Origin of the sequence: Parageobacillus thermantarcticus, from assembly GCF_900111865.1 — a bacterium.
Classification (GTDB): Bacteria; Bacillota; Bacilli; order Bacillales; family Anoxybacillaceae; genus Parageobacillus; species Parageobacillus thermantarcticus.
Window position 1 is genome coordinate 57672 of record NZ_FOJS01000002.1, and the last position, 57671, is coordinate 115342.

58 protein-coding genes, 1 tRNA gene, 2 pseudogenes and 1 riboswitch (2 of these 62 cut by a window edge) are annotated in these 57671 nt (G+C 45.1%); of the genes and pseudogenes, 15 read left to right on the top strand and 46 right to left on the bottom strand.

All coding sequences use genetic code 11. The annotated features are described in order from the left end of the window. The 11 genes from BM278_RS02350 to BM278_RS02400 form a co-directional block, all read right to left on the bottom strand. Positions 1–87 carry the start of a precorrin-8X methylmutase gene (locus BM278_RS02350; RefSeq protein WP_090947798.1) on the bottom strand. 561 nt of this gene lie to the left of the window's left edge, so 87 of the gene's 648 nt are visible here — the first part of the coding sequence; its start codon is at positions 85–87; the stop codon falls past the left edge of the window. 20 nt (positions 88–107) lie between these two features. Beyond that, positions 108–875 carry a precorrin-6A reductase gene (gene cobK / locus BM278_RS02355; protein ID WP_090947799.1) on the bottom strand — a complete coding sequence of 256 codons (768 nt, stop codon included), beginning with the start codon at positions 873–875 and terminating at the stop codon, positions 108–110. A 12-nt stretch (positions 876–887) separates the two neighbouring features. Continuing rightward, positions 888–1721, bottom strand: a complete 834-nt coding sequence (locus BM278_RS02360; protein WP_090947800.1) for a sirohydrochlorin chelatase — start codon at positions 1719–1721, stop codon at positions 888–890. A 14-nt stretch (positions 1722–1735) separates the two neighbouring features. Next, positions 1736–3298 (bottom strand): precorrin-3B C(17)-methyltransferase, encoded by a 1563-nt coding sequence (cobJ, locus tag BM278_RS02365; protein ID WP_090947801.1) that lies wholly within the window; start codon positions 3296–3298, stop codon positions 1736–1738. An 84-nt stretch (positions 3299–3382) separates the two neighbouring features. After that, positions 3383–4201, bottom strand: a complete 819-nt coding sequence (locus tag BM278_RS02370) for an energy-coupling factor ABC transporter ATP-binding protein (protein WP_090947802.1) — start codon at positions 4199–4201, stop codon at positions 3383–3385. A 17-nt stretch (positions 4202–4218) separates the two neighbouring features. Beyond that, on the bottom strand, positions 4219–4935 hold the full coding sequence (cbiQ, locus tag BM278_RS02375; protein WP_090947803.1) for a cobalt ECF transporter T component CbiQ: 717 nt from the start codon (positions 4933–4935) through the stop codon (positions 4219–4221). Further along, positions 4932–5216 (bottom strand): energy-coupling factor ABC transporter substrate-binding protein, encoded by a 285-nt coding sequence (locus BM278_RS02380; protein ID WP_090947804.1) that lies wholly within the window; start codon positions 5214–5216, stop codon positions 4932–4934. The genes cbiQ and BM278_RS02380 overlap by 4 nt, the downstream gene beginning before the upstream one ends. Before the next feature lie 3 nt (positions 5217–5219). Next, a complete protein-coding gene (locus BM278_RS02385) occupies positions 5220–5960 on the bottom strand; it encodes an energy-coupling factor ABC transporter permease (RefSeq protein ID WP_090947805.1) in 741 nt (246 codons plus the stop codon). 26 nt (positions 5961–5986) lie between these two features. Beyond that, positions 5987–6355 (bottom strand): (2Fe-2S) ferredoxin domain-containing protein, encoded by a 369-nt coding sequence (locus BM278_RS02390; protein WP_090947806.1) that lies wholly within the window; start codon positions 6353–6355, stop codon positions 5987–5989. 125 nt (positions 6356–6480) lie between these two features. Then, a riboswitch (cobalamin riboswitch) is annotated at positions 6481–6674 on the bottom strand. Positions 6675–6722: 48 nt separating this feature from the next. Next, positions 6723–7220 carry a ribonuclease E activity regulator RraA gene (gene rraA / locus BM278_RS02395; RefSeq protein WP_090947807.1) on the bottom strand — a complete coding sequence of 166 codons (498 nt, stop codon included), beginning with the start codon at positions 7218–7220 and terminating at the stop codon, positions 6723–6725. A gap of 102 nt (positions 7221–7322) precedes the next feature. Beyond that, a tRNA-Gln gene (locus BM278_RS02400) sits at positions 7323–7394 on the bottom strand. 357 nt (positions 7395–7751) lie between these two features. Between BM278_RS02400 and BM278_RS02405 the strand changes: the two genes are divergently transcribed. Continuing rightward, on the top strand, positions 7752–8678 hold the full coding sequence (locus BM278_RS02405; RefSeq protein ID WP_090947808.1) for a glycerophosphodiester phosphodiesterase: 927 nt from the start codon (positions 7752–7754) through the stop codon (positions 8676–8678). Between the two features lie 222 nt (positions 8679–8900). After that, positions 8901–9341, top strand: a pseudogene (locus tag BM278_RS02410) (GNAT family N-acetyltransferase). A gap of 9 nt (positions 9342–9350) precedes the next feature. Here BM278_RS02410 and BM278_RS02415 read toward each other — a convergent pair. Both BM278_RS02415 and BM278_RS02420 read right to left on the bottom strand, forming a co-directional pair. After that, positions 9351–11507: a DNA topoisomerase III gene (locus BM278_RS02415; protein ID WP_090947809.1), complete on the bottom strand. Its 2157-nt coding sequence runs from the start codon at positions 11505–11507 to the stop codon at positions 9351–9353. A gap of 29 nt (positions 11508–11536) precedes the next feature. Next, complete coding sequence (locus tag BM278_RS02420; protein WP_090947810.1) at positions 11537–12427, bottom strand: aldo/keto reductase; 891 nt, start codon at positions 12425–12427, stop codon at positions 11537–11539. 131 nt (positions 12428–12558) lie between these two features. Here BM278_RS02420 and pepF point away from each other — a divergent pair, with 131 nt between their 5' ends. Next, positions 12559–14415, top strand: a complete 1857-nt coding sequence (gene pepF / locus BM278_RS02425; RefSeq protein ID WP_167359568.1) for an oligoendopeptidase F — start codon at positions 12559–12561, stop codon at positions 14413–14415. Between the two features lie 80 nt (positions 14416–14495). Here pepF and BM278_RS02430 read toward each other — a convergent pair whose 3' ends face one another. The 6 genes from BM278_RS02430 to BM278_RS02460 all read right to left on the bottom strand — a co-directional run bounded on the left by BM278_RS02430 (position 14496) and on the right by BM278_RS02460 (position 19817). Further along, on the bottom strand, positions 14496–14876 hold the full coding sequence (locus tag BM278_RS02430; protein WP_143093409.1) for a hypothetical protein: 381 nt from the start codon (positions 14874–14876) through the stop codon (positions 14496–14498). A 264-nt stretch (positions 14877–15140) separates the two neighbouring features. Then, positions 15141–16610: a nicotinate phosphoribosyltransferase gene (locus BM278_RS02435; RefSeq protein WP_090947813.1), complete on the bottom strand. Its 1470-nt coding sequence runs from the start codon at positions 16608–16610 to the stop codon at positions 15141–15143. Positions 16611–16685: 75 nt separating this feature from the next. Then, positions 16686–17237, bottom strand: a complete 552-nt coding sequence (locus BM278_RS02440; RefSeq protein WP_090947814.1) for a cysteine hydrolase family protein — start codon at positions 17235–17237, stop codon at positions 16686–16688. A 583-nt stretch (positions 17238–17820) separates the two neighbouring features. Beyond that, positions 17821–18576 carry a membrane protein insertase YidC gene (gene yidC / locus BM278_RS02445; protein ID WP_090947815.1) on the bottom strand — a complete coding sequence of 252 codons (756 nt, stop codon included), beginning with the start codon at positions 18574–18576 and terminating at the stop codon, positions 17821–17823. After that, complete coding sequence (locus BM278_RS02450) at positions 18503–18880, bottom strand: hypothetical protein (RefSeq protein WP_244151069.1); 378 nt, start codon at positions 18878–18880, stop codon at positions 18503–18505. Before BM278_RS02450 ends, yidC begins: the two co-directional genes overlap by 74 nt. Positions 18881–19310: 430 nt before the next feature. Continuing rightward, complete coding sequence (locus BM278_RS02460; RefSeq protein WP_090947817.1) at positions 19311–19817, bottom strand: metal-dependent hydrolase; 507 nt, start codon at positions 19815–19817, stop codon at positions 19311–19313. Positions 19818–20016: 199 nt separating this feature from the next. Here BM278_RS02460 and BM278_RS02465 point away from each other — a divergent pair, with 199 nt between their 5' ends. From BM278_RS02465 to narI, 4 genes are read left to right on the top strand one after another with little or no spacing between them, the layout of a single operon-like run. Beyond that, a complete protein-coding gene (locus BM278_RS02465) occupies positions 20017–23700 on the top strand; it encodes a nitrate reductase subunit alpha (RefSeq protein ID WP_090947818.1) in 3684 nt (1227 codons plus the stop codon). Beyond that, on the top strand, positions 23690–25162 hold the full coding sequence (narH, locus tag BM278_RS02470; RefSeq protein WP_090947819.1) for a nitrate reductase subunit beta: 1473 nt from the start codon (positions 23690–23692) through the stop codon (positions 25160–25162). The genes BM278_RS02465 and narH overlap by 11 nt, the downstream gene beginning before the upstream one ends. Before the next feature lie 16 nt (positions 25163–25178). Further along, positions 25179–25727, top strand: coding sequence for a nitrate reductase molybdenum cofactor assembly chaperone (gene narJ, locus BM278_RS02475; RefSeq protein ID WP_090947820.1), 549 nt, complete (start codon positions 25179–25181; stop codon positions 25725–25727). Between the two features lie 3 nt (positions 25728–25730). Continuing rightward, positions 25731–26435, top strand: a complete 705-nt coding sequence (narI, locus tag BM278_RS02480; RefSeq protein ID WP_090947821.1) for a respiratory nitrate reductase subunit gamma — start codon at positions 25731–25733, stop codon at positions 26433–26435. 134 nt (positions 26436–26569) lie between these two features. On the opposite strand, the gene BM278_RS02485 is transcribed toward narI, so the two are convergent. From BM278_RS02485 to BM278_RS18235, 4 genes are all read right to left on the bottom strand, one after another. Further along, on the bottom strand, positions 26570–27106 hold the full coding sequence (locus BM278_RS02485) for a hemerythrin domain-containing protein (RefSeq protein ID WP_090947822.1): 537 nt from the start codon (positions 27104–27106) through the stop codon (positions 26570–26572). A 228-nt stretch (positions 27107–27334) separates the two neighbouring features. Next, positions 27335–28141 (bottom strand): uroporphyrinogen-III synthase, encoded by an 807-nt coding sequence (locus tag BM278_RS02490; protein ID WP_090947823.1) that lies wholly within the window; start codon positions 28139–28141, stop codon positions 27335–27337. Positions 28142–28304: 163 nt separating this feature from the next. After that, complete coding sequence (locus BM278_RS02495) at positions 28305–28550, bottom strand: hypothetical protein (RefSeq protein WP_090947824.1); 246 nt, start codon at positions 28548–28550, stop codon at positions 28305–28307. 156 nt (positions 28551–28706) lie between these two features. Beyond that, positions 28707–28850: an immune inhibitor A gene (locus tag BM278_RS18235; RefSeq protein WP_244151070.1), complete on the bottom strand. Its 144-nt coding sequence runs from the start codon at positions 28848–28850 to the stop codon at positions 28707–28709. A 149-nt stretch (positions 28851–28999) separates the two neighbouring features. On the opposite strand from BM278_RS18235, the gene BM278_RS02500 reads away from it, so the two are divergent. Together BM278_RS02500 and map are read left to right on the top strand one after the other, a co-directional pair. Next, complete coding sequence (locus BM278_RS02500; protein WP_090947825.1) at positions 29000–30298, top strand: ATP-binding protein; 1299 nt, start codon at positions 29000–29002, stop codon at positions 30296–30298. 337 nt (positions 30299–30635) lie between these two features. Then, on the top strand, positions 30636–31385 hold the full coding sequence (map, locus tag BM278_RS02505; RefSeq protein ID WP_090947826.1) for a type I methionyl aminopeptidase: 750 nt from the start codon (positions 30636–30638) through the stop codon (positions 31383–31385). A gap of 279 nt (positions 31386–31664) precedes the next feature. Here map and BM278_RS02510 read toward each other — a convergent pair whose 3' ends face one another. After that, positions 31665–32066 carry a secondary thiamine-phosphate synthase enzyme YjbQ gene (locus BM278_RS02510; RefSeq protein ID WP_090947827.1) on the bottom strand — a complete coding sequence of 134 codons (402 nt, stop codon included), beginning with the start codon at positions 32064–32066 and terminating at the stop codon, positions 31665–31667. Positions 32067–32134: 68 nt separating this feature from the next. On the opposite strand from BM278_RS02510, the gene BM278_RS02515 reads away from it, so the two are divergent. After that, the gene (locus BM278_RS02515) at positions 32135–33058 is read left to right on the top strand and encodes an MBL fold metallo-hydrolase (RefSeq protein ID WP_090947828.1); all 924 of its coding nucleotides are present in this window, start codon (positions 32135–32137) and stop codon (positions 33056–33058) included. Between the two features lie 31 nt (positions 33059–33089). On the opposite strand, the pseudogene BM278_RS02520 reads toward BM278_RS02515, so the two are convergent. The 8 genes and pseudogenes from BM278_RS02520 to BM278_RS02555 form a co-directional block, all read right to left on the bottom strand. Beyond that, positions 33090–33843 (bottom strand): annotated as a pseudogene (locus tag BM278_RS02520) (TIGR03943 family putative permease subunit); the annotation flags it as partial. A 69-nt stretch (positions 33844–33912) separates the two neighbouring features. Then, on the bottom strand, positions 33913–35778 hold the full coding sequence (locus BM278_RS02525) for a PTS fructose transporter subunit IIABC (protein WP_090947829.1): 1866 nt from the start codon (positions 35776–35778) through the stop codon (positions 33913–33915). Between the two features lie 28 nt (positions 35779–35806). Continuing rightward, positions 35807–36718 (bottom strand): 1-phosphofructokinase, encoded by a 912-nt coding sequence (pfkB, locus tag BM278_RS02530; protein WP_090947830.1) that lies wholly within the window; start codon positions 36716–36718, stop codon positions 35807–35809. Next, positions 36715–37467 carry a DeoR/GlpR family DNA-binding transcription regulator gene (locus tag BM278_RS02535; protein WP_090947831.1) on the bottom strand — a complete coding sequence of 251 codons (753 nt, stop codon included), beginning with the start codon at positions 37465–37467 and terminating at the stop codon, positions 36715–36717. Before BM278_RS02535 ends, pfkB begins: the two co-directional genes overlap by 4 nt. 111 nt (positions 37468–37578) lie before the next feature. Next, positions 37579–38133, bottom strand: a complete 555-nt coding sequence (locus tag BM278_RS02540) for a spore germination protein (RefSeq protein ID WP_090947832.1) — start codon at positions 38131–38133, stop codon at positions 37579–37581. 169 nt (positions 38134–38302) lie between these two features. Further along, complete coding sequence (locus BM278_RS02545) at positions 38303–38452, bottom strand: FeoB-associated Cys-rich membrane protein (protein ID WP_090947833.1); 150 nt, start codon at positions 38450–38452, stop codon at positions 38303–38305. A gap of 16 nt (positions 38453–38468) precedes the next feature. Further along, entirely contained in the window at positions 38469–40463 is a 1995-nt protein-coding gene (gene feoB, locus BM278_RS02550) for a ferrous iron transport protein B (RefSeq protein ID WP_090947834.1), read from the bottom strand. Positions 40464–40466: 3 nt separating this feature from the next. Further along, positions 40467–40688, bottom strand: a complete 222-nt coding sequence (locus tag BM278_RS02555; RefSeq protein WP_090947835.1) for a FeoA family protein — start codon at positions 40686–40688, stop codon at positions 40467–40469. A gap of 415 nt (positions 40689–41103) precedes the next feature. On the opposite strand from BM278_RS02555, the gene BM278_RS02560 reads away from it, so the two are divergent. Beyond that, positions 41104–42063: a bile acid:sodium symporter family protein gene (locus tag BM278_RS02560; protein WP_090947836.1), complete on the top strand. Its 960-nt coding sequence runs from the start codon at positions 41104–41106 to the stop codon at positions 42061–42063. Positions 42064–42093: 30 nt separating this feature from the next. On the opposite strand, the gene BM278_RS02565 is transcribed toward BM278_RS02560, so the two are convergent. Both BM278_RS02565 and BM278_RS02570 read right to left on the bottom strand, forming a co-directional pair. Next, a complete protein-coding gene (locus tag BM278_RS02565; RefSeq protein WP_208601734.1) occupies positions 42094–43005 on the bottom strand; it encodes an endonuclease I family protein in 912 nt (303 codons plus the stop codon). Between the two features lie 136 nt (positions 43006–43141). Then, on the bottom strand, positions 43142–44668 hold the full coding sequence (locus BM278_RS02570) for a Na+/H+ antiporter NhaC family protein (RefSeq protein WP_090947837.1): 1527 nt from the start codon (positions 44666–44668) through the stop codon (positions 43142–43144). Positions 44669–44815: 147 nt separating this feature from the next. Between BM278_RS02570 and BM278_RS02575 the strand changes: the two genes are divergently transcribed. After that, positions 44816–45208, top strand: coding sequence for a MaoC family dehydratase (locus tag BM278_RS02575; RefSeq protein ID WP_090947838.1), 393 nt, complete (start codon positions 44816–44818; stop codon positions 45206–45208). A 20-nt stretch (positions 45209–45228) separates the two neighbouring features. On the opposite strand, the gene BM278_RS02580 is transcribed toward BM278_RS02575, so the two are convergent. Then, on the bottom strand, positions 45229–46080 hold the full coding sequence (locus BM278_RS02580) for a metallophosphoesterase (RefSeq protein WP_090947839.1): 852 nt from the start codon (positions 46078–46080) through the stop codon (positions 45229–45231). Between the two features lie 58 nt (positions 46081–46138). Then, on the bottom strand, positions 46139–46714 hold the full coding sequence (locus tag BM278_RS02585; RefSeq protein ID WP_090947840.1) for a YkoP family protein: 576 nt from the start codon (positions 46712–46714) through the stop codon (positions 46139–46141). A 156-nt stretch (positions 46715–46870) separates the two neighbouring features. On the opposite strand from BM278_RS02585, the gene BM278_RS02590 reads away from it, so the two are divergent. Further along, positions 46871–47992: an MGDG synthase family glycosyltransferase gene (locus tag BM278_RS02590; protein WP_090947841.1), complete on the top strand. Its 1122-nt coding sequence runs from the start codon at positions 46871–46873 to the stop codon at positions 47990–47992. Between the two features lie 35 nt (positions 47993–48027). Here BM278_RS02590 and BM278_RS02595 read toward each other — a convergent pair whose 3' ends face one another. The 6 genes from BM278_RS02595 to BM278_RS02620 all read right to left on the bottom strand — a co-directional run bounded on the left by BM278_RS02595 (position 48028) and on the right by BM278_RS02620 (position 52731). Beyond that, the gene (locus BM278_RS02595) at positions 48028–48741 is read right to left on the bottom strand and encodes a GntR family transcriptional regulator (RefSeq protein ID WP_013400987.1); all 714 of its coding nucleotides are present in this window, start codon (positions 48739–48741) and stop codon (positions 48028–48030) included. Positions 48742–48850: 109 nt separating this feature from the next. Further along, the gene (locus BM278_RS02600) at positions 48851–50263 is read right to left on the bottom strand and encodes a glycoside hydrolase family 1 protein (RefSeq protein ID WP_013400988.1); all 1413 of its coding nucleotides are present in this window, start codon (positions 50261–50263) and stop codon (positions 48851–48853) included. 15 nt (positions 50264–50278) lie between these two features. Further along, on the bottom strand, positions 50279–51589 hold the full coding sequence (celB, locus tag BM278_RS02605; RefSeq protein WP_003250893.1) for a PTS cellobiose transporter subunit IIC: 1311 nt from the start codon (positions 51587–51589) through the stop codon (positions 50279–50281). 14 nt (positions 51590–51603) lie between these two features. Beyond that, entirely contained in the window at positions 51604–51936 is a 333-nt protein-coding gene (locus tag BM278_RS02610; RefSeq protein WP_013400990.1) for a PTS sugar transporter subunit IIA, read from the bottom strand. Beyond that, complete coding sequence (locus BM278_RS02615; protein ID WP_013400991.1) at positions 51936–52247, bottom strand: PTS sugar transporter subunit IIB; 312 nt, start codon at positions 52245–52247, stop codon at positions 51936–51938. Before BM278_RS02615 ends, BM278_RS02610 begins: the two co-directional genes overlap by 1 nt. 184 nt (positions 52248–52431) lie before the next feature. Beyond that, positions 52432–52731, bottom strand: a complete 300-nt coding sequence (locus BM278_RS02620) for a MerR family transcriptional regulator (protein ID WP_042385599.1) — start codon at positions 52729–52731, stop codon at positions 52432–52434. 181 nt (positions 52732–52912) lie between these two features. On the opposite strand from BM278_RS02620, the gene BM278_RS02625 reads away from it, so the two are divergent. After that, positions 52913–53077: a Fur-regulated basic protein FbpA gene (locus BM278_RS02625; protein ID WP_143093411.1), complete on the top strand. Its 165-nt coding sequence runs from the start codon at positions 52913–52915 to the stop codon at positions 53075–53077. An 8-nt stretch (positions 53078–53085) separates the two neighbouring features. Beyond that, positions 53086–53223, top strand: a complete 138-nt coding sequence (locus BM278_RS18610) for a hypothetical protein (RefSeq protein ID WP_167359566.1) — start codon at positions 53086–53088, stop codon at positions 53221–53223. Between the two features lie 221 nt (positions 53224–53444). Here the strand turns inward: BM278_RS18610 and BM278_RS02630 are convergent, their stop codons facing one another. The 4 genes from BM278_RS02630 to BM278_RS02645 all read right to left on the bottom strand — a co-directional run. Beyond that, positions 53445–53849, bottom strand: coding sequence for an acyl-CoA thioesterase (locus BM278_RS02630; RefSeq protein WP_090947842.1), 405 nt, complete (start codon positions 53847–53849; stop codon positions 53445–53447). 471 nt (positions 53850–54320) lie between these two features. Then, positions 54321–55502, bottom strand: a complete 1182-nt coding sequence (locus BM278_RS02635; protein ID WP_090947843.1) for an iron-containing alcohol dehydrogenase — start codon at positions 55500–55502, stop codon at positions 54321–54323. 18 nt (positions 55503–55520) lie between these two features. Further along, positions 55521–56369, bottom strand: coding sequence for an AhlS family quorum-quenching N-acyl homoserine lactonase (gene ahlS, locus BM278_RS02640; protein WP_061579252.1), 849 nt, complete (start codon positions 56367–56369; stop codon positions 55521–55523). 19 nt (positions 56370–56388) lie between these two features. Continuing rightward, on the bottom strand, positions 56389–57671 hold the 3' portion of the coding sequence (locus BM278_RS02645) for an aldehyde dehydrogenase family protein (RefSeq protein ID WP_090947844.1). It continues 151 nt past the right edge of the window; only the last 1283 of its 1434 coding nucleotides appear in the window; its start codon lies beyond the right edge, outside the window; the stop codon is at positions 56389–56391.

Genomic DNA, 57671 nt, shown 5'->3' on the forward strand with positions numbered 1-57671 from the left:
GATTTCTTCATCAATAATTTGAAAGCTTCTTGCTTCAATTTGTTGCGGTTGGACCGTAACCGGACGAAATTCCGTGCGGAAATCCATCGTAAAAACCCCTTTCTTTTTCAAGACTGGATCATTTCTCGCAGCGCCGCAATGACGTCGGAAAACTGTGAAAACACCGTGCCATATTCAATCGACGGGCGGCGGATGACGATCGTCTCAATCCCTAGTTCTTGCGCGGCGGCGATTTTTTCATCGACAAACCCAACTTTGCCGCTTTCTTTCGTAATGAGCAACGTAACGCCAAAATGACGGAAAAGCGCCTTATCCAATTCTTTCGAAAACGGGCCTTGCATCGCAACGATATTTTCTTGCGGAAACTTTAGTTGTTCACATTTCTCCATATTGTCTTTGCGCGGCAGCATGCGCGCGATCACGCGCGTATCGGGAAGGCCAAGCAGCTTGGCGGCAAAAATGTGCAGCGTTTTGCTCCCCGTCGTCAGCATAATCACTCCACGCTTTTGCGCCGCCAATTCGGCCGCCTCTTCATAGCTGTCAACAAAGGTGACAAGCTGGCTGCTTAACTCGGCGGCTTGGCGTTCATAGCGGATGTACGGAACGCCGGCTGCATCCGCCGCCTGCATCGCGTTTTTCGACGCTTCTTCGGCAAACGGATGGCTTGCGTCCACCACCGCTTTCGCTTTCTTTGCGCGGATCAACTCCGCCAATTGCTCCGCCGCCAGCCTTCCAAGATGCACCGCTAAGCCGGAAGCGCGCAGCTGGTCCGCCGCGTGTTCCGTAACGACGGTCGCCAGCACATCATAGCCCGCCTGTTGGATGCAAAGCGCCAGCTCTCGGGCATCGCTCGTTCCCGCTAATACGATAACCATGTACGTTCCCCCTTAATGATGATGGTGGTGGTGATGGTGATGATGCTCCGTTGCGTGAAGCCGATATTGGCACATATCGCAGTTCATCACAACCGTCTTGCCGAGCGCCTCTTCCAATCTGTCCAGCACAATCGTTTTCAGCTTCGGATGAAACCCAAAGTAGCCGGCTAGAGCAAAATCGACGTTAGCATATTGGAAACGATATTGCTTTACTTTGTCTTCAAGTCGCTTAATAAGCACGCCGGTAAACAAAAAGTACGGTAAAACTACCACTTTTCGCGCCCCTAGCTTGACGCAGCGTTCCACCGCATCGTCTAGCGATGGCGTTGTTACCCCCATAAACGCCGGTTCGACGAGGAAATAGTTCGTTTGTTCCCAAAATAAGCGGGAAATTTTGTATAAATCGCTGTTCGCATCAGGGTCGCTCCCCCCGCGCCCAAGCAGGACCACCGCTGTTTCCGGATCGGGATTTTCGATATTTTCGCCGACTTCTTGCAATCTCGTTTTTAAGATCGAAAATGTTTGCTCGTGAATGCCAATTGGTCGGCCATAGATGAACGTCACGTGCGGATAATGTTTTTTCGCTTCATCGATCTCCGCCGGAATATGCAGCTTTGAATGTCCCGCTGCCAGCAAAATGATCGGGATCACGATAATTTCGCGAGCCCCGGCGGCGACGCAACGGTCGATCCCTTCGCGAATCGTCGGCAGTCCAAACTCTAAAAAGCTTGTTTCAACATGCATGGATGCCTCGATGTTTGGCTTTAATTGTTCGACAAACTGCCTGACTTGGTCGTTTCCTTCCGGGTCGCGGCTGCCGTGCCCGACAAATAATACAGCTTTCATTGATTCTTCCCCCCTTATTCACCGCAGACGGGCACTTCGATTTTTTCCGCCTGCTTTTCTTCTTGGTACGCAAATCCGCCGACTTGTTTCACTCGCTTGAAAAACTTATGAAACCGTTCGTTCGGATAGGCGTTTTCCTTATATTCTTGAATAATGCGAGTGACAACAGATACAATCTCGCTAGGCGGAATCCCTTCAGCGACAAGCTGTCCAGGGTGCGCGTTTCTTCCGACTGTTTTTCCTCCTAAAAATAAGTCGAATGCCCCTTTCCGATAAACGATGCCGATATCTTCCCGTACCGCTCCGTAACATGCCATGCCGCAGCCGTTTATACCTAGCTTCAATTCTTTCGGAAGCGCCATTCCGCCAAGCCGTTCGTACAGTTCCTCCGCATACGGAATCGCGTCTTTTTTCTCGCCGTCGCAAAAATCGCACGCCTTCACCGTCAGCACGTCACCGACAGGAGCGACGGCAAGCCCCGCTTCTTTCAGTCTCGCGACGATGCCGTCCGGGTCAGAAGTAGGCACTTCGATCTTCAAATAATGATCCGGCGTATACATCATCGTTCCGCCTTCGCCGACGATTTCGGCAAGCAACATCATCTGTTTTGGCGTAAAATTTTTGTTCGCTACTCCTGGGCTAACCGCGATTTCGAAAATGTCAGTCGCAAATGCCGCGGTGTCACGCTGGCGAATTTCTAATTTTTTCAACGCGTCTTCGGCGATTTCTTTTGCCGATGTCGATTCCGTTTGATCAAGCGCCCACGGTTCCGCTTCTTTGCGGAGACGTTCGTGTGGTTTCAGCGGCTGTTCCGCGGCACTTAACGTATATTTCCGCTGGTATCCGCGCGGCGTAATCATCAACCCGTCGTATACAAACGTCGAAGAATTGCCGATAATGACGGTCGTAAGCATGCCGATCTCGTGATCGAGCATGTGCGCCAAATCCGTCAATACGATATGCTGCCGCGCGCGATAAGCGCTTTTCACCAATCCTACTGGAGTGCTTGGCGAGCGATAGCGCAAAAGAATCCGCTGCGCTTCGACAATTTGCCGCGTGCGCCGCCCACTTTTCGGATTATATAGTGCGATGACAAAATCGGCAGCGGCTGCCGCTTCGATGCGTTTTTCAATCAGCGCCCACGGCGTTAAGTGGTCGCTTAAGCTAATCGTGCACGCGTCGTGCATAATCGGCGCCCCTAAAAGCGCGGCGCATGAGTGAATGGCAGAAATGCCTGGAATGACTTCCACTTCGATATCGCTTTCCCGCGTCCATCCCTTTTCGATAAGCACCTCATACACAAGCCCTGCCATTCCATATACGCCCGCGTCTCCGCTGGAAATGACGGCGACCGTTTTTCCGCGTTCCGCCCATTTCACCGCCTCTTGTGCGCGGCTGACTTCTTCCGTCATGCCCGTGCTAATCACTTGCTTATCACCGATTACATCGGCGACGAGGTCAATGTACGTTTTATAACCGATGACGATGTCGCTTTCTTCAATCGCCTCCCGCGCCCGCTTTGTCATATGTTCTTCGCTGCCTGGACCAAATCCAACGATCAGCAATTTCCCTTTCATCGTTTCACCCCAATTTCCATCTTTCTTGTTCATGTTAACTGGGCATATTTGCCTAAAAAACTGGAACTCTATATCACTGTCTCACTAATACGGAGCTTGGGCGTTCATCCATTGTTTCATTTCTTCCACATTCCGCGGGATTCGCGTCTCGTGCGGAAACAACATTTTCCATACAGAAGCGAGCAGCGGAACACCAAGATGCCATTTTTTCAATTGATGCTGCCTAGCAAATATATCCTGTGGTGCTCCTTGCATGACAATTCGTCCATCATGCATAACAAACACGATATCCGCCCACTCTAAGACAAAATCAAAATCATGAGTGGCAATCAAAACGGTCGTGCCGGCTCGATGAATATCGTTTATCTTTTCGATAAATCGATCGATCTGCAAGCGGTCTAAATAGGCTGTCGGCTCATCGAGCACTAATAATTTCGGGTTCGTCACCATTACGGCGGCAAGCGTCAGCCATTTTTTTTGGCCGAGACTTAAATGATGAACAGGCTTGTCCAACCATGAACGCAATCCAAACTCGTCGAGCGCTTTTTCAATGAGCTCGTCCATTTCACTTTTTTTCATTCCTAAATGGTGCAGGCTAAACGCCAGTTCATCACGCACCAGCGGCGCCACAAGCTGGTGTTCTGGATTTTGAAAAACGATGCCGACTTCTCGCCGCCATTTTTGCAATGTTGGACGCCGGTAATCCACCTTCTCGCCATTCCAATAGATATCGCCGGAATCGGGGCGCAACAGCCCGTTCGCATGTAAAAATAACGTGGTCTTGCCGCATCCGTTACGACCGATGAGCGCGCACTTCTTTCCATCGGGAACATGAAGGCTTAATCCCTTCAACACACACGGTCCGTTCGGATACGTATAATATACTTCGTCCATTTTCAGCATCGTCTGCTGCCCTCCTATCATCCAAGCCATAGAAGCAAACTTATGCCGATGGCCGCTTCCCACAGATAACGTTTACTTTTTTCATTGTATGTGCCCACATGAACATAGACCATTTCATCGGAAACTCCGCGGGCCCATAAAGCAAGGCGCAACGCTTCATAGGAATGCCATATTTTTTGAAAAAGCTGGAACACCAACATCCCGCCATGCCGCCAATGGTTTCCTCCATTTCTTGCTTTCATAGCTACGTATAGCTCTTCTGCCGCTTTCTCAAAAACAAATACAAACCGATACGTAAAAAACAACAACTCAATGATGATGGATGGCACTTTCATGCGCTTGAGCACATGCAACATCTCTGGAAACGGAGTAGTCACCAGCAGGAAAAATAAACAAGACCATGCCGCGGCCGAACGAGATAACAAAGACATCACGGTGAAAATTTGCGAACGATCAATGGAAACATGAAAAGACTTGTCGAGCGAAACCAACAAAGCTGGCAAACTCATAATCAGAAACAATGCCACCACTCCGAGTGCTTTGGCGTACACCTTCCACGAAACACGTGCATACCCGATAATCCATACGGCAAGCCAAATCGTTATCATTACTTGCATTTTCCAACTACCTATCATGGCCATTATCAATAATAGAATCGCAAATATCATTTTTTGTTCGGGACGTATTGTCCGCAGGCGGTTATCGTAAGCGACGGTGTCCAACTGCCGGATCATTTTGCTTCATCTCTTTGGTTCGCCCGGCCTTTATAGACGCCGATAATATAGCCAATAATTCCGGCTCCGACCGCCGCTTGCACAGAAAACAGCAACGTTTCCACCTCTCCGCCCGGCGGCTCAAATATGGTTTGCGCCCAAGGCTTATAATGAGGAGCGATCACCTGAATCGTTTTTTCCGCCTGGTCATCCGTGCCGCCAAAATCAGAGTGATGAATAAACAATAACGGTGCCACTACTAATAAAACAGCAAAAACAAGGAGAAAAAGACTTCGCTTCATAATTTACACTCCCCTCTCTAATTGAGTCAGTTCCCGGCTGCTGTAAGTCGATAAGAAATTCCAAACGACAACCGTAAGCAGCCCTTCTGTAATCGCCAGTGGTATTTGCGTGATCGCAAAAATGCCGGCAAATTTGACAAACGAAGCGAAAATCCCGCCTGTCGCATCCGGAAACGCCAACGCTAATTGCAATGAGGTGACAACATATGTGGCTAAATCAGAAAAAAATGCAGCGAAAAATATCGTCCAACGCCGCGATATATTCCACTTTTTCCCGAAACGATAAATGCCGTACGCCACAAGCGGGCCGGCGACTGCCATGGACATGGCATTCGCACCTAATGTCGTCAATCCGCCATGTGCCAGCAGTAATGCTTGAAACAGCAATACGATGCTCCCCATCACTACCATCGTCCATGGACCAAACAGCACCGCACCGAGCCCTACCCCCGTTGGATGTGAGCTGCTTCCAGTAACGGATGGAATTTTTAAAGCAGACAGCACAAACGTAAATGCCCCGGACAGCGCAATGAGCAGCTTTAGTTCCGGATGCTCACGCGTAATCCGGATGAGTGAACGCATACCGATGATCAAAAATGGCAAAAACGCGAGCCACCAAAAAATCACCCATCCAACAGGCAAAAATCCTTCCATAATATGCATCGCAAATGCCGATGAACTTTCAGAAAAAGTAAAATAGACAACTAAACCGCAAAGGAAAAGGGCGTATTTCCATTTTTTCATGCTTCCGTTCCTCCCGTTGTTCTGCATCATTTCGAAATTCCTAGAGGGGACGTTGATTGTTTTGGCATCATGAATCCCTTCATCTTTTCATAACGGTACGTCATCGTTTCTTCCAGCCATTCCCCGTCCCGTAAATGCCTTCGCACAAGCTCCCTTGCTTTTTCCGGCGTCATCCCGTGGTACCATACACCTTCAGGGTAAACGATGACGACGCATGCGTCTTGGCAGCGGCCGTTGCAGCGCGTCCGCGTCGTATGTACGATGCCATCTAACTCGAGACTCGCGATTTCTTCACGGATGGCACGTGTTACTTCTTCGCCCCCTTTACGCATGCAGCTGCCTCCGTTGCAAATCAGCACATGATGTTTCGTTCCGGTTAAGTTCCATGTTGTCATGTTCAATCTCTCCTTTTTTGCAAAATAAAAAGCACCTCTATACGCAGAGGTGCAGAAAAATGCATACAAATATAGCCAAAAAAGTATGCCATTCTCCCGCACGTCTACCTATAATCCCGTAGGTATCCGTCCGAACAAATAAGGCAGGTCTCCTGACTTAGGATCATCGCTTTGCTGCGCCTTCCCGAAGTTTCCTTCAGTGACATCATGCAACAAAGCTCCCCATCACAGTGGCGGGTACCGTGACGGATTTTCACCGTACTTCCCTTTTAAGCCTGTTCTCTTAATGAGAAAAGGCACCTTATTTGCTTGGCATAGATATTAATTTTTCATGGAACATTTTCGTTATTCATAGTAGTACAAATTTTCAAACGCCGTCAATCACTTTTTTTTTCAACAAATCTGTTTTTGCCAATACAATCCCGTCGCGATCGGCATATACATAGGCGCCCGGCTCCCAAAGCACACCGCCAAACTCAAGCGCGACGTCCCGTTTTCCCTTTCCTTCTTTTTTGCTTTTTACCGGGCATGTGCCGATCGCCATCACCCCGATCGGCATATTGGCAATCTCCGCGGAATCGCGAATGCAGCCGTGAATAATCACGCCGGCAAGTCCGCGATCACAGGCGATTTGCGCCAAACGATCTCCAAGTAGCGCGCAATTTCGCGAACCTTTCCCGTCAACGACCAATACGGTGCCAGCCGGAACGGTTTCTAACGCCTCGCGCACGAGCACATTATCCTCCAACACATCGACCGTCGCGATCGGTCCGGAAAATTCCGCTTTGCCGCCATATGATTGCATCGGCAACCGACAAACTTGCAATTCATTTAAAAATTCATCGCATAAATCAGCTGTTTTCACTATCATTCCCTCCCCACGTTATGTCCTTATTTGACGCATTTGGCAAAATTCCTTCTTTTTTCAACAAAAAAAACAGACAAGCGTTGCTTGCCTGCTTATAAACTGAGCTAGCTGGATTCGAACCAGCGCATCGCGGAGTCAAAGTCCGTTGCCTTACCGTTTGGCTATAGCCCAACGAAATTCTTCTTTGATCGACGAGTCAACATGGGAAAATTTCAAAATGGTCTGCATTTAGAAGCCAGCGCAAAATCTCACTTGTCATTCAGCGAACTTGAATTAACGGAAAACAAATAAATTCAATTCGTTTGTAGTATTTCCTCCATCCATTCACCCCATACACTTTTTCAAAAAAATATTTTAAAATACTAACATTTTTTGTTTATAGAAAATATTATTTTAATAATACTATTTTAAAAAACAACAAACATTTTCTATACATAAATCACAAAAATTTAAATATTCATTCATTTGAGCTTTACATTCACTTCCTACAATGGAAGCGAAAATCGTCATAGGGAGAGTGAAGGAAAAATGAAAAAATCAACGATCATTGGCTGGCCGCTTTCCGCACTATTCGGTTTTCTCGCGCCATACGCCTTCAATGCCGCAGCTGCTGATAAATTGGATATGCAACCGTTCACGACGCGCTCGATTGTAGGCGACATCGATGTCATCGCCCATCGCGGTGCATCTGGATATGCGCCAGAACATACGTTATCGGCATACAAAAAAGCAATTCAAATGAAAGCGAACTATGTGGAATTAGATTTGCATATGACGAAAGACGGAGAATTAGTCGCTATTCATGACGCGACGCTAGCGAGAACTACCAATGCAGAAGAAGTATATCCCGATCGCGCCCCTTGGCGGGTAAAAGATTTCACGCTTTCAGAAATGAAACAGCTCGATGCCGGTTCTTGGTTTAACGACGCTTACCCGGAATACGCGAAAAAACAATATGCTAAAGAAAAAATTCCTACTTTGCAAGAAGTGATGGATGTGATGAAACAAAAAGACGCGAAAGCCGCTCTATACATTGAAACGAAAGCTCCAAACGTCTATCCAGGCATGGAAGGAAAACTGGTGGATATTTTAAAAAAGAACGGATATTTGCAACAAGGAAAAGTGATTTTTCAATCATTTAGCGAGGCGAGTTTGCGAAAATTGCGGGAAATCATTCCTAAAGGCATTCCGCTTATTCAACTGTATAGTCCCGCCATGATACAAGGACGCAACCTCGATGACGTTCTCGATCAAGCCGCCGAATACGCCGAAGGAGTCGGGCCGGAGCAATCGCTCGTTACTCCGGAATTTGTACAAAAAGCGCACGAACGCCATCTCATTGTTCATCCATATACGATAAACACAAAAGAAGAAATGCAAAAACAATTATCGTTAGGCGTGGATGGAATGTTTACAAACTATCCTGATCGGTTAGTAAGCTTGAACAAGAAATAGCTCTGCCGTATTCATCATTCATGCACTCGAAGGCACACCCGCCGGCAAACAGCGCCTTACTAGCGAAAAATAATTTTCTTATGATTTTTTAGAATAATATATGCACTACTTTTCAACATTATAAGCATCATTAAATCATTTTTGGCTCTATTCGTAAAATTCTCATTGTCATTTTCTAACTTTATCGATATAATGAGGAAAAACGCGAAAGGAGCAACAAACTTGCTGCAAATCGTCCAATACAAAAACGGCCCGTTTACGCTTTCCACCGATCCAGCGCTTGTGCAAGTTGACCGCGTCTGCGAATTTCTCGCCCGCTCTTATTGGGCGAATACGAGAGACCGCGCGACAATTATCAAATCTTTGGAACATTCCTTATGCTTTTCATTGTTTCATGAACAGACGCAAATCGGATTGGCGCGGGTTGTTACTGATGGGGCGACGTTTGCCTATTTGTGCGATGTCTTTATTGATGAGGAATTTCGCGGACAAGGGCTTGGCAAATGGCTAGTGAAATGTATATTGTAGCATCCGGACGTCGCTTCTGTAAAGCGCGTTTTGCTCGCAACAAAAGACGCCCACGGACTATACAAACAGTTTGGCTTTCAGTCGCCGCGACATCCGGAACAGCTGATGGAAAAAATAATCTCCCCCTCGACATGAGGAAGGAGATTATTTTTTCGCAAACAAAAACGTTATTTTTTTCTCTTTTTCATCCCACGCTAACGCCGCATCAAACGTTTTTCCCCCTTTTTTAAATCCTTTAATGACGTTCGTTTGGCCGCGCTCGAGCAGCTTTTTCACATTCGCTTGCGAAATCGTTTTGCCGAGAATTTTTTTCGAAATCGCAAACGAGCATTTCGTCTTGGCATAATTGGCGCAGCCGTAAAACGTTCCTTTATCGATGACCGTGCCGCCGCACAGCTTGCAAGTGCCGACCGGCTTTCCAAGCGTCGTTTTCGATTTTGTCCGTTGAATCGACGCCGTATCGAGTCCGGCAAAGTCCCATGTTTCCGACATTTCCACGGCGTCTTCGACAATTTTTGCGGAGAGCTTTTTTACTTGCTCCATAAACTGCGCCGCCGACGCTTTTCCTTCACCGATTTCGCTTAAGCGCTGCTCCCATTTCGCCGTCATTTCCGGAGATGCCAAAATTTGATCGCCAATCGCTTCGATCAGCACTTTCGCTTTGTCGGTCGCATACACTTGATTTTTCTTTACTTCGATGTAATGGCGCTCTTTCAGCGTTGTAATGATCGCCGCGCGCGTCGCTTCCGTGCCGAGCCCTTCCGTTTTGGTAAGCACTTTTTCTAATTCTTCGTTATCTAAAAATTTCCCCGCTGTTTTCATCAAAGTAATGAGCTGCCCTTCTGTATACCGTTTCGGCGGCTGCGTCTTTCCTTCTTTGATGCGAACGTTCAACACATCGCCACGTTCGCCTTCATGGAGCGAAGGAAGAAGCACGGCATCATCGTCTTCGCGCTGGCTGATGACTTTCCGCCATCCTTCCTCGATTTGCTGCTTGCCTTTCGAAATAAAGCGGGCGCGCCCATCGACAAGCGTCGTGACGGTCGTGTAGTCAAACACCGCCGCCTCGTAATGAGCGGCAATGAGGCGGCACACGACCAAATCGTAAATTTTCCGCTCATCCACCGACAACTTCGCTGGATCAACCACCTGCTCCGTCGGGATGATCGCATAATGGTCGGTTACTTTCTTTTCATTTACATAACGTTTATTATGTAAAATTGATGCGTTCGGCAGCGGAAAAAATGGCTGGTACTCCGGAAACGCCCGCAATTTTTGCAAAATATCCGGGAACGTTTCCGCCTCGCCTTTTGTCACATAATTGGAATCGGAACGCGGATATGACACGATTCCTTTTTGGTATAATTTTTGCAAAATATCGAGCGTTTTTTTCGGGGAAAATTGATACACTTTGTTTGCCGTCGCCTGCAAGGAGGACAAATTGAATAATAGCGGCGGTAAAAACGTTTTTCGCTCCGTTTTCACTTCGCCCACGATCGCGGGCTTGTTTCGGCAAAACTGGGCGATTTGTTGCGCCAGCTGCTTTTCCTTGATCCGCGTTTCTCCTTTTTCGTTCGCCCATTTTCCTTCATACTGCCTGCCGCCAATGGCAAATGTCGCCACCACTTCCCAAAACGGTTCGGGGCGAAACTGTTCAATTTCTTTTTCCCGTTTCACGATGAGCGCGAGCGTCGGCGTTTGTACCCTTCCAACTGAAAAAACGTCATCCATCCCTTTTTGCTTCAACAAAATGCTGTACACGCGCGAGGCGTTCATCCCGACGAGCCAATCGGCGCAAGCGCGCGCGTACGCCTCTTCATATAAATTTCTTGTTTCTGCTTCATCTAGCAGACGGCGGAATCCTTCGTAAATCGCTTTCGGTGTCAATGATGAAAGCCAAAGCCGCTTCATTGGCTTTTTCACGCCGCTCATATGAATAATGTTGCGGACAATCAGCTCCCCTTCCCTTCCGGCGTCGCCGGCATGGATAATTTCCGTCACTTCCGGTTTGCGAAGCAGTTCTTTCACAATCGCGAACTGCTTCGCTTTCGCTTTTTCTACCTCATATTGAAAACGCTCCGGAATGATCGGCAGCGTCTCCAACTTCCATTGTTTCCACTCCGGGCGATACCGTTCGGGCGGAACGAGCTGAAAAAGGTGCCCGATCGCCCACGTCATATACGCTCCTTTTGGAAACAATTCGTTCGGATAAATCTCGATATAGCCTTGACGCTTTTTCGTTTGAAAAATCGACGCGAGCGTCGCGCCTTGGTCCGGTTTTTCGGCGATGATCACTTTCATGGCAGACTTCCCCTTGCTGTTTTTACGGATTATGGCACTTCATGCCCCATTGAGCTTTGCAAAATTTCAAACCATTGCTCGCGGCGAAGCGGCAGCGCAAGCGCGCGCACCGCACGAATAATGCGCTCTTTTTTGCCGGAGCCGACAATCGGCATCATCCGCGCCGGATGCACAAGCAGCCATGCGTATAATACTTCGTCGATCGTTTCCGCGCCAAGTTCGTCTCTAATTTTCTCAAGCGTCGCGCGCAGGCGCACCGCTTTGTCGTCCGTCGCAGTAAATAGTTTTCCGCCGGCAAGCGGGGACCACACCATCGGTGGGATCCGCTTTTCCAAACATAAATCGACCGTACCGTCTTCCATATTTTCCAAGCGATATGCCGACACTTCTATTTGATTGGTCACGAGCGGAAAATCTAAATACGACTGCAGCATGTTAAACTGTGAACGTTTAAAGTTGGACACGCCAAAATGGCGCACTTTCCCCTCTTTTTTCAGCTTCGTGAACGCCTCAGCCACTTCTTCCGGATTCATAAACGGATCCGGACGGTGAATAAGCAGCACATCGATGTAATCGGTGCGGAAATTTTTTAGCGACTGATGGACGGATGCGATAATGTGTTCTTTGCTCGTATCATAATGCTTCAAGCCGTATTTTGACGCAAGCTTAATCCCGCATTTCGTCACAATTTCGATTTGCCTGCGCAAGCTTGGCTTTAACGCCAGCGCTTCGCCAAACAGCGACTCGCACGTATATTTTCCGTAAATATCGGCATGATCAAATGTCGTAATCCCTTGTTCGAGACAAAATTCAATAAGCGCCAATATCTGTTCTTTCGAATAGTTCCACTCCGCTAGCCTCCATAATCCGTGAATGATGCGGGAAAATGTTAAATCTTCTGCTAAACGAATTCGTTCCACTGCTCGTCCTCCTCTTCATTTTTGCACTTTATCCATTCCTCATCAATTTCCATTCTTTCTCGTTCGAGTAATCCATCCCTTTTTGCACATACTACGTAACAACGGAAAAACAGGAAAGGAATGGGAAGATGATGAAAAAACAGCTATATGTATGGCTGATGATCGTACTGTTGCTTGCGCCATCGCACGCTTTGGCAGCGAAAACAAAATATCAATGGAACCTTGCCGACATTTACGCATCGGAAGCCGATTTTGAGCGGGACTATCAAGCGGCCGCCGATGCGCTGCCAAAACTTTCCCACTATGAAGGAACGCTCCAGCGCGCCGCCAATGTCGCCAAGCTGTTTGCCCTTAATGAAAGGATAGCACGAAAGCTTGAAAAATTGTCGCTTTATGCTCACTTAAAACAAGATTTAAATATGGAAGACGAGACCGCGGCGCAGCTGAAAGCGAAAGTGGAGACGCTCGCGGCCAAATATGCAGCAAAAACGGCGTTTATCGAGCCGGAACTGCTGTCGCTTTCCGAGCAGACGCTTGCCAAGCTGCAAAAAAGCAAGCCGCTTCAGCCGTACCGCTATTATTTTCAAGAATTGCGCGAACAAAAAAAACATACGCTTTCCAAACGGGAGGAACAGCTGCTTGCCAAGCTCTCCCCCATCATGAGCGATCCGGAAAACATTTATAACCATGCCGCGCGCAGCGATTATGAGCCTCCTTCCATCCGCACGCCGGACGGGAAAACGGTTCCGCTGACGGATGAAAACTATACGAAAGCGCTTGAACACCCAGACCGCAGCTACCGCAAGCGGGCGTTTCAAACGCGTTTTCAAAGCTATGAAACGATCGAAAACACCTCTGCCGCCACGCTATACGCTTCGGTGAAAGCGGACGAATTGCACGCGAAAGCGCGAAAATATCGCTCCGGCCTCGAGGCGGCACTGTCAGCCGATGATGTGCCAAAACAAGTGTTCACGAATCTTATCTCAACCGTGAACGATCATCTGCCATCGCTGCACCGCTATGTCGAATTGCGCAAAAAAGCGCTCGGCGTCGACCGCGTCCATAGCTACGATATGTACGTTCCGCTCAGCGACGAGGCGGTCGCAAAAAAAATGAAGTTTCCGATTGAAACGGCACAGACGTTCCTTATTGAAGGGTTGAAACCGCTCGGCGACGACTACATCAAACACGTGCAGCTCGCTTTCGAACAGCGCTGGCTTGACGCATATCCGCGCCCGAAAAAATATACGGGCGGCTATAATACCGGAGCGTATGACACCCATCCGTTTATTTTGCTCAACTATGACGGGTCGCTTAACGCAATGCTGACGATCGCCCATGAAATCGGCCATGCGATGAATTCCGTTTACACAAACAAAACGCAGCCGTACCATTATTCCGGGCAATCGATTTTCACCGCAGAAGTCGCCTCCACCGCCAACGAATGGCTGATGATGGATTACTTGATGAAGCGGGCGAAAACAGACGAAGAAAAGCTGTATTTGCTCAATCAACAACTCGAGCAAATTCGCGGCACACTATACACGCAAGTGATGTATTCCGAGTTCGAACAGGCCATCCATGACAAAGTGCGGCAAGGCGGGAGCTTAACCGCTGGCGAACTGAACGCTCTTTGGCTTCGTTTATTGAAAAAATACCACGGCCCTGCTTACGCCGCCGATCCAGAAGCTGCAAGCGGATGGCTGCGCATCCCGCATTTTTATGACGCGTTTTATGTCTACAAATACGCGACATCCCTCGCCGCCTCTTTCGAACTTGTCAAGCAAATGAAAGCGGACAAAACCAAAGAAGCGACGAAACGCTATTTGCAATTTTTAAGCGCCGGCGCATCTGACGACCCGATCCGCCTTTTGCAAAAAGCGGGAGTGGACATGACATCGCCGGAGCCGCTTGAGAACCTGCTTTCTTATTTCGATTCGCTCGTTCGCGAAATGGAACAGCTGTTGAAAAAGCAAAGAAAACTGTAACTGAAAACGGAACTGGCTCCAAAAGGTCGCTTTCCGGGCCTTTTCGAGCCAGCGCTTTTTCATCCAATCAATAAACAGTATTATTTGACTTTAATCCGAAAAACATAGCTGCCGTCTCCTTGTCTCCAGTTCACGATAAGATGATAAACATATGTCCCGCTTTCACTTGGTGCATTAATTTTTTGATTCATCATTTTTACATTTATTTCTTTTTCTTCGTTAATCTTACGCTTTACCGATAAGGAAACGGGTTCTTTTTCAAAATGTATTTTTATTGGTGAAGAAGGCGCGACCTCAACCGGTTCTTGTCTGTTTCCTATTTTCAACGGAGGCGCATAAGCCCAATCGACACATTTTGTCGAGAAAAATGCTTTCCAACAGTAAGAACCTTGTATAACCGGAACTTTTTTACCCGCCGCTGATACATCCGGCACAGGAGGCTTGGGGCTGGCAGTCGCCAAAAAGTATGCCCCTAAACTGCATAAACTTGCGATCAGCAACACGGCAACACATTTTTTCATGGCTACCGCTTCTCCTTATGCCTTTTCCTTATTAGACGGCGCTTGAAAGATAAATGTTCCCGCAGTGAATCAATTAATTTCAACTAACCTTAAGTCAGTTATTCACTTACAACCAATGCCCGAAAACCACCAGAAAACAAAAAAGATCATCGCGCGTCGATGATCTTTTTTCATGTTTATAAAAAACAGTTACACTAACCTATCTTAATATTCTCCCAATTTGTCAATTTTCTCCTTCACTTTCCTTATGTTCTCCATTTTATTGTCCCAACAGGCTTGGCTTAAATCGACGGGATATTGTTCGGGATTCATTGTCCGTTTATACTCATCCCAAAACAATTTCAAATTTTCCTTAACGAAATCTTGGATTTCCTTCAACGGCGGGGAAGTGTACACCAGCTTACCGTTTTCAAAAATCGTTTCATGCAAATCTCTCGCCTCAAAATTCGTAACAAATTTGCTGATAAACGTGTAAACAGGATGAAACATTTTCAGCCGTTCTTCTTGTTGCGGATTTTCATTTTCTAGCGCAATATAATCGCCTTCCGCTTTTTGGTTGATTTTATTGACAATGCGGTACACCCGCTTCAACCCAGGGGTTGTGACTTTTTCCGGGTTTCCGCTGATTTTGATCGTATCGACCATGTTTCCGTTTTCGTCTTCGATGGCGACCATTTTATAAACGGCGCCCAACGCCGGCTGATCGTATGCCGTAATTAATTTCGTGCCGATTCCCCATACGTCGATTTTCGCGCCTTGGGATTTTAAATTAATGATCGTCTCTTCGTCTAAATCGTTGGAAGCAAAAATTTTCGCATTCGTAAATCCCGCCTCATCAAGCATTTTTCTCGCTTCTTTCGACAAATAGGCAAGATCGCCGCTGTCGATGCGGATGCCAATAAAATTAATTTGATCGCCCAGCTCTTTCGCGACACGAATCGCATTTGGCACGCCCGATTTCAACGTATCATACGTGTCGACAAGAAAGACGCAATCTTTATGGCGGCGCGCATATTTATGAAAGGCGGTGTATTCGTCTTGATACGCTTGGATCATCGCATGCGCATGCGTACCCACGACAGGAATCCCAAAAAGCTTACCCGCCCGCACGTTGGAAGTCGCATCAAAGCCACCGATATACGCGGCGCGCGCCCCCCACAACGCAGCGTCCAACTCGTGCGCTCGCCGGCTGCCGAATTCCATCGCCGGCTCATCGCCAAGAATATGTTTAATCCGGGACGCTTTCGTCGCGATTAACGTTTGAAAGTTAACAATGTTTAAAATCGCCGTTTCCACGAGCTGCGCTTCCGCTAGCGGCGCCTCAATGCGCAAAATCGGTTCGTTGCCAAAAACGATTTCCCCTTCCTTCATCGAACGCAACGTCCCTGTGAAACGCACGGTTTTCAAATACTCTAAAAAATCTTCCTGATAGCCTAACTCCGAGCGCAAATATTCAATATCACTTTCAGAAAAACGGAAATTTTGCAAATATTGAATTACTCTTTCCAATCCGGCAAATACGGCATATCCGTTTCCAAAAGGAAGTTTTCGGAAAAAGACTTCAAATACTGCTTTACGTTGATGAATGCCGTCTTCCCAATACGTCTCTACCATATTGATTTGATATAAGTCCGTATGAAGAGTAAAGCTATCATCCGCGTACTTTTCGTTCATTGTGCTACCTCCAAAACAACGATTCGATTTGACAAAAAAAGCATATCCTCCGTTTATTCTACCACTTTTATTCTATTATTCCACTACTTCTGCACCTAATGAATGTTTAAAGTGTTCGAGCGCCCATTCATGCCCAACAGGATTGAAGCTTGCGACTGCTTTTTTATGTACGACAATGCGGAACCCCTTATTATACGCATCGACCGCTGTATGAAGCACACATATGTCGGTACAGCAGCCGACTAAATGAACTTCCGCAATTCCTCGTTCTCTCAGCTTTATTTCTAAATCCGTACCGGCAAATGCGCTATATCTCGTCTTATCCATCCAATACACATTGTCTCTATGTTTGTTCGCCTGATAAACCGCTTCCAATTCTCCATACAATCTCCGGCCGTCCGTGCCTTCGATATTATGCGGTGGAAACAGCTTCGTTTCCGGATGATACGTGTCGCCAACTTTATGAAGGTCGATCGCAAATACGACATAATCGCCGTTTTCGATAAACTGTTTCGTAATTTGCACAAGTTCCGACTCAATCTGCTGGCCGGGCTTTCCGCACGTAAGCGCACCGTGATCGGCGATAAAATCGACCGTATAATCAATATTGATTAACGCTCTTTTCATCCGCATCTCCTCCTAACCATTCGATCGAGCAAAGGTAGAATCCGTTTGCTTCGCCGCTATTTGATCATTTTTGCTCGCTGCCTAATGAATACATAAAACACCTTGACAGTATCCGAAACCGCTTTTCTTGCAAATGATTACCTTAGCAACCGGCGAAGCAATATATTATTTTTAGACAGGAGCTAATCTTATCTCCTGTTTTTCATTGTTTGTACAACTATTATGATACAGGAAAAGAGTCCCTTTTTCCATGTGATTTGTTTTCGGTTAAGGTGTAAAAAGAAACGGAAAAAAGTAGTTTGATTTTGCCAAGACCTAAATTTGCTAGACCGAAAGCGCATTTTTATACAATAATCAGGACTTGATCTTTGTTTTCTGGATTCTAGTTCATCCCAATTCCTCATGAAAAAGAAACGGATTTTCTCCAGTGTGGGATGTTCTACTCATTTACTAAGCGATACTGCTTTTCAATGATCTATTTTCTCGTGTTCTTTACCACTAAAGTTAAAAAACGGTGATGTCTCGTGAGTGATCATAAATAAAAGCAGTCCCGCTTTCCGTTAAATGGAAAGCGGGGGAATTGTTATGCCCGTCTGTTTTCTGCAGCTTTAACCGCTTTTAGTTGCACGCGCAAAATTAGCGATTGGGCGATCGAGAAACAGCCGCCGACAACCCAGTAAAGCGACAAGGCGGACGGAACGGAACTTGCCCCGATAAAAATCATGATCGGCATGATATACGACATCATCGCGATTTGCGGCATTTGCTCTTCCGTCATCGACGGCGACAAGCGCAGCGAAATGAATGTCGTGAGGCTGGCCAAAATCGGCAAAATGAAGTACGGATCGCGATGGCCGAGCTGCACCCATAAAAACGAATGAAGCTTAATTTCCTGAGTGCGCAAAATCGCGTAATAAAGCGCCATAAAAATTGGCATTTGAATCAGCACCGGCAGGCAGCCGCTCGCTGGGTTGACGCCGTGCTTTTGATAGAGTTGCATCATTTCCTGCTGAAGCTTACGCTGCGTTTCGAGATCGGTACCTTTATATTTCTCCTGAAGCTTTTGCAGTTCCGGGCGAAGCTTTTGCATGGCAATCGACGTTTTAAACTGCTTTATAATAAGCGGAAGCAAGCAAACGCGAACGATCAACGTTAACACGATGATCGCAATGCCATAGTTATTACCAAAAAAATGACCAAGGATTAAAAGCAATTTCGACATCGGATAGACAAAATAATGATCCCATATCCCTTGACTATGCTCATCAATCGGCGCGTTGCGGTTGCAGCCGCTCAATAAAACAACCGTTCCCAATAATGCAAACAGCCACTTTTTCATAAGAGACCTCCTCGTGTATCGTATCATTCATATACAGAAACGCAAGAGGTCTCCTTCCTTCTTCATCAGATGGATGTGAACGTTCGCACACAGGAATTTTCCGCTTTTGCAATGCAAAAAAACGGCGGAAAGGGACGACAACACAAGCACTGCATGCACCATCTTCCTTCTGCTCCGCATGCGCAAACGCAACGTCATATAAAAAAGCTTTTGTTTTGTGGCATTCGCCGATATAGTATTTCACAACAACAAGCAGTGCGCCAACAAGCGACACATACGTCAGCAAATCAAAGGGAGCTTCCATTCTCCCACCTCTTTTCGATTCACAAAAAAGATCAAGTTCGAAAATTTATGTAACAAGAAGCAACAAAAGCAGTTTGATTTTTTCGAAACCTAAGTTCACTAATTAACACAATAATCAAGACTTGGATCCACGAAAAACGTTTCCTTACATAACATAGCAAACTGATCGAAAAAAGAAAAGAAAAAGATTTCCGAAACATGTGCACCGTTATTTTTCCGCCGACAGACGCTGCATTGGCGCCATATCCCATTTGGCAAAATCTTCTTTTTCATCCTCAACAAAAGTGCCAGTTCACGCTTGGCTGCCTTCAAAATAAAACGGCTCCGCCCCCGGCAGCACAGGATATTTCTCTTTCATCGCCTCTCCCCCTCTTTAGAAAATTTACTTCCTTTTATCTATCATTCGCCGCGATCACACTTTTCCTTTTTCCTCACCAAAACAAAGTGAGCGACCGCCACCATTCGGAAAACAGCTGTTCTTTTGTGCCGAGATAGATAAGCAAAACAAACGCCGCGTAAAACAGCGCCTTTTCTACAATATTACCTGTGCGATAGAGCGGAATTTTAAACCGCTTTGTAGTGAACGGCCAACAGAGAGGCACACCTTGAACAGAGAAAAAGTCTTCGAGAATATGAAACAAATAGCCGAGCGCAAAGCCAGCCGCAAATAGCGAAGAGGATTCCCACATCACAACAAGCGCGATCATTCCCCATACGAAAAGCGAGTGGGTCATGCCGCGATGGCCGAACGCTTCTTTTACTTTATTCGATACCCCAAACGAACGCCGCCCGACGTACGATGTCGGCTCGTCAATGTCCGGAAGCAAGCTGCCGACGACAATTCCCGCCGTATAGCTTACCGTAAACGAAAGCGATGTTTGCGCCGCTGCTGTTGCTCCCAATAGTAATGACGTAACAATATGACTATGATATCGCAATGTGACCTCCTGCATATAAAAAAATTTTTCCTTAATTATAGCACATAAAAAGAATGTTTGTTCGTTTTTTGTATATTTCTATTTTTCGTCACCGTTTGACAGATTTGTGACAATCGAGACAAATGTGACAAAGTTCACATCTCTTTATTTCCATTATGGCTATAGTAAATTACACAAATTGTTGAAGGAGTGAAACAAAATGAAACGAAAACGATCTCCATTATTGAACCGTTTCAAATATATAAAACCGATTGAACGGTACGCCAATGATCATAGTGAAATGACGTACGGCGACCGCGATTGGGAAAATGTTTACCGCCGCCGCTGGCAGCACGATAAAGTCGTTCGTTCGACCCATGGAGTTAACTGCACTGGTTCGTGCAGCTGGAACATCTTCGTCAAAGACGGCATTGTCACATGGGAAGGACAACAAATCGATTATCCGTCGACCGGACCGGATATGCCAGATTTTGAACCGCGCGGCTGCCCCCGCGGCGCAAGTTTTTCATGGTACATTTACAGCCCGCTCCGCGTTAAATATCCATACGTGCGCGGCGTCTTGATGGATATGTGGCGGGAAGCGTTAAAAGAACATAAAAATCCGCTTGACGCTTGGAAAAGCATCGTCGAAAATCCGGAAAAAGCAAAACAGTATAAACAAGCGCGCGGAAAAGGCGGATTTGTCCGCGTCAGCTGGGATGAAGCGTTAACGCTAGTCGCTACCTCCTTATTATATACCGTCATCAAATACGGCCCGGATCGCAATGTCGGCTTTTCGCCAATTCCCGCGATGTCAATGGTCAGCCATGCAGCTGGTTCGCGCTTTATGCAGCTCATAGGCGGACCGATGCTCAGCTTTTACGACTGGTATGCGGACTTACCGCCGGCATCGCCGCAAATTTGGGGCGATCAAACCGACGTTCCCGAATCGAGCGACTGGTATAACTCCGGCTACATTATTACATGGGGCTCGAACGTGCCGCTCACAAGGACACCGGACGCCCACTTTTTAGCAGAAGCCCGTTACCGTGGCGCAAAAGTTGTTTCCGTCAGTCCGGATTATGCCGAATCCACAAAATTTGCCGACGATTGGCTCAGCGTCAAACAAGGAACCGACGGCGCACTCGCGATGGCAATGGGGCATGTCATTTTAAAAGAATATTACGTCGATCAGCAAATTCCTTACTTTCAGCAATACGCGAAAACATATACCGATTTTCCGTTCGTCGTCACCTTAAAAAAAGATGGCGACAAATGGGTGGCCGGCCGCTTCTTGCAAGCAAAAGATCTCGGCCGCAACGTCACCAACGCCGAATGGAAACCGATCGTTTACGATGACAGCACAAACTCGTTTGTGATCCCAAACGGAACGATCGGCTCACGCTGGGACGGCCAAGGAAAATGGAATTTGCATATGGTCGATGAGGAAACAGAACAGCCGATTGAACCACGTCTGTCTTTTTTAGGCATCGAAAATGAGCTTATCACGATTCATATTCCTTACTTCTCCGATGAAGGAAGCAAAACGATCGAACGCGTTGTCCCGGCAAAAAAAGTGCAAACTGCAGACGGCGAAACATATGTCACAACCGTTTATGATCTCGTTCTTGCCAATTATGGCATTGACCGCGGCATTGGCGGAAACGTTGCCCGAACATATGACGACCTTGTTCCGTTTACGCCGGCGTGGCAAGAAGCGATTACAGGAGTGAAACGGGAGCTTGTCATAAAAATCGCGCGCGAGTTTGCGCAAAACGCGATCGACACGAATGGACGCTCGATGATTATTGTCGGCGCTGGCATTAACCATTGGTTTAACTCCGATACGATTTACCGCGCCGTATTAAACCTCGTCTTGTTCGTCGGCGCGCAAGGCGTCAATGGCGGCGGCTGGGCGCACTATGTCGGGCAAGAAAAACTTCGTCCGGCAGAAGGATGGCAAATAATTATGACAGCACGTGATTGGACAGCGCCGCCGAAATTGCAAAACGGTACATCGTTCTTCTACTTTGCGACCGATCAATGGCGCTATGAAGAAACGCCGGTCGATGAACTCGTATCACCGCTTGTGAAAAAAGCGCGCTATTCGCATTACGCGGATTATAACGTGCTCGCTGCTCGGCTTGGCTGGCTTCCGTCTTATCCGACGTTTAACAAAAACGGCATTGATCTTTACAAAGAAGCGATTGCCAATGGCGCAACAACTCCGGAACAAATCGGAAATTACGTGGCCGAACAGCTCAAAACGAAGCAATTGCAGTTTGCGATCGAAGACCCGGACAATGAAGTCAATTTTCCAAGAAACTTAATCGTCTGGCGCGCGAACTTAATTTCGAGCTCCGGCAAAGGCCATGAATATTTCTTAAAACACTTGCTTGGCACGACGCACGGCTTGTTAAACGATGATAAGGACAGCCTGCGGCCGCAAGAAATCAAATGGCGCGACAAGGCACCAGAAGGAAAACTCGACTTGTTAGTGAACCTTGACTTCCGCATGGCGGGAACGGCGCTTTACTCTGATGTCGTTCTTCCGGCGGCGACATGGTATGAAAAACACGATTTAAGCAGCACCGATATGCATCCATTTATTCATCCGTTCAATCCGGCGATTTCCGCACCATGGGAAGCACGTTCGGATTGGGATATCTTCAAATCGCTGGCGAAAGCCGTTTCCGACGTCGCCAAACAAATCGGCATGAAGCCGGTCAAAGAAGTCGTTGCCACTCCGCTTATGCACGATACAGCACAAGAACTGGCGCAGCCGTTCGGCAAAGTCCTCGACTGGAGCAAAGGCGAGTGCGAACCGATTCCGGGAAAAACGATGCCGAACATTCACGTCGTTGAACGCGATTATACGCTCATTTACGAGAAAATGATCGCACTTGGACCGAACGTAGCCAAACAGCCAATGGGCATAAAAGGCATCGCTTGGTCAGCTAAAGACGAATATGAAAAATTGAAAAAAACGTTAGGAACAATTAAAGGAGCGTCGGTTGCCGCTGGCTGTCCGGACATCAGCGCTGCGAAAAACGTGGCGGAAGCGATTCTCACATTATCCTCGACGACGAACGGCAAAGTGGCGGTAAAAGCGTGGGAAGCGCTTGAGAAAAAAACGGATTTATCGCTCGCTGATTTGGCAAAAGAACGCGAAGAAGAATGTTTTACGTTTGAACAAATCACAGCGCAGCCGAAAACAGTGATCACCTCGCCGGCATTCAGCGGCTCAGAAAAAGGAGGACGGCGTTATTCGCCGTTTACGACGAACGTCGAGCGGCTCATTCCTTGGCGCACATTGACAGGGCGGCAATCATTCTATCTCGACCATGAGCTTATGCACGAATTTGGCGAAGCGATGGCGACGTTTAAGCCGATGTTGCAGCACCGTCCGTTCTCGAAAAAGCGTCCAGACGCCAAAGGAAAAGAAATTATTCTAAACTATTTAACGCCACATAACAAATGGTCGATTCACAGCATGTACTTCGATGCTCTGCCAATGCTCACCCTTTTCCGCGGCGGCCCGACCGTTTGGATCAACAAAGATGACGCTGAAGAAGCAGGCATTCGCGATAACGACTGGATTGAATGTTTCAACCGAAACGGAGTCGTCGTTGCCCGCGCTGTTGTTTCCCATCGCTTGCCGCGCGGCATGGCCTTTATGCATCATGCGCAAGACCGGCACATTAACGTTCCGGGCACGAAGCTGACGAACAACCGCGGCGGCACGCACAACAGCCCGACGCGCATCCATGTAAAGCCGACGCATATGATCGGCGGATACGCGCAATTAAGCTACGGCTTCAACTATTACGGACCAACGGGAAACCAACGCGACTTGTACGTCATTATTCGCAAATTAGAGGAGGTCGATTGGCTTGAAGATTAAAGCGCAAGTCGGCATGGTGATGAACTTGGATAAATGCATCGGCTGCCATACGTGCAGCGTCACTTGCAAAAACACATGGACAAACCGTCCCGGCGCGGAATACATGTATTTCAACAACGTAGAAACGAAACCGGGAATCGGTTATCCGAAACAATGGGAAGACCAAGACAAATATAAAGGCGGCTGGGAGCTCAAAAACGGCGAGCTTCAGCTCAAATCCGGTTCGAAAGCGATGCGTCTTGTCAACTTGTTTTACAACCCATACCAGCCAACGATTGATGATTATTACGAACCGTGGAATTACGATTACGAAACATTGACAAATAGTCCCGAAAAACGCCATCAGCCGGTCGCCCGTCCGAAATCAGCGATTACCGGCGAATTCATGGAACTGTCATGGGGACCGAACTGGGAAGACGACCTTGCCGGCGCCCATATTACCGGTCTAAAAGACCCAAACGTCGTCAAAATGGAACAATCGATCCGGGCGGAGTTCGAAAACGTCTTTATGATGTATTTGCCACGCATTTGCGAGCATTGCATCAATCCGGCGTGCGTGTCAAGCTGCCCGTCGGGTGCGATGTACAAACGCGACGAGGACGGCATTGTCCTCGTCGACCAAAACGCCTGCCGCGCTTGGCGCTATTGCGTAACGAGCTGTCCGTATAAAAAAGTATATTTCAACTGGCAAACAAATAAAGCGGAAAAATGCACGCTCTGCTTCCCGCGCATTGAAGCGGGCATGCCGACGATTTGCGCGGAAACGTGCGTTGGCCGCATCCGCTATATCGGCGTCATGCTTTACGATGCCGACAAAGTGAAAGAAGCGGCAAGCGTGGAAGATGAAAAAGCGCTGTACCACGCCCAGCTTGGCATTTTCCTCGATCCGCATGATCCGGAAGTGATCGCAAAAGCAAAAGAAGAAGGCATTCCGGATGAATGGATTGAAGCGGCGCAGCGTTCGCCGATTTATAAAATGATTGTCGACTGGAAAATCGCGCTTCCGCTTCATCCAGAATACCGGACATTGCCAATGGTATGGTACATTCCGCCATTAAGCCCGATCATGAACATGTTCGAAGGAAAAGGAAGCAAAGCGAACGCGGAAGACATTTTCCCGGCGATTGATGAAATGCGCATCCCGATCGAATATTTGGCGAACTTGCTAACAGCCGGTGATGAAGCACATATCCGCATTACGTTGAAAAAAATGGCGGCGATGCGTTCTTATATGCGCGCAAAACAAACGAACAAACAGCCGAATATCCACATTATCGAAGAACTTGGGCTAAGCGAACAAGATATCGAAGAAATGTATCGCCTGCTCGCGATCGCCAAATACCATGACCGCTTCGTCATTCCTTCCTCCCACCGCGAAGAAGTCGCGGAATTATATGCGGAACAAGGAAGCTGCGGCTTGGCGTTCGCCGGCGGCCCTGGCTCCTGCGGCACGCTTTCTTAATGCGGGGTGATGAATGATGAACAGAGAACAAATGAAAACAGTATTTTTGTGTACTTCCTATTTATTATCATATCCCGATGATGCATGGGCAAATTCGTTGGACGATTGCTTAGAAGCGATCCGCACCGTGCAAAATGAGGCGATTATCGATAAAATCACCGCTTTTATCCATGAAATCCAAACCATCCCTGCCCGGCAGCGCATGGAACAATACGTCGAAACATTTGATTTCGGCAAAAAAACGAATTTGTACGTCACCTACATGAATACCGGCGAACAGCGTGAGCGGGGAATGGAACTTTTGCAGCTGAAACAGCGCTACAAAGCAGCTGGCTTTGATACGACTGAGCAAGAGCTTCCCGATTATTTGCCGCTCATGCTTGAGTTTGCCGCCTATGCGGAACAACATCATGTTGTTCCGCTCTTTGAAACATACGCGGACAATATCAGCGAAATCAGAAAACAGCTTGCTGCCAATCGAAGTCCTTACACCGCCATTTTCGACGCCATTTTTCTAGCACTTGAAGAACTCGGCGTAAAGCTAATCGCGAAAGGAAGTGTGTAACCCGTGCTCAAACAATTTCTTTGGGTAATTTTACCTTATATTTCCTTAACCATTTTTATCGGCGGGCATATTTGGCGTTACCAATACGACCAATTCGGCTGGACCTCGAAATCGAGCGAAGTATTGGAAAAAAAGCAGCTACGTCTCGGCAGCCTTCTCTTTCATTGGGGAATACTGTTTGTCTTCATAGGACATGTCATGGGAATTTTGATTCCTGAACCAGTTTACCAAACGCTTGGCATATCGGAAGAAACATATCATCTCATTGCTCTTGTCGGCGGCATTCCAGCGGGACTGCTCGCTTTCATCGGGCTTATCATCCTCATTCGCCGCCGCATAACAGTAAAACGAGTGCGGGCAACAAGCAGCCGCAGCGACTGGGTCGCTCTCTTTTTCCTTGCGGTTGTCATCCTGACCGGCCTTTCTTCTACGCTTCTTAATATCGATTCGAACGGCTTTGATTACCGCACAACAATCGGCCCATGGTTCCGCAGCGTCCTAACGTTCCGGCCAAATCCAGCTTATATGGAACAAGTTCCAATCTGGTTTCAAATTCATGTGATTGCAGCGTTTGGCATTTTTGCCGTTTGGCCGTTTACACGGCTCGTGCATGTGTTTAGCTTTCCGCTTCGCTACTTGCGCCGAAGCTATGTCGTGTACCGCAAACGCATGCCGAAGCAAGCGGAACAGCCGCATCAGATTCATTGATCAAAACATGTCTGAATCCCCCTTTCACATATATTCCATCACTCCCTCCTCTTTTTTACAGAGGCGGGAGATTGTTTGGAGCGTATGCAAAAACGGGATGCGTCCTGTTGCGAAGGAGACATCCCGTTTTTTTCTTATATTTGGCTTATTTTTTTCGTCAATGTTTCTTTTTCCTCGTCGGATAGCAGACGTTCGGCCATCGGAAATAACACGTTTTCTTCTTTCATAAAGTGTTCCGCTAAAATATGATAAGCGTCGATCACCACATTGGCGAGCGCCGCCGCACTGTCGCGGTCGACCGTTTCCGGAAGCTCCGCAGTTTTCTCTAAAAAAGAAGCAAGCCGCTGCTTCGCTTGATCATGTTCATACTCCATGACGGCAATCGGGCCAGATGTTCTTCCGATATACTGCGCCATCATCGGAAACAGCACGCCTTCTTCCCGCTCGGAGTGTGGATCAAGTTCATTGACAAATGCCTGCACACTTTCCCGCAATGCATGCAACCGTTCCTTCCAATTTTGTTCTTCCTTGTCGCCGACGATTGCTTGTGCCTGTTCAAACAGACGCTGTTTTTGTTCACGCAACGGTCCATGTTCCTGTTTCAAACGCCGCAAACCTGCGCATAGCTCCACTTCTTCCTGTCCACCCATATGACAGCAAAATGAATGCATCCTCCATCCCTCCTATTGTTTCTTTGCCATGATTGTACCTTGTTTTTCACAAACACGTTGTGAGCGATATCACACACCCACAAAAAATGATCACGCAAAAAAGTCGCCTGCGTGATCGTTCCGCATTTTTTCATCAATCATGAATGTTTAGACAGAAAAACGCTTAAGGAACCATGTCCTTAAGCGCTGTTTATGTAAAAGCGATATATAAGCTGGAAGCAAAATGTTTTATCCCTGCAATTGGCGTTCGAAATATTGCGATAATGTCACAATCATTGCCCCCATTCGCTCTAGTTCTGGGACAACAACGCGGGTAACCCCTTCCTCTTGGAGCGCTTCCGCCGTTACTTTTCCGACCGCGCACGCGATCACATCTTCATTCAACGCTTGACAGAACAATTCAATATCCTTTTGTTCTTTTACAAAAGAAAACAAAAAGCGAACTTGGATCGCCGCCGTAAAACAAACGGCATCCACTTTCCGATGAATGACTTCCTCATACAGCTTTTCGAGCACTTCCCTATCCGGAGCAACATGACGGTACGGAAGTAGTTCAGTATATGCCGCACCGTTTTCTTCAAGGAATTTCTTTAACGTCGGAGCCGTATCTCCATGCAATTGGACGACCACTTGCTTTTTGGCAAAGGAATGCTCCTTAAGCGAGCGAATCAGCCCTTTTGTTGTGCCATCGTCGCTAACAGCTATCGGAGAAATGCCTATCTTTTTTAACGCCGCAACCGTTTTGTATCCACGAGCCGCTACGTTCGCTTGTTGGATCGTTTCCATCCATTCCTCTTTGATCCCGCCTCGCTCGGAGGCCTGAAGCAACGCCTCTACTCCCACGCCGGTCGTGAAAATAAACCAGTCAGGGCGCATTGCAATCACAGCACGAATTTCATCTTCCAGTTCTCTTTCTTTAGAGAATACCGTTCCTTGCGCCGAACGCACAAGCGCAATTCCGCCCTGTTTCTCAATTAGTGTCGTCATTTCCTCCAGCTTTCTTGACGCACATAAAACGATACGCTTCCCGCGCATATTCATCCCCCTCTACCAATTGCGATTGTATGCCGTTTTGTTTGTTACACAATTCGCGGACTTGATCAATTGCGAATATTTTCATTGTAAAATACGATCTTGCCACTATGCAATATATAAAAAGCGAGCGGTCCTTCTTAAAGAAGTCCCCTCGCTTCATCACTCAATGCGTATGTACCATCTGTTCTTCCCTTATATCAAACGACCCGTAAATACGCGCCGGCTCAATGGAAATGACGTGATCTAAGCAGATATTGATAAGCCTCATTTTCCGGTTATACACAAACAACTTACGGGCATCTTTATACAATTTGACAGGCAGAAACGTAGCTTCCCCGCGATCTGTTTTAATTTTTACCGGCTGTTTTTCCTCGATCCAAACGATTAACTGCTTATACAGTTCTGACATGATAGGGAAATCCTCCTTGACACATCATTTGCTTTAATTATAAAAACAAATGACAAGAGAAGGAATGAAAAAAAATCAACAAATTATTATACTTGTTTGCGAAAATATGTCGATAAAAAAGACGCAGGAGATTATCCTGCGCCCATATATTCTAACTTAACGATACAACAAGATGCGCGCTACCGAACGGTCGGCACTTTCGCCAATGACGCGGATTTTCAATCCATAGTTTGGAATGTTTCGTCCCGCATCGACAACCCCTTTATTTTCGTAAGAGCTGCTGTCATCAAACAGCGGCAATGGTGTTGAAAAACGAAGATTTATGTCAAAAAAACACTATGAATTCACTCTTAACATCCGACACGTTTTTTGTTTACAATGTAATATATTAGCAGTAATTGTTGAATTTGCTTCTACATTGTACCGCATTACGCGAAAGAGGTGCTGCTATGCTTAGTATTTTAAAAGATTTTTTGCTTAATTTATTTTTTATTCTTATTCCGATTTTCATCGTTCCAATATGGATAGAAGAAAAGAATATTCCTAAACATATCAAGCGCCATTTGCTTACTGTTTGTTTCGCACTCGTCATCGTTTTATGCATTACCATTCCTGTCAGTTCAGATCAGGAATTCATTTTCGACTTGCGGCAAATACCGCTTTGGTTAGGAAGTTTATATAAAGGAGCAGCAACGAGCGTGTTTTTATGTTTTGTGACAATCGGCTATCGCTCTTTATTTGGGGGAACCGGTTTTCTCGTTACTGCTATTACTTCATTGTTCATTATGGTGACAAGCATTGCACTGGCAAAAAAATTTCTCACGCTGTCATCTAAACATCGCGTATTGCTCGCCGCTGCACTGTGCGCTTTTTCCGGCACTTTATCTGTCGTCCTTGCGCAAACGTTCCACCGCATTCCATCATCATCCTCTGACATTTCTCTTGCATACTTGTCCGTTCAACCGATATGTATGCTCATTACTTGTTCATTAAAAGAAATGATATATAAAAACATGGCGTTGCGGAAACGAATCATCCGTGCGGAAAAGATGGAAGCGGTAAGCCACTTGGCCGCATCCATTTCCCATGAAATACGAAATCCGCTCACCGCCGCGCGCGGCTTTATGCAACTGTTGGAGCAACACCACCTTTCTCCCGAAAAGCGGAAGCAATATGTGCGAATTGCGATTGAAGAGTTGGATAGAGCAGAAGCGATCATCACCGATTATTTAACGTTTGCGAAACCAGCGCCGGAATCGGTAGAAAAACTGAACGTCAAAACGGAAATTGAACGTGTGATCGACCTTTTGCGCCCGCTTGCCAACATGAACAGCGTAGAAGTGAAAACAACGTTAGCTCCGTTTACGATAACGGGAGAGCGCGAAAAATTCCGTCAATGTTTGCTTAATATTATGAAAAACGCTATCGAAGCAATGCCAAACGGCGGCGTGCTGCAAATTTACGTTTCTATTGAAAAACAGCACGTGCTCATTCGCATTTCCGACACGGGAATCGGCATGACGAAGGAACAAATCGAACGTCTAGGAGAACCGTACTTTACAACAAAAGGCATTAAAGGCACTGGCCTTGGGATGATGGTCGTCTATCGTATTATCGAATCGATGAATGGAACGATTCATATTGAAAGTGAAATACATAAAGGGACGGAAGTGTCGATTTATCTTCCGCTTTCATCCAATTTTCACAATTTGACAAACGAGGAAAAAAAGTTATTTATGGCACTATAAAACCTATATTCAACGTATATATAGAAATCGTTTTTTCCTCCGTAGAAGACAATGTACTTACCCACCAGCAGCCCAAAACGATCGTAGCATGCTTAGTTGAACCTTCAAGCTTTACTTGCTTCGCGTTTCGTGCGGAAAAAACGGCCAGCAGCAAACCAGTTTATAGCCTGTTAACTCTTTTGTTTGTTGTTTTGTCAAAAAATTTAAAAAAATACGAATAAAATCACCAAGATTTTCTTTCATTTATCTTCACGATATTTTTTGTTACAATACACAATAGATTCGTCGCATCACGGCATAAATATGGGTTTTATATAAGATGAAAAGGAGATTTTCCATGATTCATGTGAAAACAGAAAGAGAAATAAAACTAATGCACGAAGCGGGAAAGTTATTAGCAGCTTGCCATCAAGAAATCGCCCGGCTCATCAAACCGGGAATTACCACGATGGAGATTGACCGTTTTGTGGAAACATTTTTGGCAAAACATGGGGCCAAGCCAGAACAAAAAGGATATCGGGGCTATCCTTACGCAACGTGCGCTTCCATCAACGATGAAATTTGCCACGGATTTCCTCGCAATGAGCCGCTAAAAAGCGGGGATATCGTCACGATCGATTTTGTTGTGAACTTGCGTGGAGCGCTTGCCGACTCCGCATGGACATATGCGGTCGGAGATGTAAGCGAAGAAGTGAAAAAATTGCTTTATGTGACGGAACAATCCTTATATAAAGGGATTGAACAAGCAGTGATTGGCAATCGCATCGGGGATATCGGCCATGCGATTCAAACGTACGTCGAAGCAAACGGCTTTTCTGTCGTCCGCGATTTTACCGGACACGGAATTGGACCGACGATTCACGAAGAACCGTATATTCCACACTTCGGTGAAAAAGGAAAAGGGTTGCGGCTCAAAGAAGGAATGGTTATTACGATTGAACCGATGGTAAACGTCGGCGCATGGCAAAGCAAAATGGACAATAACGGCTGGACAGCAAGAACGGTCGACGGTTCTTATTCCGCGCAATATGAACATACGATCGCGATTACAAAAAATGGTCCGCTTATTTTGACGACGCTTTCCTAATCGAAAAAGACTAGCCGCCGCTTTGGCTAGTCTTTTTATAGTTTATATATAGTTTACATAATGTTATTTATGTTTCTATGATAGTACAAAAATACCATTATTGTTCGCTTGATTTCATCGTTGTTTTCCATCTCACTAACGGTAACAGCGGTTTATTTCACAGAAACAAAAACTTCTGCACGTTCGGCATTACAAATATGTCGTCCATTTGCTGCTATGCCGCTGCGAAAAGAGCCTGCGATTTCTCGACTGCTTTTATCTTCAATAGTCCGTCTTTTTTTACCCTTCGACGACTTTTACATAAAACGTCCGTCGGCGCGGGCCGTCGTATTCGCAAAAATAAACTCCTTGCCATGTTCCCAAAAGAAGCTTGCCGTTCGTAATAATGACATGCTGCGACGCACCGACCGTGCTTGCCTTCATATGCGCCGCTGTATTCCCTTCCATATGGCGATCAAGCGGATGTTCCCACGGATATGTTTCATCAAAACGGCGCATCATATCCCGCTTCACATCAGGATCGGCGTTTTCGTTGATCGTAATTCCCGCGGTTGTATGCGGACAATAAACAATGGCGATACCTTCTTTCACTCCCGATTGACGAACCGCCTGTTCGACGAACGAAGTGATGTCGACCATCTCATCGCGCTTTGTTGTTTGAATCGTAAATGATTGCAACATATTCCCTTCACCACCAATCAAAAATTTGCTACCTTATATTATAGCGCATACAAAAAGGGTGAAAACAGATGAAAAGATACGAAAACTTAGACGGTGTTTCGACGAAAAAAACGTTTGCCGATTTCCGCCGCTGGCAAAAGGAACGGAGAAGCAAAAAGAAAGATTTGTCGTATCAAGTTCCCCATGCCGACCCGCCGCAATATCCGCTTCTTCACGCAAACCGTGAGCGCACATTGCTTTCTTGGATCGGGCATTCCACGTTTGTCATCCAACTAAACGGCATCACGATCATCACCGATCCGGTATGGGCGACGCGCATGGGAACGGCAAAACGGCTTACGAAACCTGGCATTGCGCCGAAGGAAATGCCTGAAGTCGATGTCGTTCTTATTTCTCATGGACACTATGATCATTTGCATTTTCCGAGCATCCGCCAATTGAAAGGAACGCCGCACATGTTCGTTCCCATCGGGCTTGGCCGTTTATTCCGGCGAAAAGGATATAAACAAGTGACGGAATTCGAATGGTGGGAAGAACAATCATTTAACGGTGTCACCTTTACGTTTGTTCCTGCGCAGCATTGGACAAGACGAACACTGTGGGATATGAATACGTCCCACTGGGGAGGCTGGGTTATAGAGGCGAAGGAAAAACCGACGATCTACTTTGCCGGCGATAGCGGCTATTTCCGCGGATTCCGCGAGATTGGCAAACGCTTTTCGATTGATTACGCGCTTTTGCCGATCGGTGCGTATGAGCCAGAATGGTTTATGGGGCCACAGCACGTCACTCCGGAAGAAGCGGTACAAGCCTTTTTTGATTGTCAGGCAGACTACTTCGTTCCCATGCATTATGGCGCATTTCGCCTCGCTGATGACACTCCAAAAGAAGCGCTCGATCGCTTGCTTGCCGAATGGAAGCGGCGCGGTTTGGACGAAAGCAAGTTAAAATGCCTAAAGCTTGGCGAAGTGCTTGATTGTGATATACGTTAAAAAAGGAGCCTTACCATTGGCCCCTTTTTTCCTATTGGTCATACTTTCGAAATACGTACGGTTCTTTCGGTTCACCGATTTTATGCCACGATTTGACCTTCACATAAGGAATTGTCGCATTATACGGCTGATAATAAATGGTGGAGAGCTTTCCTTTCACATGAATCCACTCATCATTCGCTAAATGAGGATTGTCGGGAAACTCCGTTAAAAGCCCGTACACCCCCGAATCGGCCACACAGTGGATAATGCCAAAGCGAAGAACAAATAGCTGTGTTTTTTTCGTCGTCTCATCATGATAGACAAACCCGTCAAATTCGATGTCTCGATCATCAAACTGACCCGGGAATTGATAGATCGTTTCCATCGCACTTAAATAATTCTCCGCATTCAATACGAGGTGTGATGTTTTTGAAAATTTTTTCAGTTCCTTTCTCATCAAGTCGTCGTAGTCATCGGCTCCGTAATAAATGCTTGTATCTGGACGTAAAAATTGCCGTTGGACAAACGGGTCGTCGCTGTTTGTTGCGAACCCGCGTATATGAAAGCCTTTCGCTTTCACCATATTTGAATCAAGCGTCACTACTGGAAAAAGCAACGCGGATACAATTGGAAAAATAAATATCATATAATTGGCGACCCGTTTCCATCGCGCTTGCACCTTATGATGGCGGCAACATGAATCATCACGACAATGTTCATGCTTCTTGGCGAAATAAGCTGAACAATGGTCAAAAATACGAAAATGGCGACAACGACAAGGAAGAATAACGGATATTTATCCATGAAAATTTCATGAGCATCTTCATTTTTATAAAAAAAGCTGAGCGCCAAATCACGCTCAGCTTTTTCTATTATTCTTCTACTTCTTTTTTCCATAAACCAACCATCAAGGCAGTAATAATAGCACCGATTAAAATCGCTAATACGTATAATAAAGGATTTCCTTTGACAATCGGAATAACGAAAATCCCGCCGTGCGGAGCTGGAAGTCCAATTTTAAACAACATCGTCAGCGCCCCGCTCACCGCAGAACCGACAATGATCGATGGAATGACGCGCACCGGATCGGCTGCCGCGAACGGAATCGCCCCTTCTGTAATAAACGTCGCCCCCATGATATAACATGTCTTTCCAGCTTCACGCTCCGCTTTGGTAAATTTCTTTTTAAAAAAGGTCGTCGCAAGCGCCAACCCTAGCGGCGGCACCATTCCTCCAGCCATGATCGCCGCATGCGGAGCATAGTTACCAGCGTCAATCATAGCAATCCCAAACGTAAACGCCGCTTTGTTAATCGGTCCGCCCATATCGACCGCCATCATGCCGCCAAGAATCGCGCCAAGCAAAACTAAGTTTGCCGTCCCCATATTTTCAAGCCAATGCTTTAGCGCTTCGTTTAACGCCTTCACTGGATCAATAACGACATACATCATGATCATCCCTGTAATGAAAATGCCAAACAGTGGATAAAGCAACACCGGTTTGATTCCCTCAAGCGACTGCGGCAGACGGCTGAATAGCTTCTTCAAGCCAACGACTAAATACCCAGCAAGAAATCCGGCGATTAATCCTCCTAAAAAGCCGGCACCGCCGTTTGCCGCCATGAAACCGCCTACCATTCCCGGCGCAAAACCTGGACGATCAGCGATGCTCATCGCAATGAAACCGGCAAGCACTGGAATCATCAATGCAAAGGCGTTTCCGCCACCGATGTCCATGAGCGCTTTCGCGATTGGATGATAAGACGGGTCTTTCGGATCAAACGCCTTAATGCCGAAAATAAACGATATCGCAATTAAAATGCCGCCGCCGACAACAAACGGAAGCATGTTGGAAACCCCGTTCATTAAATGTTTATAAAATCCTGTGCGCGCTTTTCCTGCCATTGTTGCTTCTTTCGTGCCGCTTCCTTGATAAATTGGCGCATCTTGCTTGAGAGCTTGCTCAATTAACTCTTTCGGGTTACGAATCGCTTGCGCAACCGGCACTTGAATAACATGTTTTCCTTTAAACCGTTCCATTTCCACTTGCTTATCTGCTGCAACGATGACGGCAACCGCATCTTCGATATCTTGTTTCGTCAACTTATTTTTTACACCGCTAGAACCGTTTGTTTCCACTTTCATTTCTACATCCATTTCCGCCGCTTTCGCCTTTAAGGCGTCCGCCGCCATATACGTATGGGCGATTCCTGTCGGGCAGGCGGTAACGGCGATAACTTTTGGACGTTTCGCCGACGAAACAAGCGTATTTTCTCCCACTCTTTCTCCTTCCTTTTCTGCAATCAAGCGAATAATTTCTTCTTCGCTTGAAGCGCTTTCAATTTGTGCGCGGAAAGACGGATCCATTAACATCGACGATAAGCGGGCAAGCGCTTCCAAATGCGTATTGTCCGCTCCTTCCGGTGCCGCGATCATAAAAAACAAACGGCTTGGTTTTCCATCAAGCGCATCATAATCAATGCCACTTTTCGAACGGCCAAACGCTACTGCCGCTTTCTTTACCGCGGACGTTTTCGCATGCGGAATGGCAATTCCATCGCCGACACCTGTCGTGCTTTGCGCTTCTCGTGCCAAAATCGCTTCTTTAAACGCTTGCACATCGCTTAATATCCCTGCTTCTTGCAACTTCGCGACAAGCTCGTCAATCACTTCTTCTTTTGTTTTCGCTCGAAGATGAAGAATAATCGTCTCTTTTGTAAGCAAATCAGTAATTTTCATCGACATGATCCTCCTTTTTCACACGCCATTAAAAACATATAACATTTACTTCACGTATCAGCTGTTCGACATAGTCTTTCGTGCATAAATCTTCGGAAAACGCCGTTGCGCTTCCGGATGCGACGCTATAAGCGAATGCTTCTTCCAAGCTTTTGCCGCTTGTATATGCGGCGAGAAATCCCGCCACCATCGAATCGCCAGCTCCAACGGAATTTTTCACCGTTCCTTTCGGCGCCTCGGCAAACAGCGTTATTTCTTTGTTAAAATAGAAAGCGCCGTTCCCTGCCATCGATACGATGACATTTTCCACTCCCAATTCCGCTAACCGGCGGCCATAAACCATGATCTCGTCTTGCGAATGAAAGCTTGTCTCAAATAGTTCCGCTAATTCTTTATGGTTTGGTTTTGCCAAAAATGGCTTCCGCGCAAGCAACTGTTTTAACACTGGGCCGCTCGTATCGACGACGACCTTTGCTTTTGCTTTTTTTGCTTCATCGATGATTTTTTCGTAAACGTCCGGTGACAAAGAAGACGGCACGCTTCCCGCAAGGACGACCACGTCGTTTTCGGTTAAAGCTTGCAATTTTTTGATTAACGCTTCTTCATGTTCCGGCTCCATCATTGGTCCTTGACCGTTAATTTCCGTCTCTGTTCCCGATTTTAGCTTCACATTAATGCGCGTATTCCCCGGCACCTCGACAAAATCGCAAGCAATGTTTTCGTTTTGCAACTGTTCGATAATGAACGAGCCGGTAAATCCGCCGATAAATCCTAGCGCCGTGCTTTCCACGCCAAGGCGCTTCAGCACACGGGAGACGTTGATTCCTTTTCCACCGGGAAATGTCAACGTTTTCACCGCACGGTTTAATTCACCAAGGCGAAGTTCGTCAACATGAACGATATAATCAACGGATGGGTTTAACGTACATGTATAAATCATTTTGTCACAACCTCTACTGTTGTTTTTGCTTTGTATGGTTCTAGCCATTCTTCCGCTAAGTCATCTGTAATCAACACCGCTTCATGAAGTTCAGCAATTTTTGAGAATGCGCTTTCATTAAGTTTGGAATGGTCGGCAAGCACATACGCCTTTTGGGATAGCTGTATCGCCGTATGTTTTACCATCGCTTCTTCCGGATCAGGTGTTGTATATCCATATTCGTAGTGAACGCCGTTTGCGCCGATAAAACATTTATCAAAGCTGTAGCTTTGCAATGCCTGCAGCGCGCCGCGGCCAATAAGCGCTTTCGTTTTCTTTTTCACAAAACCGCCGAGCAAATATGTCGGAATGTCGTATTCTAAAAGCATATCTAGATGCATAATACCGTTTGTCACCACAACGATATCTTTGTCATATAGATGTGGAATCATTTCCAACGTCGTCGTCCCGGCATCCAAATAAATGCAATCACCGTTTTGCACAAGACTTGCCGCATACTCGGCAATCTGTTTCTTTTCTTGCCTATGTTTTGTTGATTTTTCCAAGACGCTTAATTCTTCCCGCTTCTTTTGCAGCACTGTTGCGCCACCGTGAATACGACGCAATTTTTTTTCTTTTTCTAGCTGCGTTAAATCGCGGCGGATCGTTGACTCCGACGAATTGGTCGCCTCGACTAATTCTTGCAGCTTTACTACTCCTTTTTCAGCGAGAAGCTCTAAAATGATGCGGTGACGTTCCTCTGTTAACAAACTCCTCACCTCCCTATAAAGGGATGTTTCCTGTTTTCACTACTATCATAAACGAAAACAAACGAAAAATCAACCAAAATCATTTAAAAATAATCAATTTCAATCAAAAAATCATTCAAAAACAATCAAAACATTGATATAACTGCAATAAAAAAACACTTGCCAGCTTGGCAAGCGCTGCATGACGTTTCGTTCCTGCCAGCCGCGCGTCCCGATTGCCAACGCTGTCGCCGTTCCGTCGATGATCATGACCGTATCGCCAGAAAGAACGTGAAAATACACATCATCAAATGTTGTAATTTCTTTGACTTCACTGGCATGCAATACACAGTCTTTAAGAAAGGAAGCGGCTTCCTCCCTAGGCATGTCTTCCCATTGTTCACGCCAATCTGTTAGAAGCGGCTGTAAAATAAAGTGTTGGATCGTTTCTTTATCGACAAGCCCATCCGTATAAATCACGCTCAGCTGGCGTCCTCCATCTTTTTTGCTGCGGATGGTCCGCATGACGATATCAGAACTTTCCCCAATTACCCGCTGGATGATACGAACATTTTCGTTTATGTCAATCGACAGCGGCTGTTTCTCAGAAGGAGGCGGCAGCGGCTGTTCATATACTGCTTTTTGCCGTTTAAGCCACCTTTTCATAATCGATCTCGCCATTCTCATCACTCGAACCCCCGATTTTCACGAACATACGATTACATTTTTACCATCCCCTAAACTTTGCCAAATTATGTCCATTTTACAAATTCACAAAATTACAGACTATTGAACTAGGACAAAAAAACGGGATTCCCTGTAACGATAGGGAACCCCGTTTTCCACAAACGCATCTTCACGATTTTTTGGCCGAACACGATCCATGACAGTCGTCAGATAGAGAGCAGCTAGCACACATTCCTTTGGAGCTTTTTTTCATATGGCGAACGAGCGTCCAGCCGGCATAGGCGAAAATGGCTCCGCCAATTAAAATATTTGCAACCACGATTTTCTTCCCTCCCTTAGTATCCGAGCAGCTTTCCGCCTTCATAAATAAGAAATGAAATGGTATACGCAACTGTTAAGGCGCAACCGATGGAAACAAACATCCACTTTCGCGCCCCTGTCTCTTTGCGTATGGTTGCAACCGTCGCTAAGCAAGGAGTATATAAAAGCACAAACGCCATAAAGCTAAGCGCAGATAGCGGTGTAAAATGTTGCACTATTGCCCCTTGCAGCACGTCCATATCTTTTGCATGATAAATGATATTCATCGTGGAAACAACGACTTCTTTTGCTAAAAAACCAGTGATGAGCGACGCACCGGCTTGCCAAGTGCCAAAGCCGAGCGGCGCTAAAATCGGCGCGAGCACACTGCCGATGACCGCAAGAAAACTGTCATCCATGGAAACACCGATTCCTTTTGGCCCAACATATGTCAATAACCAAATCGCAACAGACCCACCGAAAATAAACGTGCCCGCTTTTCGCACAAACCCTTTTCCTTTATCCCATGTACTGCGCCACAACGTTAATGCTTGTGGCATGCGGTACGGCGGCAGCTCGATGACGAAAACTGAGCTTTCATCTTTTAATAAAGTAGCCGAAAACAGTTTGGCAAGGCCAAGTGCAACAACAATTCCTAACACATATAAGAAAAAAACAACAATTGCTTGATTTTTTGCAAAAAATGTACCAGCAAACAGCGCATATACCGGCAAACGAGCCGAACATGACATAAACGGCAGCAATAAAATCGTCAGCAACCGTTCTTTTGGCTGTTCAATCGTCCGTGTTGCCATGACACCCGGAACGTTGCAGCCAAATCCGATAATCATCGGAATAAACGCTTTTCCATTTAAACCAATCGCCTCCATAAACCGGTCCATGACCATTGCGACGCGCGCCATATATCCGGAATCTTCTAACAGAGAAATGAAAAAGAACAAAATGAAAATTTGCGGTACAAATACAAGCACCCCGCCAACGCCAGAGACAATTCCGCTAAGGACAAGCTCTTTAATGAATGGAGATGCACCTATAAGCGACAACAATTTGGACAGCCAATCCGTTAATGGACCGGAAAAAAACTGGTCGAGCAAATCGGCAAGCGGTGAGCCAAGCCAGTCAAACGTTAACATAAACATGATATACATAAATAATAAGAAAATCGGCAAGCCCAAATATTTATTGGTTACAATTGCATCAATTTTTTCCGTTAACGTGAGCGGCTTTTGCTTCATCGCAACCGTTGATGTTTCGACGACATTCGCAATCCATTGATCGCGCACTTCATACATATGCTCTGCTAAAGAGTGACCGAGCGTCTGTCGCGCATTGTCGCGAATCGATCGAAGCGGAGCAACATCTACATATGTTTGTAAATATGCATGAACCCGTTCATTTCCTTCCAAAAATTGCAATGCGAGCCATCGTTTTGACACTGGTACATCATCTGGGAGTTGTTCACCTATTTTTTGCACAGCTGCTTCCACAGCCCGTCCGTAATCGATCGAAAAAGAAGGCCCGCTTTGTTCTGTTAGAGACAAAATGGTGCGAACGAGCTCTTCTGTTCCTTTTCCCGTCCGCGCGATAACCGGAATCACAGGAACGCCAATACATTGCGAAAGCTTTTCCGCATCTACTTTTACTCCGCGTTTCTCTGCCACGTCAATCATATTTAATGCTATGATCAGCGGTTTTCCAAACTCAAGCAGCTGAACGGTCAAATGCAAATTTCGTTTTAATTGGGAAGCGTCTACAATATTGACAATCGCAGAAAAAGACTCCGTCAATAAAAATTCGGTCGCCACTCCTTCATCGCGAGAAAGCGGCTGTAGCGAATAAATTCCCGGAAGATCAACGATTGGAACATCGTGTTGCCGCAATATGCCAATCTTTTTTTCTACCGTTACTCCGCTCCAATTTCCGACATATTCGTACGATCCCGTTAAATTATTAAATAATGAGGTTTTCCCCGTATTTGGATTACCAAATAACGCAATATATGATGGCACCGATTATTTCACCCCAATACAAGCCGCCTCTTTGCGTCGAAGACAAATATACTGTCCATCTACTTCTACCATTAGCGGGCCGCCAAATGGCATTACGCATTTGACACAAACTTTTTCCCCTTCATGCATGCCCATATGAATCAGGCGCTGTTTTACTACTTCATTTGCTACTGCTAAATGGGTAATCACAGCTTGTTGTCCTTGTTGAAGATCGGCAAGAACCATTTTAAAATCCTCCAAATAACAATGATTCTTTTTATCAATTAAATTTTAGAAGTAATTCTTTTCACAATTTGCATAACTAAAAACAATAATGATTATTTTTCTCAATGAATATCATACCATACTTTGAAGTTTTGGAAGTGATTTTTTTCACACCCATCATATAATTTCAATAATTCATTCACAAAATCTCCATGATTAAGTCCACAAAATTGTGTAAAAACAAAACGGTAAAAAGCGATTTTATTTTCCCATAATCTAAGTTTACTGCGCTGGTAATGGAATTTTTCACAATAATTGAGGCTTAACTTAACCTCCATCTTTACTTTTATAAAATGTTCACTTCATATAGTTGAATTTTTCTGAATAATCACTATAATATCTTTTACGTATATTATTCAGCAGGAGGAAAAAGAATATGGAAAAATTGGCGAAAATCAGCAACTTTGTCGGAAACACGTTTGCCATATGGGTGCTATTATTTGCCGCTTTGGCTTTTTATTCTCCGAAAACTTTTACATGGATCGCGCCGTACATTGTGCCATTGCTTGGCATCGTTATGTTTGGCATGGGGCTTACACTGTCGGTCAATGATTTTAAAGAAGTGTTGAAGCGGCCAAAAGAGGTGCTGATCGGCGTCGTCGTCCAATTTTTGATCATGCCGCTTCTCGCCTTTTTGCTTGCTCATTATTTGCCAGTGTCGCGGGAAGTGGCGCTCGGCATCATCCTTGTCGGTTGCTGTCCGGGCGGAACGGCGTCTAACGTCATGACATATTTGGCAAAAGGGGATACGGCGCTTTCTGTCGCCGTGACATCCGTTTCGACAATACTTGCGCCGATTTTAACGCCATCGCTTATTTTGCTGCTTGCTGGAAAATGGTTATCCGTTTCCGCTGCCTCCTTATTTTGGTCGATTGTGAAAGTTGTTCTTGTCCCGATTATTCTTGGACTAATTGCCCAATCGCTTTTCCGAAAACAAGTAAAAGCATGCGCCCAAATGCTCCCGCTTGTTTCCGTGATTGCGATTGTCGCCATTGTCGCGGCAGTTGTCGGGCAAAACCAGCAAGCGATCGCGAAAAGCGGAATCGCGATTTTCTTAATTGTCGTCGCCCACAACGGACTTGGATTGTTGCTTGGCTATTGGTTTGCGAAATTGTTTCGCTTGTCATTGCCAAAACAAAAAGCGATTTCGATCGAAGTCGGCATGCAAAACTCCGGCCTTGGCGCGGCGCTAGCAACGGCCCATTTTTCGCCGCTTGCCGCCGTTCCGAGCGCCATTTTCAGCGTATGGCACAACATTTCTGGACCGATTGTCGCCACCTATTTCCGCAAAAAAGACGAAAAACACGAAGCGGACAAACCGACAATTCCAGCCTAAAAAAACTGGTTCCTTACGCGAACCAGTTTTTTACGGTAACAATGGAAAGATAATTCGTTCCGCAAGCGCCGGGATATCAATGAACGGATTGCGGTTTCCTTGAATAAGAAAAATAGCGCGATTGCGATGCTTTTCGTAAATCGTTGCCGGGAATTGTCGATGCCAGCGAACGAGAAGCGGAACGTCAATTTTGCGGCGAAACGCTTTTGCGATGGCGTTTGGATAGCGAAGCAGAAAATACAGCATCGCCCGCGCCACCGTTCCTTTTCCGTACTCTGGCTCAAAATAGCCATTTCTTGCGACACCGCAACGGTTTTGGATCTTTTCTTCCGGTGACTCCGGCTGATAAAACAGAAAATCGGCGTACGGAAAATTCGAGCGCAACGTATTGCATTCAGGCTGACAAACAAAAAGATGGTGCAAATCTCCTTTCATCGGCTCTCTCGCTCCGAACCATGATTGTGGAACGACATGTTCGGCGTTAAACTTCCATTGCTGCTCGATTTTTTTCACTCGTCTTATCTCTACTTTTTCCCATTCTCTCGCTTTTTTCAATAATTTTCGAAATTCGTCGTGGCGTTTTTTCATCGTCTCATAATCTTGAATAATTAATATTTTCGGATCTTTCCTTTCACCCGAATAGATGCTTCTTACCGATCCGTCCGGATGCAAATCGACCCATGTATACAAATATTCATCTTTGCTGAAAAAATAAGGAAGCCGCCGCTTATGCGTCCGCGAAACAAGTTCGTGATATTTATGAAACAACGTAAGGCCGTCACCATCTAGAGGCATATGGCGGTAATACCGATGCATCGCCCGCGCGTCTTCTTGTTCATTGTAATACACATCCATACGGGCTTCGATGTTTTGTTGATGCTCTTGCAAAATAGCTAACTGCTCTTGTCGGTCATCCCCCTGCCATTGCTGGAGTTCTTCCATCCGTTTCTGTATCTCCACCGTTACTTCACCTTGCTTCTCCCTGTTTCCTTTTTGTATACATTTTACCATGTCCGTTTTCGCTTTGTTATCCAAAAAATAAAGTTCGCCCTTTTATTCAGGCGAACTTTGATGAAGCTTACCGCATCACGAACGACATAACCCCAAAAAGAACCGCGGCCATCCCTGCGGCAATGAACGCAGGAACTAGCTTTGTACGCGCATATTCCATCACCGGCAATCTCAAAATCGTACATAATGTCACTGTATTATCGCTAAGCGGCGAGGCAAACGCACCGAACGTCCCGCTCGCAAATACAGCACCAATTACAAGCAGGATATTCGCACCTGACTGATGTGCAAGCGTGACGCCAAGCGGCATTAACATCCCCCATGTTCCCCAAGAAGAGCCGATAAAATAAGAAATCAACGCACCAAGCAAAAACAATACAGGAGCGACAAAATAATGTGGAATCCAATTTTTTACATGATCCGTAATATATTGCGAAAAACCTAAATCCTCCGATACTGCTGACAACGCCCAAATGAGTGCCAGCATTAAAATGACAGACATTAATTCATTTCCGCCTTTAACAAAATGGGTCAATAAATCAGCAAGCTTGAATTTTTGCAAAAGAAAATAAACGACCGTAATGATAACGGTAATAAAGAGCGCTTCCAACATCGCGCCAAGCGCATCGCTGCGAAGAAACGCATCAAAAAACGTTTTTGCGCCTTTATGCCCATCCCACCAACTCAAGAATAGTGTCAACACAAGTACAATGGACAACGGTACGATTAAATTCCATGGCTTAATCGGTGTTTCTTTATCGTACGCACGCGGGCAAGATTCCATCCCTTCTCCTTCTTCTCCTTGCGTTTCGTCCGGATTTTCTGTTTTGCCTTTATTTATGTCTGACGCATTTTCTTCAGCGAACTCAACCGCCAATCGTTCATTCCACTGCTGAACAGGCATATACTTTCCCATTTCTTTCTCCATTGCGCGTGCTTTTCCTTTTCTTGAGTATTTAAAAAAGCTGTAATAAAGCCCGACAATAATAATCATCAATGAAAAAAAGTTAAACGGAATGCTTTTTACATAGACAATGTACGGCTTCGCGTCAATTCCCGCTGTTTTCAGCGCTTTATCAATCACCGAGACCATATAGCCGACAAATGCTGTTGCTAATGGAATGAGGGCGACAACCGGATTGGACGTCACTTCAATCGCAAATCCGATCTGCTGCGAAGATAACTTCAGTCGTTCTTTTAGCGCTTTCATAATCGGTGCAATCGTTACGATGCGGAAATCAGGATCGCTGAACGTCACCATTGTCGAAATCCATGTTAGCATTAAGGCGCTTCTTGCTGTTTTTACTTTTTTGCTGATGAGATGAACAAATCCTTTAATTCCTCCTGTATATTTAATCATACTAATAAGACCGGCAAACACATAAAGAAAAATAATGATGCGAATATTATTTGTTTGCATGATATTATCGACCATATATGATAGCATCGTCCGTAAGCCGCCCAGCAACGTCGGATCGATTAAATAACTGCCAAACAATAGCGCTACAAACAAGCCCGGAATGACTTGTTTTGTCCATATTGCTATCGGAATTACTACTAAAAACGGAAGCAACGCTTTCCATGAAGGCTCCATGAATCCTATCACTCCTTTTCTTTCTTTAAAAAAGTATGGGCAATAACGATCTTTTCTATGCTACTACAAATTATTTGTGGATCAATTTTGTTTTGCATTATTTAGAAAATTCGATAAAATATAAAAATAAAGAAAGGGGGAATAAAAATGAATTTAAAACCTGGGGACGTATTTACTTGGCAACGCACTTTCACGGAAGAAGAAATATTGCAATTCGCCCGCCTCTCTGGTGATATGGGAAGGCATCATATGGAACGCGATGAGAAAGGCCGGCTGATGGTGCACGGGTTATTTACCGCTAGCATCGGCACTAAAATCGGTGGTGACCTAAACTATATCGCCAGAGAAATGAACTGCGAATTCATCCGACCTGTATTTACTGGAGATACAGTCACATGCGAATTAACGATTACCGAAGTGATTCCGATGGATGGATACAAACAAGTGGAAATGAAAACGGTTTATCGCAATCAACATGGGAAAGAGGTATTAATTGGAACGAGCAAAGGGATTATAAAGGACGACGTACATCCTTCATGAAAAAGAAAGGTTGTCTTCGTTCAGACAACCTTCCCCGTTTCACGCCGATGCAGCGGCGTTAATGACAATGTGTGAAGCGTAATTTCTGGCTTTGTACCAACACGAATGTTTATTCCCGTTTGCCCGAGCCCTTCGCTAATGTAAAACGGCTTGCCGTCTAGTTCGTGGTAGCCTTTAATGATATTCATTCGCACTAATTTTCCCATTTTCACAAGATGATACGGCTTCGGCCAATGAATTTGCCCGCCGTGAAAATGTCCGGAAAGCAAATAATCAAAATGATAATGGCGCATATGCAAAACGATATTTGGATCGTGTGTCAGCACAAGATGTAAACCATCTTTGATATGTGCGTATGCTTTTTCTAAATCGCTGCGTCCTGTGCAAAAATCATCAATACCGATTACATTTACGGTTTTTCCTTTAATCGAAATGGTTTTCGCTTCATTTTGCAAAACGGTGCACCCATGTTTCTCTAACATTGTTTTTAAAGCTTGGAAATGCTCCTCTTTCAACACATAATCATGGTTGCCGAACACGACATAAATGCCATATGCCGGGTTTAGCTTTTGCAACACCTCTAAGTACGGGACTAACTTTGGAATACTTTTTTCACGATCAAGCAAATCCCCAGTTAATGCGATCAAATCAATTTGTTCATTTTTTAGTTTCCTATATAAATAGTCAGGGGAAATCGATAAGTTTTCTAAATGAAGGTCCGACAAATGTAAAATGCGGATGGCATCTTGGTCGTTCCCGCTACAACGCACTTCTACTCTATGAAAAACCGCATCATGCGTATTGCGATGTGCTTTATAAATAAAAATAAATAGTAGAAAAATGATCGCAACGATGGCAAAAATAAATATCATCCGTCTCTCCTCCCTCTTTACCATTATAAGTAAATGGGAAGAGAGAAAGAAGAGGGAGTTAATGGCTCGGCTGGCAATCGTACAATGTAAGCAGCTTATCTTTTGACATAAATAAATATTTAGGAGGCCGCCGGAATGCGGAAAAACGGAACTGTGAAACAACAATGATAGGCATCATCACGGCTGTTTTGAACCATTTGTAAAACGGATTTACAATCGAAAACGTTTCAAAGCCTAACCGCTCGCATCCTTTATTTAACATCGTAATTCCTATAATTCCTTTTATTTCAGAAAACTGCTCATGATTACGTATATAATTGGCAATATAGGGAAGTCCCGCTTTCACTTGTTCAAAAATATAACGCCCTTTTTTAATTTCGCTATCTAAATGAAGAAGCTCGCGAATTAAGCGAACATTATGCAAATGAATTTTTAACAACAGGTCGTTTTTTTGAATTTTCGTGCCGTCCGATAGCACGATTTCCCTTCCTTTATATTTCGTTATACGAACGCGGAAAATCGGGCGGCAACCGTCCCGCTTATTTTCAACGTACTCAAGCCTCGAACATGCATAATAAATCGGGTCCAATGCGCCCCAAACCGCCAAAGCATACTGTCTTGCTTTTTCTTTCATATGCTCCCCTCTTCCATCATTTATCGCGTATTCACATTTACATTGTGAAACATTTGCCGGCGGTTTATAAATGGATAAAAAAGGGATGGGCAAAGGCGGATAAAATTTTGCACTTGACATATACTCGATAATAACTTCATCGATTAGGTGATCAACGTGAAAACGGTGTTGTTTCTTCCCTTGCTGCAAATTCCATCAGGGCATCACCAAGCGGCAGACGCATTAAAAGAAGACTTATTAGCGATAAACCCGCAATGGCGATGCCATAAAGTCGAGCTGCTATCATCACGGCTGGGAAAAACAGAAAAATTTATATCTTCTGTTTACTTACAATGGATTCGCCATTTCCCAAAAACATACAGCATCTTGTATGAGCAAACCGTTATCCGCCAAAAAAAGGCGCATCTATCATTCCGATATTACGAATTCCTTTTTAGCCGTCACATAAAAAACTTAGTCCAACGCGTACAGCCCGATCTCATTGTTTGCACGCATGCCCTTCCTTCCTATTTATTAAACAGGCTTAAATTAAACAAGGAAATCACGAATCCAGTAGTCAACGTATATACCGATTATTTCATTCATCATTTATGGGGAATCGAAGCGATCGATTACCATTTCGTCGGCCATCCTTACATGAAAACGAAGCTATTGGAAAAAGGAGTTCCAGAAAGCCGCATTTTTGCAACAGGCATTCCGGTTCATCCGCACATCACGATAAGCAAGCAAAAAAAGCGGGCGGAGCGCTCCCGCTACATTGGTCTTATATCAGGCGGCAGTTTAGGGATTGGCGGATTCGCCGCGTTGATAAAAAGAATTTCTCCCGACGATCCAATCGATTATTACATTCTTTGCGGGAAAAACGAACAAATGTACAAACAGCTAAAAAGCGAAAACCACCCGCGCCTCATTCCGCTTCCGTACATTTCATCGCGCAAAGAGATGAACACGCTTTATGACCAAGCGGATTTTATTTTAACCAAACCGGGCGGCGTAACGATTAGCGAATGTTTATATAAAAAATTGCCCATTTTCATTTATGATACCCTTCCCGGACAAGAAGAAATGAATTTCCGCATATTGAAACAGTTTCATCTCGTCTTCGATTTTTTAAATTGGAAAGACGTCTCGAATATTGCTGATAAGCTGCTTCCTGTTCTTCGCTCTCCGCAAATCGCACACTATTTCAACAAAGTCGAGGAATACCACCGCCAGCTTTCCCCGGAACGCCCGGCAATGCTACTTTACTCGAAGCTTAACGACGATCCGTCTCAATAAAAAAACTTGTCCTTTATGCAAAAGGACAAGCTTTTTTATCGTCGGATATTTACCGTCACAAATACAAATTTATCATAACGATGCCGGGAAAACGAGTATTCAAACGGAATCCCGTTATTCAAAAATCCGACTTGTTCTAATTCCAACACTGGGTCATCCGGCGCGCATTGCAAGTACATTTGGTCAAGTTCATTCGGCTTTGCCGCGCGAATTTTGCGGTGTGAACCGGCAATCGTTAACCCCAGCTCATTGGTAATATAATTGTAAATCGAAGAATGAAGCACTTGTTCATTTAATCCTGTAATTAAATTGGTCGGCATATAGGTGCGTTCAATGACGTACGGTTCATCATCGACATTGCGGAGACGAATCAGATGGTAAACCGGCGTGTTTGTATCAATGCACAAATGTGTGGCTACATCCTCCGGCGGAAACAACACTTCAAACGTAATGATTTTGCTCGTTACTTTTCTTCCTTTTAATAAATTGGTCAATCCAAGCGTCTCGTTGCTAGCGACATTCACTTGGCCATCCAATATGGCGGATTTGACAATAAATGTTCCGTGCCCCCGTTTGCGGTAGAGCAGGCCTTCTGACACAAGCACATCTAATGCGCGCTTAACCGTCATGCGACTACAGCCGAATTCTTTGGCTAACGAATGTTCATCGGGAATCGGTTCGTCCGGGGAATAGATTCCTTCTTTGATTCGTTTGCGAATTTCGTTCGAAATTTGTTCATACTTTGGCATTACCGTCATCCTTTATCCACATTTTTCATTTTTATTGTAATTTTTCTTTTACTTTTACACAATATGTGAGAAAAAAGAGGTTATCCCAAAAGAAGGGATAACCAGTCCATTAAAAACCGTTGTTCTCCACAAGTGTTTTAAACCAGTATCCGCTCTTTTTAATTGTGCGTTTTCTATTGTTTTCAAGATCCACCGCCACTAATCCGTAGCGATTTTTATAGGCATTTGTCCAAGACCAGTTATCCATAAACGTCCATACGTGGTAGCCTTTAACGTTCGCTCCTTCTTGGATTGCTTTATGCACCCATTTTAAATGTTCGCGAATAAATTCAATTCGATAATCGTCATGAATCATTCCGTCTTCATCACGGAACCGTTCTTCTCCTTCGACGCCCATGCCGTTTTCCGAAATAAAGCATTCGATATTCCCGTAATTTTCTTTTACATTCATTAAAATGTCGTAAATTCCTTTTTCATAAATTTCCCACCCGCGGTGAGGATTCATTTTTCTTCCCGGCATCGCATAATAGTCAAAAAAGCGATCTGGCATAAATGGAGCTTCTGGATTCGGAAGATGTTCTTTCGCTTTTACACGGCGCGGTTGATAATAGTTAATCCCAAGAATATCGACAGTATTTTCTTTAATGAGCTTTTGATCTCCTTCTTTGGTTACTGGCAAATATCCATATTCTCGCAAAAGGTCAACAAGGTCTTGCGGATACTCGCCTTTTACCGCCGGATCTAAGAAGCTGCGGTTGAAAAATAAATCAGCTATATGTGCTGCTTTGACATCAGCAGGATGGCTGCTCCGGGGATAAGAAGGAGTTAAATTTAAAATAATGCCGATTTTTCCATCTGGAATGTTCATTTGTTTAAATACTTGTACTGCTTTCGCATGGGCGATGATCGTATGATAAGCCACTTGTACAGCCCGTTGGAAATCAATGATATTCGGATAATGGAAGTCGTATAAATACCCTCCTTCGACTGGGACAATCGGTTCATTATGTGTAAACCATTTTTTCACACGGTCACCAAACAATTCAAAACAAATCTTTGCATAGCGGGCATACGCATCGACCACATCCCGGCTTTCCCATCCCCCAAGTTCTTGCATGGCCAGCGGCATATCAAAATGGAACAACGTCACAAATGGTTCAATCTCATTTTCTAACAATTCATTAATGACATTGTTGTAAAATTGCACCGCGGTTGGATTGACATCGCCAATGCCGCCGGGGATAAGCCGCGACCAAGAAATCGACAAACGGAACGAATTATGGCCTATTTCTTTCATTAATGCAATATCTTCTTTGTAACGGTGATAAAAATCGGATGTAACGGAAGGGCCAACACCGTTAAAGAAGCGGTTTGGCTCTTTTTCATACCAATAATCCCATATATTCGGGCCTTTTCCTCCTTCATTTGCCGCCCCTTCAATTTGCGTGGCAGATGTGGCGCTTCCCCACCAAAATCCGTCTGGAAAGCGATAAAGGATCTCTTGCTTTGTTTGTTGCTTCATGATTTTCACCTCGTTTTATGACGCATTCTTTGCTGTTTCTTCTTCTCTTTCTTTTTGTAAGTTCATCCGATCAATAAATTTTAAGAACGGGAACCATATAATAAGAACAATCGCAAAATTTACTAACTGCAAAATTCCCCCTGCCAGCGAATTCGTCGCCATTATTCCGTTAATAAAAATCGGCACTGTCCATGGAACCGCCACCCCTGTCGGAGGAGGAACAAGACCGGAAGACATCGCTAAATAAGTGACAAATGTTACGACCATTGGCGAAATAATCCATGGAACAATAATGAGCGGATTCATCACAACAGGCAAACCGAAAATAATCGGCTCATTTACGTTAAAAATTCCTGGCCCGATCCCCAATTTCGCGACTTGTTTCATTTGCTTGCTTTTCATAAAGAAAAGAATGGCAAAAATAACAGCAAGGGTCATTCCCGTTCCACCCATACCAACCGTATACACTTCAATAAACTGTTTGCTAATTACATGCGGGACTTCCCCGGTTTTCGTATATGCATTTAAGTTTTCTAAAGATAACGTATTCCAAATTGGATCCATCACGGAATTAATGATAATTTGCCCGTGCAACCCAAAAAACCATAAAATTTGTGTCACGAAAATCGCGATAAGTGTTGGAATAATGCCGCTTCCTAAACCAACTAACGGCGCTTGTACCGCATTATAAATGACATCATGCATGTTTGTATGGAATAATTGTGTTACAATCATATTAGCAACCAAAAAAACTGTGAGTGTCACCACCGCGGGAATAAGGGCCGCAAACGATTTTGCCACGGCTGGTGGCACTCCAGCTGGCATTTTAATCGTTATATTTTTTTGCACGATTTTCCGGTAAATCTCCGCGGCAACAAACGCGGTGAGCATTCCAAGAAACATTCCTTTTGCTCCTAAACGGTCAAGAGGGATGACGCCTTGCACCGCTTCTTTTCCTTCCACATTTAAAACAAATGGCGTTAAAATGAAGAAGGAAGCGAGTGCAATCGCACCTCCAAAAATTCCTTCCACTTCATAACTTTTCGATAAATAATAACCGATACCGAATACAACGAAAATCGTCATAACTCCCATTGTCGAGTTTGGAGCTACGTTTAAAATTTCCCGCAATGTATTTAAACTGCCCTCGCTCATGACTTTATCAAGAAACGGCAAGTTCGCAATAACAACCGCAATCGATCCGAAAATGGTAAGCGGAAACGCTAACATAAACGCATCACGTAACACTTGTAAATAGCGGCTGTTATTCAACTTTCCAGCAATAGGAACCAATATTTTACTTAACTTTTCAAAAGTTTGGTTCATGAAACGAACCCCCTTTATAAATTTCTCTCTTTAAATAATTCGAGCATCTCTTTTACTAACTCTTTCATGGACAATGTTGACATGAAATGGTCTTCCGCATGCATTAATAACAACGTTAACTCAGTATTTTGACCGCCCGCTTCCTTTTGAATCATTTGAAAGTGAATATCATGCGCCAAACTTAAGTCCTTTTCAGCTTCTTCTATCAGCTTGCTGGCAACCTCTTTGTTTCCGGCACGATATTCCCGGAGGGATTGAATGACTTTGCTTCGTGCATTTCCACTATGCAAAATGAGCTGAAACGCAATTTGTTCATTCGTTAACTGCTGAAGATCGATTTTTTCCATTATTTTTCCCCCATTAATTTCAACGCTTGTTCATACGCTTTTTTTCCATCTGCCATCCCATATGCCACCATATCAATCACATCTACTTTAATTCCGTATTTTTCCGCTTCTTTTTGAAGCTCACTTTTTAAAAAGCTCATTTGCGGGCCAATTAAAACAACATCCGCTTTCTCCATTTCTTTTTTCGCTTGATCTTGTCCTACCGCCCAAATCTCTGCTTCTTCCCCAATCGATTTTGCATACTCCTGCATTTTTGTTACCAACAAACTTGTAGACATCCCTGAGCTGCAAGCTAAAAGAATCCGTTTCATGATGATGCAACCTCCTTTATGTTCGTTAATGATACCGTTTACATTTTAAATTATATATATAAATATAAAAAATGTCTAGTCATTTATAAAAATTAATTCTATTTTTCTATAGATATTGTATATATATATTTTTTATAAATTGACCAAAAAATATCCCTCTCCTTGAAAAAGGAGGGGGATATTTTTATGAACGAAACCGGAAATGGGCATTCATCTGTCCTTTTAACATTTTTTCCCGAATCTCTTTTGTCATTTCGCGCCGGATTTCCTGCGTCGGTACACCTTCTTCGCGCTTATCGGCAATCTCCATTAATTGTTCCACATCAGCGAATGAATATTTTCGAATCCCTTTCGAACGATCCGGAAAAATAAGCTTCCGCTCCTCATAATATCGGATTTGGCGCTGGGATAACCCCGTCAACTCACTAACAATGCCAATAGAGATGACTTTTTTAAATTTGTATGAATCGTCCTTATTCGTCATATCTTTCACCTCTATACATGTTATTTTTTATAACATAATTATATCGTTTTTCTTTAATTAATGGTTATTATTGTTAGGTAATTTAACATATTTTCTATTTATTTGTAAGAAAAATTAACAGGATAAATGAGAAATAAACCAAAGCATCATATACTTAAAAGTAAATGAAGGAGGGAAAAAGATGGGGAAGTTCATGCGGATGGCAATCACCAAGCAAAAACAATTTTACATTTACGAACTCCTGAAAACCGGCTTATTTCCCGACGCCAACACACTACAGCAATGGACAGTCCGCGAACTGCGGCACGAATACGAACGGCATAAACTACGAAAAAAACAGGGGTGATATTTGAAATGGATCCGAAAGCTTTTGAACTAGCAAAGCGAATTGTGGAACTCGATTTGCAGCGCGACGCCATTTTCGAGCAGCTTATTCAATTAATCGGCGATCGCGCTTATGAAGTATTAAGATCCGTACAAAATCGGATATAAATATTGTAAAAAGGACAGCTTGACGCTGTCCTTTCTTTTTTGTACCTTCATTCTCATAACAAAGCTCTTGCCGATAGGACGTCAAGAGCTTGTTTTTGTTACACTCTGACTGATTGCTGAATCGATTCGTTGGACTGGCTTGTACCGCTTTCCGTTCCCCTTACCAATTGATTAATGGACGGGGCGATGTTTCAACAATTCGAAATGGGCAGGCGCAAATTTTATCGCTCCTGCGGACGCCATATATGTTCGTTTAATTTCTCCCTAATTTCATCGGGAATCGGCTCTGGTTTTTGCGTCGCAAAATTAAAATTGACGTAGACGGATTTTCCTTTCGCGCAAAGCCGCCCGTTTTGATGGATTTCTTCGCAAATCGTTAAGCTCGTGTTGCCGATGCGCTCGACTCCCGTATAAACTGTCACTTCGCTTCCATAATAAATTTGACTCACATAGTCGACTTCCATATGGATAATAACCATTTTCCAATGTTTAAACGAAAGGTCCGGGGTGAAAATTTTAAAAATTCCTTCTCTCCCTGCCTCAAACCATACCGGAATTGTCGTGTTATTAATATGCCCGACTCCATCTGTCTCGGAAACTCGCGGAACAATGACAGTAGTAAACATTTTCATCCCCCATTTGCCGGTTTTATTGCATCTTGCCATTTCATCAGCAAGTTTAACATTATCCCCGAAAGAAGTCTCCCACTTCTAAACGAAATGCAAGCAGCCGCATGTCATTTTTATACAACCTACTGAAAATAAATAGACTTTTTTTGACTCTAATCTATTCTATATTTGTAATAAAAATTTTATTTTTCTAAATTTTAAAATAAATATCGTGATTTGTCCATCATATGTGCAACTTATCAACCTTCTAGCAAATCAACCGATACACTTGCTTCCACTTAAGGAACAGCGGATAATCGTCAAAAAGTCAAACTGCGGACAAAGCAGTTAAAAAAGCGTTGAGGGAAGATATACCGCCCTTCCGCGAAATAAAAGCGAAGGAAAGCAAGAAGCTTCCCTTCGCCGCTGGAAAAAGCAAGAATTTAGGTAACATTTTCATGTATTTTGGCAAATCGAAGCGCATCGCATTTATTTCGGCTCTGTTACCACACCTCGAAAAGCGGATTGGTAAATCGTCCGTATATCGTCCTCTAACAGTGGAAGCGGGCTGCGCGCAAGCAGGCGTTTTTGCTGGACGGCATCTTTCGTTAAGCTTTCCAATGCGCTCTCTGGGATATTAAATCCGCCGAGCGTTCTTGGAATGCCGACATCGCGGACGATTCGCTCCAGTTCTTCGACACATTTATGCGAAGCTTCTTCTTCAGAAAGAAAGCTGGAGTTTCCTCCTAACGCGTTTAGAATATCGGCCATCCGTTTCGTGCAGCTTTTGCGGATATATCCCATCACATATGGAAGCAATACCGCATTCGATTCGCCGTGGGTGATATGAAACTGTCCGCCTAACGGGTAAGCAAGCGCATGAACGCCTGCGACCCCAGCGTTAAAAAACGCCAATCCCGCTAAATAGCTGCCGTTGCTCATATCGATCCGCGCCTGCTTGTCTTCTCCGTTTTCCACCGCTTTGCGCAACGACCGCGCGATCAAGCGAATCGCCTGCAGCGCTAAACCGTCTGACGTCGGGCTTGCATTGACGGATACGTACGCTTCAACCGCATGGGTCAGCGCGTCAATGCCTGTCGCAGCCGTCACGCGCGGCGGAACGGAAACAGTAAGTTGCGGGTCGACAATCGCTACGTCCGCTAATAAATAATCATGTGTGACGACATCTTTTGTCGTGTCTAAAGAGAGAACAGAGATATTTGTCACTTCCGATCCGGTCCCTGATGTAGTCGGAATTAATATTTTCGGCAAGCCTTTTTTCTCGACTTTTCTCGTTCCCGTTAAATTAAGGTAATCGGCTACTTTTCCTTCATGTACAGCCAACACCGCCGCCAGTTTCGCCAAATCCATCGCGCTTCCGCCGCCGACACCAATCACAAGGTCAAATTTTCCTTCCCTCGCAAATGAAACTAATTTCTCTCCCGTCTCCAGCGGCGGTTCCGGCACGACATCTGTATAAAGCTGAACGTCATACCCACGTTGTGCAAGCGGATTGGTCACACGTTGAACGAGACCGATTTTCTCTAACGCTGGATCCGTAACGACTAATATTTTCTTTGGAGAAAATCGTTCCACTTCAGGAAGCAAGTTGTCCAACGCGCCCCATCCGACATAGTTTAGCGATGTAAATACAATTCGCGCAACACTCATTTTCGCTTCTCTCCTTTCTCACTCGTAATATCCTTCTGTAGATTTGCGGAATTTTTTAAATTGCTCGGAATCATGGCCGAACCATACTTGCGAATTCGTTTCCCGCGCAATCCGCCGGATTCGTTCAACCGTATTCATATAACCGAGAGAATCATAAATGATGCCCGGCGGCTTAATCGGCGGCCCGTAGCTTTCCGCCGTATAAATCGCATCGGAAGCGAGAATGATCCCGCCCGTCTCAGGAAGTTCCACATGCAATCCGAGCATTCCCCACGCATGACCGCTTCCGAAATTCAAAATTTTAACCCCTTCCGCGAGGATAATATTGTCTTCATGTCGCTTCACCGTGCGCCACTGAAGGTTATTTTTAATCCATGCATCAATGTCGGCCCAAATATATGCGCCTTCCTTTTGGTTGCGCGCATAACATTGAAGCGCACCGTTGAATTCGTCTTCATGTACAATGATCGTCGCGTTTGTAAACATTTCTAGGCATCCCGCGTGATCCAAATGCAAATGCGAAGCAACGACATATTTAATATCTTCTGGTCTTACTTTTAACTGCTCTAGCCGGTTGTGGAGATAACATTCTTCGCTTGCCGTCCACGGAAACATTTGCTGGGTCGCTTCCGACCATCTCCCTTGAGGACCCATCGAGTTTGGGTTGCAAGAGGTATCAAACAAAATTTTCCCTTCCGGATGGTCAATCAACACCGTATAAATCGGAAATTCTACAAACTCCGTTTGCGCGTTCGGATTATGAATCGTCGCCGGATTATGCATCGCGATCATCCAGTTTTTATCCATTCTCATTCTTCCGTTATCCATTACATAAAGCTTTGGACGCTGTTTTATCATGTTGGACATAAATCTTTCCACTCCCCTTTTAAAAATCTGTTTTTATCGAAACCAATTTTAATTCCGTCATTTCTTGGACAGCATATTTAATCCCTTCACGTCCGTAACCGCTTTCTTTTACTCCCCCATACGGCATATGGTCAACACGGAACGTAGGGATATCATTGACGATCACGGCGCCAGATTCAATGTGCCGCGCTGCATATAAAGCGTGCTGGATATTCGTTGTATAAATTCCGATATTCAGTCCGTATACCGAATCATTGACCATTTCAATCGCCTCTTGTAATTCTCGATACGGAACGATCGACACAACCGGTGCAAAAACTTCCCGGCACGAGACGGCCATGTCCCGCTTTACGTCAAGCAAAACCGTCGGTGAATACACCGATCCGTTGCGTACGCCGCCTAATCCAATTCTCGCTCCGGATTGAACCGCTTCTTCCACCCATGATTCAATGCGCTCCGCCTCTCTTTGGTGAATCATTGCGCTAATGTCCGTGTCTTCATCTAAAGGATCGCCGACTTTGAGCTGTTTGGCCCGTTCAATAAAGCGTTTGCAAAATTCTTCGTAAATCGTTTCATGTACATAAACGCGCTGAAGCGAAATACACACTTGGCCGGCGTAAGAAAACGCTCCTTCCACACATCGCGGAATGACTTTGTCCAGCACAACATCCGGTTCGACAATTAACGCCGCGTTCGAACCAAGCTCTAGCGTTACTTTTCTTAACCCTGCTTTTTGCTTAATCAGTTTTCCGACTGATGCGCTTCCGGTAAACGTAATTTTTTTCACCCGTTCATCCGTTAACAAAGCATCGCTAAGTTCCCTACCGCTTCCCGTGATGACTTGCAACGCCCCATCCGGAAGGCCTGCTTCTTGAAAAATTTCAGCGATCACTAGCGCGCTTAAAGGGGTTTGTTCCGCCGGCTTTAATACTACTGTATTCCCTGCGGCAAAAGCCGGGCCAAGTTTATGGGCAACTAGATTAAATGGAAAATTGAAAGGGGTAATCGCCACGACAACTCCCAACGGTTCGCGCCACGTCATGCCAATGCGGCCTTCTCCGCCGGGAGCGGCATCCATCGGAATCGTTTCCCCATAAATCCGTTTTGCCTCTTCCGCCGCAAATTGGTATGTTGCGATCGTTCTCTCCAGCTCTCCCCGTGCGGCGCGAATCGGCTTTCCTGCTTCCTTGGCGACAATTCGTGCCATCTCTTCCTTGCGCTCTTTCAATAACTGCACAACCCGAAATAAAATTTCCGAACGTTGATAAGCAGGTAAGTTCTTCATCGTTTGAAAAGCCCGCT

What these genes read in the sequence shown, in the direction of transcription:
- cobK (WP_090947799.1), bottom strand. Translation starts at nt 875, where the DNA reads ATGGTTATCGTATTAGCGGGAACGAGCGATGCCCGAGAGCTGGCGCTT.
- BM278_RS02360 (WP_090947800.1), bottom strand. Translation starts at nt 1,721, where the DNA reads ATGAAAGCTGTATTATTTGTCGGGCACGGCAGCCGCGACCCGGAAGGA.
- cobJ (WP_090947801.1), bottom strand. Translation starts at nt 3,298, where the DNA reads ATGAAAGGGAAATTGCTGATCGTTGGATTTGGTCCAGGCAGCGAAGAA.
- BM278_RS02370 (WP_090947802.1), bottom strand. Translation starts at nt 4,201, where the DNA reads ATGCTGAAAATGGACGAAGTATATTATACGTATCCGAACGGACCGTGT.
- cbiQ (WP_090947803.1), bottom strand. Translation starts at nt 4,935, where the DNA reads ATGATCCGGCAGTTGGACACCGTCGCTTACGATAACCGCCTGCGGACA.
- BM278_RS02380 (WP_090947804.1), bottom strand. Translation starts at nt 5,216, where the DNA reads ATGAAGCGAAGTCTTTTTCTCCTTGTTTTTGCTGTTTTATTAGTAGTG.
- BM278_RS02385 (WP_090947805.1), bottom strand. Translation starts at nt 5,960, where the DNA reads ATGAAAAAATGGAAATACGCCCTTTTCCTTTGCGGTTTAGTTGTCTAT.
- BM278_RS02390 (WP_090947806.1), bottom strand. Translation starts at nt 6,355, where the DNA reads ATGACAACATGGAACTTAACCGGAACGAAACATCATGTGCTGATTTGC.
- BM278_RS02405 (WP_090947808.1), top strand. Translation starts at nt 7,752, where the DNA reads ATGAAAAAATCAACGATCATTGGCTGGCCGCTTTCCGCACTATTCGGT.
- BM278_RS02415 (WP_090947809.1), bottom strand. Translation starts at nt 11,507, where the DNA reads ATGAAAGTGATCATCGCCGAAAAACCGGACCAAGGCGCGACGCTCGCG.
- pepF (WP_167359568.1), top strand. Translation starts at nt 12,559, where the DNA reads ATGAAAAAACAGCTATATGTATGGCTGATGATCGTACTGTTGCTTGCG.
- BM278_RS02435 (WP_090947813.1), bottom strand. Translation starts at nt 16,610, where the DNA reads ATGAACGAAAAGTACGCGGATGATAGCTTTACTCTTCATACGGACTTA.
- BM278_RS02440 (WP_090947814.1), bottom strand. Translation starts at nt 17,237, where the DNA reads ATGAAAAGAGCGTTAATCAATATTGATTATACGGTCGATTTTATCGCC.
- yidC (WP_090947815.1), bottom strand. Translation starts at nt 18,576, where the DNA reads ATGAAAAAGTGGCTGTTTGCATTATTGGGAACGGTTGTTTTATTGAGC.
- BM278_RS02450 (WP_244151069.1), bottom strand. Translation starts at nt 18,880, where the DNA reads ATGGAAGCTCCCTTTGATTTGCTGACGTATGTGTCGCTTGTTGGCGCA.
- BM278_RS02465 (WP_090947818.1), top strand. Translation starts at nt 20,017, where the DNA reads ATGAAACGAAAACGATCTCCATTATTGAACCGTTTCAAATATATAAAA.
- narJ (WP_090947820.1), top strand. Translation starts at nt 25,179, where the DNA reads ATGAACAGAGAACAAATGAAAACAGTATTTTTGTGTACTTCCTATTTA.
- BM278_RS02485 (WP_090947822.1), bottom strand. Translation starts at nt 27,106, where the DNA reads ATGCATTCATTTTGCTGTCATATGGGTGGACAGGAAGAAGTGGAGCTA.
- BM278_RS02490 (WP_090947823.1), bottom strand. Translation starts at nt 28,141, where the DNA reads ATGCGCGGGAAGCGTATCGTTTTATGTGCGTCAAGAAAGCTGGAGGAA.
- BM278_RS02495 (WP_090947824.1), bottom strand. Translation starts at nt 28,550, where the DNA reads ATGTCAGAACTGTATAAGCAGTTAATCGTTTGGATCGAGGAAAAACAG.
- BM278_RS02500 (WP_090947825.1), top strand. Translation starts at nt 29,000, where the DNA reads ATGCTTAGTATTTTAAAAGATTTTTTGCTTAATTTATTTTTTATTCTT.
- map (WP_090947826.1), top strand. Translation starts at nt 30,636, where the DNA reads ATGATTCATGTGAAAACAGAAAGAGAAATAAAACTAATGCACGAAGCG.
- BM278_RS02510 (WP_090947827.1), bottom strand. Translation starts at nt 32,066, where the DNA reads ATGTTGCAATCATTTACGATTCAAACAACAAAGCGCGATGAGATGGTC.
- BM278_RS02515 (WP_090947828.1), top strand. Translation starts at nt 32,135, where the DNA reads ATGAAAAGATACGAAAACTTAGACGGTGTTTCGACGAAAAAAACGTTT.
- BM278_RS02525 (WP_090947829.1), bottom strand. Translation starts at nt 35,778, where the DNA reads ATGAAAATTACTGATTTGCTTACAAAAGAGACGATTATTCTTCATCTT.
- pfkB (WP_090947830.1), bottom strand. Translation starts at nt 36,718, where the DNA reads ATGATTTATACATGTACGTTAAACCCATCCGTTGATTATATCGTTCAT.
- BM278_RS02540 (WP_090947832.1), bottom strand. Translation starts at nt 38,133, where the DNA reads ATGAGAATGGCGAGATCGATTATGAAAAGGTGGCTTAAACGGCAAAAA.
- BM278_RS02555 (WP_090947835.1), bottom strand. Translation starts at nt 40,688, where the DNA reads ATGGTTCTTGCCGATCTTCAACAAGGACAACAAGCTGTGATTACCCAT.
- BM278_RS02560 (WP_090947836.1), top strand. Translation starts at nt 41,104, where the DNA reads ATGGAAAAATTGGCGAAAATCAGCAACTTTGTCGGAAACACGTTTGCC.
- BM278_RS02565 (WP_208601734.1), bottom strand. Translation starts at nt 43,005, where the DNA reads ATGGAAGAACTCCAGCAATGGCAGGGGGATGACCGACAAGAGCAGTTA.
- BM278_RS02570 (WP_090947837.1), bottom strand. Translation starts at nt 44,668, where the DNA reads ATGGAGCCTTCATGGAAAGCGTTGCTTCCGTTTTTAGTAGTAATTCCG.
- BM278_RS02575 (WP_090947838.1), top strand. Translation starts at nt 44,816, where the DNA reads ATGAATTTAAAACCTGGGGACGTATTTACTTGGCAACGCACTTTCACG.
- BM278_RS02580 (WP_090947839.1), bottom strand. Translation starts at nt 46,080, where the DNA reads ATGATATTTATTTTTGCCATCGTTGCGATCATTTTTCTACTATTTATT.
- BM278_RS02585 (WP_090947840.1), bottom strand. Translation starts at nt 46,714, where the DNA reads ATGAAAGAAAAAGCAAGACAGTATGCTTTGGCGGTTTGGGGCGCATTG.
- BM278_RS02595 (WP_013400987.1), bottom strand. Translation starts at nt 48,741, where the DNA reads ATGCCAAAGTATGAACAAATTTCGAACGAAATTCGCAAACGAATCAAA.
- BM278_RS02600 (WP_013400988.1), bottom strand. Translation starts at nt 50,263, where the DNA reads ATGAAGCAACAAACAAAGCAAGAGATCCTTTATCGCTTTCCAGACGGA.
- celB (WP_003250893.1), bottom strand. Translation starts at nt 51,589, where the DNA reads ATGAACCAAACTTTTGAAAAGTTAAGTAAAATATTGGTTCCTATTGCT.
- BM278_RS02610 (WP_013400990.1), bottom strand. Translation starts at nt 51,936, where the DNA reads ATGGAAAAAATCGATCTTCAGCAGTTAACGAATGAACAAATTGCGTTT.
- BM278_RS02615 (WP_013400991.1), bottom strand. Translation starts at nt 52,247, where the DNA reads ATGAAACGGATTCTTTTAGCTTGCAGCTCAGGGATGTCTACAAGTTTG.
- BM278_RS02620 (WP_042385599.1), bottom strand. Translation starts at nt 52,731, where the DNA reads ATGACGAATAAGGACGATTCATACAAATTTAAAAAAGTCATCTCTATT.
- BM278_RS02625 (WP_143093411.1), top strand. Translation starts at nt 52,913, where the DNA reads ATGGGGAAGTTCATGCGGATGGCAATCACCAAGCAAAAACAATTTTAC.
- BM278_RS18610 (WP_167359566.1), top strand. Translation starts at nt 53,086, where the DNA reads ATGGATCCGAAAGCTTTTGAACTAGCAAAGCGAATTGTGGAACTCGAT.
- BM278_RS02630 (WP_090947842.1), bottom strand. Translation starts at nt 53,849, where the DNA reads ATGTTTACTACTGTCATTGTTCCGCGAGTTTCCGAGACAGATGGAGTC.
- BM278_RS02635 (WP_090947843.1), bottom strand. Translation starts at nt 55,502, where the DNA reads ATGAGTGTTGCGCGAATTGTATTTACATCGCTAAACTATGTCGGATGG.
- ahlS (WP_061579252.1), bottom strand. Translation starts at nt 56,369, where the DNA reads ATGTCCAACATGATAAAACAGCGTCCAAAGCTTTATGTAATGGATAAC.